58 protein-coding genes (2 of these 58 running past the window's edge) are annotated in these 54446 nt (G+C 67.2%); 28 read left to right on the top strand and 30 right to left on the bottom strand.

Features of this window, described 5'->3' with window-relative positions:
* Both D620_RS15195 and D620_RS0110465 read left to right on the top strand, forming a co-directional pair.
* Window positions 1-615, top strand: the 3' portion of a protein-coding gene (locus D620_RS15195; protein WP_081596576.1) for an alpha/beta hydrolase family protein. It extends 315 nt beyond the left edge of the window; 615 of the gene's 930 nt are visible here — the last part of the coding sequence; its start codon lies beyond the left edge, outside the window; its stop codon occupies window positions 613-615.
* Window positions 608-883 (top strand): hypothetical protein, encoded by a 276-nt coding sequence (locus D620_RS0110465; RefSeq protein ID WP_017665757.1) that lies wholly within the window; start codon window positions 608-610, stop codon window positions 881-883. The genes D620_RS15195 and D620_RS0110465 overlap by 8 nt, the downstream gene beginning before the upstream one ends.
* A 13-nt stretch (window positions 884-896) precedes the next feature.
* Here D620_RS0110465 and D620_RS0110460 read toward each other — a convergent pair whose 3' ends face one another.
* From D620_RS0110460 to D620_RS0110405, 12 genes are all read right to left on the bottom strand, one after another.
* Window positions 897-1139: a DUF1153 domain-containing protein gene (locus D620_RS0110460; RefSeq protein WP_017665756.1), complete on the bottom strand. Its 243-nt coding sequence runs from the start codon at window positions 1137-1139 to the stop codon at window positions 897-899.
* Window positions 1140-1386: 247 nt separating this feature from the next.
* A complete protein-coding gene (locus D620_RS0110455; RefSeq protein ID WP_017665755.1) occupies window positions 1387-3477 on the bottom strand; it encodes a prolyl oligopeptidase family serine peptidase in 2091 nt (696 codons plus the stop codon).
* A gap of 139 nt (window positions 3478-3616) precedes the next feature.
* On the bottom strand, window positions 3617-5098 hold the full coding sequence (locus D620_RS0110450) for an ArnT family glycosyltransferase (protein ID WP_196795273.1): 1482 nt from the start codon (window positions 5096-5098) through the stop codon (window positions 3617-3619).
* Between the two features lie 76 nt (window positions 5099-5174).
* Window positions 5175-5672 (bottom strand): GNAT family N-acetyltransferase, encoded by a 498-nt coding sequence (locus D620_RS0110445; RefSeq protein ID WP_017665753.1) that lies wholly within the window; start codon window positions 5670-5672, stop codon window positions 5175-5177.
* Window positions 5669-5926 (bottom strand): ATP synthase F1 subunit epsilon, encoded by a 258-nt coding sequence (locus D620_RS0110440; protein WP_017665752.1) that lies wholly within the window; start codon window positions 5924-5926, stop codon window positions 5669-5671. Before D620_RS0110440 ends, D620_RS0110445 begins: the two co-directional genes overlap by 4 nt.
* Window positions 5927-6098: 172 nt before the next feature.
* The gene (atpD, locus tag D620_RS0110435; RefSeq protein ID WP_017665751.1) at window positions 6099-7553 is read right to left on the bottom strand and encodes a F0F1 ATP synthase subunit beta; all 1455 of its coding nucleotides are present in this window, start codon (window positions 7551-7553) and stop codon (window positions 6099-6101) included.
* A 21-nt stretch (window positions 7554-7574) separates the two neighbouring features.
* Window positions 7575-8444, bottom strand: a complete 870-nt coding sequence (locus tag D620_RS0110430) for a F0F1 ATP synthase subunit gamma (RefSeq protein ID WP_017665750.1) — start codon at window positions 8442-8444, stop codon at window positions 7575-7577.
* Window positions 8445-8456: 12 nt separating this feature from the next.
* On the bottom strand, window positions 8457-9986 hold the full coding sequence (gene atpA / locus D620_RS0110425) for a F0F1 ATP synthase subunit alpha (protein ID WP_017665749.1): 1530 nt from the start codon (window positions 9984-9986) through the stop codon (window positions 8457-8459).
* A gap of 12 nt (window positions 9987-9998) precedes the next feature.
* Window positions 9999-10553 carry a F0F1 ATP synthase subunit delta gene (locus D620_RS0110420; RefSeq protein WP_017665748.1) on the bottom strand — a complete coding sequence of 185 codons (555 nt, stop codon included), beginning with the start codon at window positions 10551-10553 and terminating at the stop codon, window positions 9999-10001.
* A 162-nt stretch (window positions 10554-10715) separates the two neighbouring features.
* Complete coding sequence (locus D620_RS0110415) at window positions 10716-11261, bottom strand: hypothetical protein (protein WP_017665747.1); 546 nt, start codon at window positions 11259-11261, stop codon at window positions 10716-10718.
* 19 nt (window positions 11262-11280) lie between these two features.
* On the bottom strand, window positions 11281-12279 hold the full coding sequence (locus D620_RS0110410) for a hypothetical protein (RefSeq protein ID WP_017665746.1): 999 nt from the start codon (window positions 12277-12279) through the stop codon (window positions 11281-11283).
* A gap of 161 nt (window positions 12280-12440) precedes the next feature.
* Complete coding sequence (locus D620_RS0110405; protein WP_017665745.1) at window positions 12441-14042, bottom strand: S1 family peptidase; 1602 nt, start codon at window positions 14040-14042, stop codon at window positions 12441-12443.
* A 93-nt stretch (window positions 14043-14135) separates the two neighbouring features.
* On the opposite strand from D620_RS0110405, the gene D620_RS0110400 reads away from it, so the two are divergent.
* The 3 genes from D620_RS0110400 to D620_RS0110390 all read left to right on the top strand — a co-directional run bounded on the left by D620_RS0110400 (window position 14136) and on the right by D620_RS0110390 (window position 16400).
* The gene (locus tag D620_RS0110400) at window positions 14136-14786 is read left to right on the top strand and encodes a hypothetical protein (RefSeq protein WP_155800107.1); all 651 of its coding nucleotides are present in this window, start codon (window positions 14136-14138) and stop codon (window positions 14784-14786) included.
* A gap of 93 nt (window positions 14787-14879) precedes the next feature.
* The gene (locus tag D620_RS0110395; RefSeq protein ID WP_017665743.1) at window positions 14880-15344 is read left to right on the top strand and encodes a DUF1203 domain-containing protein; all 465 of its coding nucleotides are present in this window, start codon (window positions 14880-14882) and stop codon (window positions 15342-15344) included.
* A 21-nt stretch (window positions 15345-15365) separates the two neighbouring features.
* A complete protein-coding gene (locus D620_RS0110390) occupies window positions 15366-16400 on the top strand; it encodes a bifunctional transcriptional activator/DNA repair enzyme AdaA (protein WP_017665742.1) in 1035 nt (344 codons plus the stop codon).
* 42 nt (window positions 16401-16442) lie between these two features.
* Here D620_RS0110390 and D620_RS0110385 read toward each other — a convergent pair whose 3' ends face one another.
* Together D620_RS0110385 and D620_RS0110380 are read right to left on the bottom strand one after the other, a co-directional pair.
* Window positions 16443-17204: a hypothetical protein gene (locus tag D620_RS0110385; protein WP_017665741.1), complete on the bottom strand. Its 762-nt coding sequence runs from the start codon at window positions 17202-17204 to the stop codon at window positions 16443-16445.
* Between the two features lie 9 nt (window positions 17205-17213).
* A complete protein-coding gene (locus D620_RS0110380) occupies window positions 17214-17861 on the bottom strand; it encodes a glutathione S-transferase family protein (RefSeq protein ID WP_017665740.1) in 648 nt (215 codons plus the stop codon).
* 100 nt (window positions 17862-17961) lie between these two features.
* Here D620_RS0110380 and D620_RS15190 point away from each other — a divergent pair, with 100 nt between their 5' ends.
* Complete coding sequence (locus tag D620_RS15190; protein ID WP_017665739.1) at window positions 17962-18849, top strand: CPBP family intramembrane glutamic endopeptidase; 888 nt, start codon at window positions 17962-17964, stop codon at window positions 18847-18849.
* Here D620_RS15190 and D620_RS0110370 read toward each other — a convergent pair.
* Complete coding sequence (locus D620_RS0110370) at window positions 18846-20402, bottom strand: cryptochrome/photolyase family protein (RefSeq protein WP_017665738.1); 1557 nt, start codon at window positions 20400-20402, stop codon at window positions 18846-18848. The genes D620_RS15190 and D620_RS0110370 overlap by 4 nt on opposite strands.
* Window positions 20403-20442: 40 nt before the next feature.
* Window positions 20443-22608 carry a primosomal protein N' gene (locus tag D620_RS0110365; protein ID WP_017665737.1) on the bottom strand — a complete coding sequence of 722 codons (2166 nt, stop codon included), beginning with the start codon at window positions 22606-22608 and terminating at the stop codon, window positions 20443-20445.
* A 57-nt stretch (window positions 22609-22665) separates the two neighbouring features.
* Between D620_RS0110365 and D620_RS0110360 the strand changes: the two genes are divergently transcribed.
* From D620_RS0110360 to cysS, 5 genes are all read left to right on the top strand, one after another.
* Window positions 22666-23379, top strand: a complete 714-nt coding sequence (locus D620_RS0110360; RefSeq protein ID WP_017665736.1) for a DUF4197 domain-containing protein — start codon at window positions 22666-22668, stop codon at window positions 23377-23379.
* Window positions 23380-23497: 118 nt separating this feature from the next.
* Entirely contained in the window at window positions 23498-24151 is a 654-nt protein-coding gene (gene fsa / locus D620_RS0110355; RefSeq protein ID WP_017665735.1) for a fructose-6-phosphate aldolase, read from the top strand.
* Between the two features lie 71 nt (window positions 24152-24222).
* Window positions 24223-26061 carry a cobaltochelatase subunit CobT gene (gene cobT, locus D620_RS0110350; RefSeq protein WP_017665734.1) on the top strand — a complete coding sequence of 613 codons (1839 nt, stop codon included), beginning with the start codon at window positions 24223-24225 and terminating at the stop codon, window positions 26059-26061.
* Window positions 26062-26352: 291 nt separating this feature from the next.
* A complete protein-coding gene (locus D620_RS0110345; RefSeq protein WP_017665733.1) occupies window positions 26353-27015 on the top strand; it encodes a nitroreductase in 663 nt (220 codons plus the stop codon).
* Between the two features lie 44 nt (window positions 27016-27059).
* Window positions 27060-28511: a cysteine--tRNA ligase gene (cysS, locus tag D620_RS0110340; protein WP_017665732.1), complete on the top strand. Its 1452-nt coding sequence runs from the start codon at window positions 27060-27062 to the stop codon at window positions 28509-28511.
* On the opposite strand, the gene D620_RS0110335 is transcribed toward cysS, so the two are convergent.
* Window positions 28508-29125, bottom strand: a complete 618-nt coding sequence (locus tag D620_RS0110335; RefSeq protein WP_017665731.1) for a 2OG-Fe(II) oxygenase — start codon at window positions 29123-29125, stop codon at window positions 28508-28510. The two genes, cysS and D620_RS0110335, sit on opposite strands and share 4 nt — an antisense overlap.
* Before the next feature lie 95 nt (window positions 29126-29220).
* Here D620_RS0110335 and D620_RS0110330 point away from each other — a divergent pair, with 95 nt between their 5' ends.
* The 3 genes from D620_RS0110330 (at window position 29221) to D620_RS0110320 (ending at window position 33559) form a co-directional block, all read left to right on the top strand.
* Complete coding sequence (locus D620_RS0110330; protein WP_017665730.1) at window positions 29221-30159, top strand: D-2-hydroxyacid dehydrogenase; 939 nt, start codon at window positions 29221-29223, stop codon at window positions 30157-30159.
* A gap of 163 nt (window positions 30160-30322) precedes the next feature.
* Complete coding sequence (locus tag D620_RS0110325) at window positions 30323-31981, top strand: acetolactate synthase large subunit (protein WP_017665729.1); 1659 nt, start codon at window positions 30323-30325, stop codon at window positions 31979-31981.
* Window positions 31982-32119: 138 nt separating this feature from the next.
* Window positions 32120-33559 carry an aldehyde dehydrogenase family protein gene (locus D620_RS0110320; protein WP_017665728.1) on the top strand — a complete coding sequence of 480 codons (1440 nt, stop codon included), beginning with the start codon at window positions 32120-32122 and terminating at the stop codon, window positions 33557-33559.
* Between the two features lie 134 nt (window positions 33560-33693).
* Here D620_RS0110320 and D620_RS0110315 read toward each other — a convergent pair whose 3' ends face one another.
* Both D620_RS0110315 and D620_RS0110310 read right to left on the bottom strand, forming a co-directional pair.
* On the bottom strand, window positions 33694-34122 hold the full coding sequence (locus tag D620_RS0110315) for a hypothetical protein (RefSeq protein WP_017665727.1): 429 nt from the start codon (window positions 34120-34122) through the stop codon (window positions 33694-33696).
* Complete coding sequence (locus tag D620_RS0110310) at window positions 34119-34334, bottom strand: hypothetical protein (RefSeq protein WP_026092123.1); 216 nt, start codon at window positions 34332-34334, stop codon at window positions 34119-34121. The genes D620_RS0110315 and D620_RS0110310 overlap by 4 nt, the downstream gene beginning before the upstream one ends.
* Before the next feature lie 123 nt (window positions 34335-34457).
* Between D620_RS0110310 and D620_RS0110305 the strand changes: the two genes are divergently transcribed.
* The 3 genes from D620_RS0110305 (at window position 34458) to D620_RS0110295 (ending at window position 36159) form a co-directional block, all read left to right on the top strand.
* Entirely contained in the window at window positions 34458-35138 is a 681-nt protein-coding gene (locus D620_RS0110305) for a LexA family transcriptional regulator (RefSeq protein ID WP_017665725.1), read from the top strand.
* A 9-nt stretch (window positions 35139-35147) separates the two neighbouring features.
* Complete coding sequence (locus tag D620_RS0110300) at window positions 35148-35441, top strand: hypothetical protein (RefSeq protein ID WP_017665724.1); 294 nt, start codon at window positions 35148-35150, stop codon at window positions 35439-35441.
* A gap of 76 nt (window positions 35442-35517) precedes the next feature.
* The gene (locus D620_RS0110295; RefSeq protein WP_017665723.1) at window positions 35518-36159 is read left to right on the top strand and encodes an MBL fold metallo-hydrolase; all 642 of its coding nucleotides are present in this window, start codon (window positions 35518-35520) and stop codon (window positions 36157-36159) included.
* Between the two features lie 20 nt (window positions 36160-36179).
* Here the strand turns inward: D620_RS0110295 and D620_RS0110290 are convergent, their stop codons facing one another.
* A complete protein-coding gene (locus D620_RS0110290) occupies window positions 36180-36575 on the bottom strand; it encodes an MAPEG family protein (RefSeq protein ID WP_017665722.1) in 396 nt (131 codons plus the stop codon).
* A gap of 234 nt (window positions 36576-36809) precedes the next feature.
* On the opposite strand from D620_RS0110290, the gene rpmF reads away from it, so the two are divergent.
* The 5 genes from rpmF to D620_RS0110265 all read left to right on the top strand — a co-directional run bounded on the left by rpmF (window position 36810) and on the right by D620_RS0110265 (window position 39978).
* The gene (gene rpmF, locus D620_RS0110285) at window positions 36810-36986 is read left to right on the top strand and encodes a 50S ribosomal protein L32 (protein ID WP_026092120.1); all 177 of its coding nucleotides are present in this window, start codon (window positions 36810-36812) and stop codon (window positions 36984-36986) included.
* Window positions 36987-37022: 36 nt separating this feature from the next.
* On the top strand, window positions 37023-38108 hold the full coding sequence (plsX, locus tag D620_RS0110280) for a phosphate acyltransferase PlsX (protein WP_017665720.1): 1086 nt from the start codon (window positions 37023-37025) through the stop codon (window positions 38106-38108).
* 11 nt (window positions 38109-38119) lie between these two features.
* Entirely contained in the window at window positions 38120-39085 is a 966-nt protein-coding gene (locus D620_RS0110275; protein ID WP_017665719.1) for a beta-ketoacyl-ACP synthase III, read from the top strand.
* A 141-nt stretch (window positions 39086-39226) separates the two neighbouring features.
* Window positions 39227-39526, top strand: a complete 300-nt coding sequence (locus D620_RS0110270) for an integration host factor subunit alpha (protein WP_017665718.1) — start codon at window positions 39227-39229, stop codon at window positions 39524-39526.
* 20 nt (window positions 39527-39546) lie between these two features.
* On the top strand, window positions 39547-39978 hold the full coding sequence (locus D620_RS0110265; RefSeq protein ID WP_017665717.1) for a MerR family transcriptional regulator: 432 nt from the start codon (window positions 39547-39549) through the stop codon (window positions 39976-39978).
* 6 nt (window positions 39979-39984) lie between these two features.
* On the opposite strand, the gene D620_RS15185 is transcribed toward D620_RS0110265, so the two are convergent.
* The 5 genes from D620_RS15185 to D620_RS0110235 form a co-directional block, all read right to left on the bottom strand.
* Window positions 39985-40503 carry an SMI1/KNR4 family protein gene (locus tag D620_RS15185; RefSeq protein ID WP_233992060.1) on the bottom strand — a complete coding sequence of 173 codons (519 nt, stop codon included), beginning with the start codon at window positions 40501-40503 and terminating at the stop codon, window positions 39985-39987.
* A 127-nt stretch (window positions 40504-40630) separates the two neighbouring features.
* Window positions 40631-44053 carry a chromosome segregation protein SMC gene (smc, locus tag D620_RS0110250; RefSeq protein WP_017665714.1) on the bottom strand — a complete coding sequence of 1141 codons (3423 nt, stop codon included), beginning with the start codon at window positions 44051-44053 and terminating at the stop codon, window positions 40631-40633.
* A 30-nt stretch (window positions 44054-44083) separates the two neighbouring features.
* On the bottom strand, window positions 44084-44830 hold the full coding sequence (locus D620_RS0110245; RefSeq protein WP_017665713.1) for a DsbA family protein: 747 nt from the start codon (window positions 44828-44830) through the stop codon (window positions 44084-44086).
* Between the two features lie 106 nt (window positions 44831-44936).
* Complete coding sequence (locus D620_RS0110240; RefSeq protein WP_017665712.1) at window positions 44937-45668, bottom strand: DsbA family protein; 732 nt, start codon at window positions 45666-45668, stop codon at window positions 44937-44939.
* Between the two features lie 5 nt (window positions 45669-45673).
* A complete protein-coding gene (locus D620_RS0110235; RefSeq protein ID WP_026092119.1) occupies window positions 45674-46219 on the bottom strand; it encodes a DUF721 domain-containing protein in 546 nt (181 codons plus the stop codon).
* A 29-nt stretch (window positions 46220-46248) separates the two neighbouring features.
* Here D620_RS0110235 and D620_RS0110230 point away from each other — a divergent pair, with 29 nt between their 5' ends.
* A complete protein-coding gene (locus D620_RS0110230; protein ID WP_017665710.1) occupies window positions 46249-47307 on the top strand; it encodes an A/G-specific adenine glycosylase in 1059 nt (352 codons plus the stop codon).
* Here the strand turns inward: D620_RS0110230 and D620_RS0110225 are convergent.
* Window positions 47304-47525: a hypothetical protein gene (locus D620_RS0110225; protein WP_017665709.1), complete on the bottom strand. Its 222-nt coding sequence runs from the start codon at window positions 47523-47525 to the stop codon at window positions 47304-47306. The genes D620_RS0110230 and D620_RS0110225 overlap by 4 nt on opposite strands.
* A 126-nt stretch (window positions 47526-47651) precedes the next feature.
* Here D620_RS0110225 and D620_RS0110220 point away from each other — a divergent pair, with 126 nt between their 5' ends.
* From D620_RS0110220 to D620_RS15175, 5 genes are all read left to right on the top strand, one after another.
* Entirely contained in the window at window positions 47652-48986 is a 1335-nt protein-coding gene (locus tag D620_RS0110220) for a serine hydrolase domain-containing protein (protein WP_233992056.1), read from the top strand.
* Window positions 48986-49879, top strand: coding sequence for an NAD(+) diphosphatase (gene nudC, locus D620_RS0110215; RefSeq protein ID WP_017665707.1), 894 nt, complete (start codon window positions 48986-48988; stop codon window positions 49877-49879). The genes D620_RS0110220 and nudC overlap by 1 nt, the downstream gene beginning before the upstream one ends.
* The gene (locus tag D620_RS0110210) at window positions 49876-50562 is read left to right on the top strand and encodes a DsbA family oxidoreductase (protein WP_017665706.1); all 687 of its coding nucleotides are present in this window, start codon (window positions 49876-49878) and stop codon (window positions 50560-50562) included. Before nudC ends, D620_RS0110210 begins: the two co-directional genes overlap by 4 nt.
* A 127-nt stretch (window positions 50563-50689) precedes the next feature.
* Window positions 50690-51211: a hypothetical protein gene (locus D620_RS15180; RefSeq protein ID WP_017665705.1), complete on the top strand. Its 522-nt coding sequence runs from the start codon at window positions 50690-50692 to the stop codon at window positions 51209-51211.
* 93 nt (window positions 51212-51304) lie between these two features.
* Window positions 51305-51877 (top strand): DUF308 domain-containing protein, encoded by a 573-nt coding sequence (locus D620_RS15175; protein ID WP_017665704.1) that lies wholly within the window; start codon window positions 51305-51307, stop codon window positions 51875-51877.
* On the opposite strand, the gene D620_RS0110195 is transcribed toward D620_RS15175, so the two are convergent.
* The 4 genes in view from D620_RS0110195 to D620_RS0110180 are tightly spaced (at most 31 nt apart) and all read right to left on the bottom strand, a layout consistent with a single transcriptional unit that may run on beyond the window.
* A complete protein-coding gene (locus D620_RS0110195; protein WP_017665703.1) occupies window positions 51878-52270 on the bottom strand; it encodes a DUF1489 family protein in 393 nt (130 codons plus the stop codon). It lies immediately after the preceding gene.
* 31 nt (window positions 52271-52301) lie between these two features.
* A complete protein-coding gene (locus D620_RS0110190; protein WP_017665702.1) occupies window positions 52302-53675 on the bottom strand; it encodes an aromatic ring-hydroxylating dioxygenase subunit alpha in 1374 nt (457 codons plus the stop codon).
* Window positions 53672-54166 carry a nuclear transport factor 2 family protein gene (locus D620_RS15170; RefSeq protein ID WP_017665701.1) on the bottom strand — a complete coding sequence of 165 codons (495 nt, stop codon included), beginning with the start codon at window positions 54164-54166 and terminating at the stop codon, window positions 53672-53674. The genes D620_RS0110190 and D620_RS15170 overlap by 4 nt, the downstream gene beginning before the upstream one ends.
* A gap of 10 nt (window positions 54167-54176) precedes the next feature.
* Window positions 54177-54446, bottom strand: the 3' portion of a protein-coding gene (locus D620_RS0110180) for a glucose 1-dehydrogenase (RefSeq protein ID WP_017665700.1). 492 nt of this gene lie beyond the right edge of the window; the window shows 270 of its 762 coding nt (coding positions 493-762); its start codon lies off the right edge, out of view; it ends in the stop codon at window positions 54177-54179.

Raw genomic sequence — 54446 nt, 5'->3', positions numbered from 1 at the left:
ACGCCCCAGCCGCGTGCCAATGACCAGTCCGCCGCCGCCTTCCGCGAGGCCGGGATGGTGGTGTTCTACCCGGCGGTGCGCGGTCTGAACGGCAATCCCGGGCAGATCGAAAGCTATTTCGGCGAGCTTGACGACCTTGTCGCCGCGACCCGCTGGCTCAAGGCCCAACCCTTTGTCGACCCCGACAAGGTCTATCTCGGCGGGCACAGCAGTGGCGGGACGATGGCACTGCTCGCGTCGGAATATGCCGCGGAGTGGGCGGGCGTGGTTGCCTTCGGTCCGGTGACCGATCCGCAGTTCTACGGGAACGGGCTGTGGGGCGTGCAGCCGGTCAGGGCCAAGGACATTGCGGGCCAGCGCCTGCGCGCGCCGATCAACTGGCTTGCCTCGATCACCGCTCCCACGCTGGTGCTCGAGGGGCGGCAGGGCAATGCGGGCGAGATCGCCGCCTTCGCCAAGGCCAACGGCAACCCCAAGGCGCGGTTCCACGTGGTCGAGGGCTGCACCCACTTCTCGATCCTGCGTCCGGCGAGCGAACTGATTGCCCCCGCCATGCGAGATGGCAACTTCGCCGCCTTGCTGACGCGCGACAGCTTCGGGCTGACCTGTGACTGAGAGCGAGGAACCCCTCGCCTGCTGGCTGTGCGACCGCCCCTTGGGCGATATCGTCCAGTGGCATCATCCGGTGCCCAAGGCCAAGAAGGGCAAGGTGAAGGTGCCGGTCCACCCGATCTGCCACAAGACGATCCATGCGAACTTCACCAACAACGAGTTGGCGCGCATCGGCGAGGATGCGGACACGATCCGCGCCCATCCGGCGATCGCCAAGTTCGTGGCGTGGATCGCGAACAAACCCGCCGATTTCGACGCGCCGACCCGTTAGCATCGCGCAAGGATCACGCGTCCTGCATGCCCGCGCTCTCGCCGCCGGTGGCGAGGTAGTCCGCCTCCCACTGCTCGAACTCGGTGCGGCTCAGGAGGTAGCGCTCGCGCGCCTCGTGAAAGCTGATCGTCTGCTCGCGCACCGCACGCACGACCTCGTCCTTGCGCGCCTTCGACCAGTGGACGCGGTGGTGCTTGGGAAGCTGGTTGTAGCTCTTGATCGCACCGGCAATCGAGATGTTCCGGTCATAGGCCATCGGTGATGTTCCCTTGGGTTACGTCATCGCCCCCGATGGCCCGAGTGTTGATGCAGGCGCCTAACGAGACCTTTCCGAAGAAGGTTAGCGGCGCATTGATGAAACGCTCCGTGCTCTGCGCAAGACGGACCGAGTGCGCGGCGTCGGACGCACTTGCAGGCAGCCGCTTTGCCTGCCGCCGTTGACGCGAAAAGGGGCGGCTCCACCTGCGCGGAGCCGCCCCTTGCGGTGTGCCTTGACGTTGTGCCTACTTGGCGGGCCGCTCGTCCATCAGGCGCTTCATCAGGTAGATGAATTGCAGCGCCTGGAGCTTGGCGCGCTGGTCGTTGTCGACCCCGCCGGAATGGCCGCCGGTGGTATCCTCGAAGTAGTAGTAGGGCTGGCCCAAGGCCTTGAGCTTCGCCGCCGCCTTGCGGGCGTGGGCGGGATGGGTCCGGTCATCGGCGGTCGAGGCCCACAGGAAGGGTTCGGGATATTCGACCCCCGCAACGATCTTCTGGTAGGGCGAATAGCCATCGATCCAGGCGCGCTGTTCGGGGATGCGCGGATCGCCATATTCGCCGATCCACGAAGCCCCGCGCCCGATCAGGTGATAGCGCAGCATGTCGAACAGCGGGATCTGCACGATCGCCGCGCCGAGCAGATCGGGCCGCTGGGTGAAGAAGGTTCCGACCAAAAGGCCCCCCTGCGATCCGCCCTGGATGCCGAGATGCTCGGGGCTGGTGAAGCCGCGCTTCACCAGATCCTCGCCCACGGCGATGAAGTCATCCCAGGTGCGCTGCTTGTTCTCGCGGATCGCACTCTGGTGCCAAGCGGGACCGAATTCGCCCCCGCCGCGCAGGTTGGCGAGTACATAGGCGCCGCCCTTTTCCACCCACAGCTTGCCGGTGGAACCGAGATAGGCGGGCAGGCGCGGGACCTGGAAGCCGCCATAGCCGGTCAGCAGCGTGGCGGTCGAGCCGTCGGCCTTCATCCCCTTGGGCTTGACGATGAAGTAGGGGATCCTGGTCCCGTCCTTGCTCACCGCCTCGTATTGCTCGACGCTGGCGCCGGCCGGGTCGAAATAGGACGGCGAGGTCTTGATCACCGCAGGGACGGCAGCGCCATCGGTGTAATAGAGCGTCGTCGGCTCGAGGAAGCCGCTGACGGTGTACATGATCTCGTCGCTGTCATCCGCGGAGGCGGCGATGCCGATCGTCGCATTGTCAGGCAGGGCGACCTGCGTGCTGCTCCAGCGCCCGTCATCGAAGTTGAACTTCAGCACCTTGCCGACCACATTGTCGAGCAGCGCGACATACAGCCCGCCGGCAGTGACCGTGCTGCCCTGCTTGGTCTGGCGGTAGCCCGGCGCCCATACCAGCGATTTTCTGGCGCCGTTGGGATCGGCCTTCCACTCTTCCAGATTGACCGCGACAAGGCTGTCGGCCGGGAAGGTCTGGTCGCCCACGGTCCACTCGACATCGGGGGAGAACAGCATGTGTTCATCGACGATGCCGACCGGATTGGCCTTGGTGGGGAGGTCGAGCTGGAGCCACTGGCCCCCTTGCCAGACATACCACAGCCGTTCGTGGAAGCTGATCCCGCGATAGGCGATGCGGGCGTGGATCACGTCGGCATTGTCACGCAGCAGCGCCGCGCCCGAGGAGACATCCTTGGCGTCGCCGCGGAAGATTTCGGGCGCATCCTCGATCCGGGTGCCGCGCTTCCATTCACGGGTGGTGAAGGGATACTCGCTCTCGGTGAGCGTCCCTTCGCCGAAGTTGCGGCCGACCAGCAGGGTGTTCTCGTCGACCCATTCGGCCCCGCCCTGGCTCTTCTGGTCGAGCACGAAGCCGCCCTCGATGAACTGCTTGGTCCTGGTGTCGAACTCGCGCAGGATCGTGGCGTCCTCGCCGCCGTCGCTGAGCGCGATCATGCAGCGGTTCAGATCGGGCGGCAGACAGGTCGATCCCTGATAGACCCACTCCCGCCCTTCCGCCTTGGCGAGTGCGTCAACATCGAGGATGACGTCCCATTCGGGCTTCTCGCTCCGGTAGCTTTCCAGCGTGGTGCGGCGCAGCACCCCCTTGGGGTTCGCCTTGTCCTGCCAGAAATTGTAGAGTCCGTCGGGCCGGAAGCTGACGAAGGGGATGCGGTCGTTGCTGTCGAAGATCGCCAGCGCCTCGGCCTTCAATTGCGCATAGCGCGGATCGGCCTCGAAGGCGGCCAGCGTGCGGGCGTTCTCCTTGGCGACCCAGTCGAGCGCTGCGGGGCTGCGCGCCTCCTCGAGGAAGATATAGGGGTCCTGCGCGGGCCCCGGGATGCCGTCATCGGCAAGGGCAATGGTCGATGTGCTCATGGCCAAAGCCATGGCCAGCCTCGAAGCGAGTTTCAAGTCAAGTCTCTCCCTGTGACGGATGCTGCGGCGGCCCGTGCGGGGGCTCCGCGCGAAGCACGAGAATTGCAGGGAGTTGGCGCGCATGCAAGCGCGGCGGTGCCTAGGGCTGTCGGCGCACCCAGGCGGTGATGTAGCGGTGGTGGAGCTCTTGCCTGGCCAGCAGGCGGTAATCCTGCCGGATCGCGGCATCGACCTGATCCTTGGCCGCATAGTTCTGCGGGGTGAGCGGCTGGTCGGCAGTGACGATCACCGGGGGGCGGGTGGCCAGAATGCGCCGCACCTCGTCCTCCTGCCGCATCCCCAGCGCATTCATCTCGAGCGCGTTGTTGAGGTGATCGGGGTAGATCAGCCTGGTCGGCAGGCAGCTATTGGTGAGGCCGTAAAGCGAGGTCGGCCCGTCGAACACCAGCAGGCACTGTCCAGCCTCGGCATCGAGATGCGGGGCGATCGCCTCGGCCAGCCGGAAGGTCGCCGTGCGGTTCTCGTGGCTCACCCAGTACTGGTAGGGCACGATCAGCAGGAACACCGCGACCGGCAGCAGCGCGGCGCGGTTGATCCGCTCGCTGGGCTCACGGTGGAACAGCGGCAGGGCGAGCAGCGCGGTCGCCGGGATCAGCGCGGCAAGGTAGTGGCGGTAGACCGTGGCGGGCAGATAGGCCGTCGCCACCGCCGCCACCAGCCACCCGATCACGAACACATAATCGCGCGGCAGCCCCTCGGGCCAGATGCGCTGCGCGGCGCGGAAGCCGAGCCAGCTCAGCGACAATTGCAGGCCGAGATAGGCAAGCATCAGCGGGTGGACCCGGCCCGTGCTCGCGGGCAGGCGATCGAAGAAGGAGACGAAATTGGCAAAGACATAATCGTCCCAGTGCCCCGCTGCCCAGTAGCCCGCGCTGACGAGCGCGGTCGGCAGGATGCCGAGGACGCCGAAGCCCGCCGCCAGGGCCGCCAGCCGCCCCAGCTTCATGCCGCGCTGCCACTGGCCCCACAGCGCCCACAGGCCGAAGAACAGGCATAGCGGGATGATGGTGTACTTGATCTGGAGCGCCAGCCCGCCGATCAGCATGGCGACAGCCGCGCGGCCCACGGCGCGCGGATGCCCGGTCTCGCGCACCAGCACCGCCATCGCGATCAGCAGCGGGATGAAGAACACCTCCGAATTGCCCGAATGCGCATCGTTGATCGTGCACAGCACCACATAGAGCCCGGCCCCTGCTGCCGCAGTCATCCGGTCGGCCTGCGCGCGGGCGAGGTGGAAGATCATCACCGCGCCCGCCAGCGTGAACAGCGCGCCGGCGGTCTGGTACGCCTCCGAACCCGCCCCGCCGATCGCGTGGAACGCCGCGAACAGCGCGAACAGGCCCCAGGGCTTGCGGTCCCACAGGTCGACGAAGGGCACCGCGCCCGACAGCATCTGGTTGCCGATCAGCGAATAGAGCTGCTCGTCGACATCGGCATTGGGATCGCCGATCCACGCGCCCCGCACGAAGAACGTGAGCAGCGCGAGCGCCAGCACGATCCACTGGTCTTTGCGGGCCGCGCTCGCAGCGGTCGCAGGCGCGGGACGGATAGCCGAAGACATCAACATGCCCGCCGCTGTGGCACGGACATGGTTAATTTTCCGGATAGGCGGATGCAGAAAGAGCGGGCCTTACGCCTCAGCCGAGCGGTCTGGCGAGGTAGCGGACCGATTTGTCCGGCGACAGATCGGCGCGCCCCGCTTCAACAAAACCCATCGCCGCGTGAAATGCGTCAGACCCCGGATTGGCCGGCCGGACATTGACTTCGCAGGTCACGCAGTCGTGCCCCGCCTCGCGTGCCAGAGCGAACAGCTGCCCATAGAGCTGCCGCGCCAGCCCGGCGCCGCGCGCGGTTTCGCTCACCACGATGCGGTCGATATAGACGAACCGCTCCCGCCGCTCGCGGAACCACAGGAAATTGGGGCTGTCGTAACCGGCGTCCTGATCGAAGGTCACGAGCAGGGCCCGGGCGCCGGGCACGTGGAGGGCGGCGAACGCGCTGTCCACCATCTGTTCGAACCGGGCGGCTTCGAGCCACGAGGTTTCCGCCGCGCTCGGGTTGTTGAGCGCCAGCAACGCGTCGCGAAGACCGGGGTCGGCGGCAAGGGCCCGAAGGTCGAGCCGCTCGCCGATCACGCCTCGACGTGTTCGGCGAGGATGGTGAGGCCCTTCTCGCCCACTTCGGCAAAGCCGCCGCGCACCTGGATGATTTCGGGCGCAGCGCCGTCCTTGGCGAAGATCTGCACAGCCCCGTCGCGGATGGTGCTCATGAAGGGCGCATGGCCTTCGAGCACGCCGAATTCGCCCTCGGTGCCGGGGACGACCACCATGTGGACCTGTTCCGAACGGACGAGCTTGGCAGGGGTGACGAGTTCGAAGTGGAGGGGCATTGTCTCTTCCTAACCCCCCTCCCGCTTGCGGGAGGGGCTGGGGGTGGGAATGGGCCGGTGGAGGCCCACCCCGCTGCGACGAGCCAGCAAGCTGGCAAGTCTCTCTCCCCTCCCGGTTTTCCGGATTGGTCGGTTGGCTGGAGCCAACCTCCGGCGGGAGGGAAGGGTGATCTTACGCCTCTTCGGCCATCTTCTTGGCCTTGGCGACCGCCTGGTCGATCCCGCCGACCATGTAGAAGGCGCTTTCGGGCAGATCGTCATAGTCGCCGTCGACCACCGCCTTGAAGCTCTTCACCGTGTCCTCAAGCTGCACGAAGACGCCCGGGATGTTGGTGAAGACTTCCGCGACGTGGAAGGGCTGACTGAGGAACTTCTGGATCTTGCGCGCACGGGCGACGGTCAGCTTGTCCTCTTCCGACAGCTCGTCCATCCCGAGAATGGCGATGATGTCCTGCAGGCTCTTGTACTTCTGAAGGATCGCCTGGACGCGGCGGGCGGTGTCGTAGTGCTCCTGGCCGACAACGCGCGGTTCGAGGACGCGGCTGGTCGAATCGAGCGGGTCGACCGCCGGATAGATGCCGAGCTCCGAAATGGCGCGCGACAGCGTGGTGGTCGCGTCAAGGTGCGCGAAGCTGGTCGCAGGCGCCGGGTCGGTCAAGTCGTCCGCGGGGACGTAGATCGCCTGGACCGAGGTGATCGAGCCCTTGGTGGTCGAGGTGATGCGCTCTTGGAGCTTGCCCATGTCGGTCGCCAGCGTCGGCTGGTAGCCCACCGCGCTAGGAATGCGGCCGAGCAGCGCCGACACTTCCGAGCCCGCCTGCGTGAAACGGAAGATGTTGTCGACGAAGAACAGCACGTCCTGGCCTTCGACGTCGCGGAAATATTCCGCCATCGTCAGGCCCGAGAGCGCGACGCGCGCGCGCGCGCCCGGGGGCTCGTTCATCTGGCCGAAGACGAGCGCCACCTTGGAGCCTTCCGAGGTCGCGTTGCCCTCGGCATCCTTGGCGATGACGCCGGCGTCGAGGAATTCGTGGTAGAGGTCGTTGCCCTCGCGGGTGCGCTCACCCACGCCGGCGAACACCGACACGCCGCCATGCCCCTTGGCGATGTTGTTGATGAGTTCCTGAATGAGCACGGTCTTGCCGACGCCCGCGCCGCCGAACAGGCCGATCTTGCCGCCCTTGGCGTAAGGCGCGAGGAGGTCAATCACCTTGATGCCGGTGACGAGGATCGCCGCTTCGGTCGACTGGTCGATGAAGGCCGGGGCCTCGGCGTGGATCGGGGCGGTGCTTTCCGCGCCGATGGGGCCGCGTTCGTCGATCGCTTCGCCGACGACGTTCATGATGCGGCCCAAGACCTTGGGGCCGACCGGAACGCTGATCTGCGCGCCGGTGTTCACGACTTCGCTGCCGCGGGTCAGGCCTTCCGTGGCGTCCATCGCGATGGTGCGCACGGTGTTCTCGCCGAGGTGCTGGGCGACTTCGAGCACCAGCGTCTTGTCGCCGTTCTTGGTTTCGAGCGCGGTGAGGATTGCGGGCAGTTCACCTTCGAACTGCACGTCGACGACAGCGCCGATGACTTGGCTGATCGTGCCGTTGGTGGTCTGGTTGAGAGCGGCGGTGGCCATTTTTCGTTCCTAGCCTTCGTTTTAGAGCGCTTCCGCGCCAGCAATAATTTCAATGAGTTCGGTGGTGATCGCGGCCTGGCGGCTGCGGTTGTACTGGATGGTGAGCTTCTGGATCAGCTCGCCCGCGTTGCGCGTGGCGTTGTCCATCGCGGTCATCGAGGCGCCCTGTTCGGAGGCCTCACGTTCAAGCAGCGCGCCGAACAGCTGCGTGCGCACGTAGCGCGGCAGCAGCTCTTCGAGGATTTCCTCCTCGCCCGGCTCGTACTGCACCACGGCGTCGGCCACCGGGGCTTCGGCGGGGGCGGGGACGGGGATCAGCTGGGTGACGGTCGGCTCCTGCGCGAGGGCAGACTTGAAGGTCGGGAAGATCAGGTGCGCGACATCGAAGGCACCGCTGTCGAACAGTGCGATCAGCTCGTTGGCGATGCCCTCGGCTTCGTCGAAGCCCGGGGTCTTGACCGTGCTGGTGTCGAACCCGCCGCCGATCAGGCTCGGGAAGTCGCGCTTCAATGGCGCGCGGCCCTTCTTGCCGACGAGGTAGAATTCGATCGCCTTGCCCTGCGCAATCAACTCGCGCGCCTTGGCCCTGGCGGCCTTGACGAGGTTGGAGTTGAGACCGCCGCACAGCCCCTTGTCGGTGTTGACCACCACCAGGAGGTGCTTGGCATCCGCGCCGGTGCCCGCGAGCAGCTTGGGCGCAGCCGAGCCCGAGACCTTGCTCGCCAGCGACGCCATCACAGCGCTGAGGCGCGTGGCATAGGGCCGCCCGGCCTCGGCCGCAGCCTGGGCACGGCGCAGCTTGGCCGCCGCGACCATCTGCTTGGCCTTGGTGATCTTCTGGGTCGACTTGACCGAGTTGATCCGGCCCTTGAGTTCCTTGAGTGAGGGCACGTCAGGGCGTCCTTACGCGAACTGCTTGCCGAAGGCTTCGAGCGCGGCCTTGGTCTTGTCCGCGACTTCGCCTTCGAACTTCTTCGAGGTGCGGATCTCGGCCAGCACCGCGCCGTGTTCGCGGCGCATGTAGTCGAGCATCTGCGCTTCGTATTCGTTGACGCGGTTGACCGGGATCGCATCGAGAAAGCCGTTGGTGCCGGCGTAGATCGACACGGTCTGCTCCTCGAAGGGCATCGGGCTGAACTGCTTCTGCTTCAAAAGCTCGGTCAGGCGCGCGCCGCGGTTCAGCAGCTTCTGCGTCGCGGCATCGAGGTCCGAGCCGAACTGCGCGAAGGCCGCCATTTCGCGGTACTGCGCGAGGTCGAGCTTCATCGAGCCCGAAACCTTCTTCATCGCCTTGGTCTGGGCCGCACCGCCGACGCGGCTCACCGACAGACCCACGTTAATCGCGGGACGAATGCCCTGATAGAACAGGCCGGTTTCAAGGAAGATCTGGCCGTCGGTGATCGAGATCACGTTGGTCGGAATGTAGGCCGACACGTCGCCCGCCTGCGTTTCGATGATCGGCAGCGCGGTCAGCGAACCGTGGCCGTTTTCCTCGTTCATCTTCGCCGCGCGCTCGAGCAGGCGGCTGTGGAGATAGAACACGTCGCCGGGGTAGGCTTCGCGGCCCGGAGGACGACGCAGCAGCAGCGACATCTGGCGGTAGGCGACGGCCTGCTTGGACAGGTCGTCATAGACGATCACGGCGTGCATGCCGTTGTCGCGGAAGAATTCGCCCATCGCGCAGCCGGTGTAGGGCGCGAGGTACTGGAGCGGCGCGGGCTCGGAAGCGGTCGCGGCAACGACGATGGAATATTCCATCGCGCCGTTTTCCTCGAGCTGCTTGACGATCTGCGCAACAGTGGAACGCTTCTGGCCGACCGCGACATAGACGCAGTAGAGCTTCTTGCCCTCGTCGTCGCCCGCGTTGGCTTCCTTCTGGTTGATGAAGGTGTCGATCGCGACGGCGGTCTTGCCGGTCTGGCGGTCACCGATAATCAGCTCGCGCTGGCCGCGGCCGACGGGGACGAGCGCGTCAATCGCCTTGAGGCCGGTCTGGACGGGCTCGGAGACGGATTCGCGCGGGATGATGCCGGGCGCCTTCACTTCGACGCGGCTGCGCTGTTCGGCGACGATCGGCCCCTTGCCGTCGATCGGGTTGCCGAGCGCGTCGACCACGCGGCCCAGAAGCCCCTTTCCGACCGGCACGTCGACGATGGTGCCGGTGCGCTTGACGACATCGCCTTCCTTGATCTCGGCGTCCGAGCCGAAGATCACGACGCCGACATTGTCGGCTTCGAGGTTCAAGGCCATGCCCTGCACCCCGTTGGCGAATTCCACCATCTCGCCGGCCTGCACCTTGTCGAGGCCGTGGATGCGGGCGATCCCGTCACCCACCGACAGCACGGTGCCGGTTTCGCTGACTTCGGCCTCGGTGCCGAAATTGGCGATCTGGTCCTTGATGACCTTCGAGATTTCTGCGGCGCGGATTTCCATTTTTCGTGTCCTTTAAGCCTGCATGGCTTTGGCGAGCGAGTTGAGACGGGTGCGGATCGAGGCATCGATGCGCTGCGATCCGATGGTGACGACAAGGCCGCCGAGCAGGTCGGGATCGACCGCGGCGGTGAGCATGACGGTGCGGCCTTCGCGCGCGGTCAGCTTGGTCTTGAGGGCGGCGATCTGCTCGTCCGACAGCGGGTGCGCGCTGGTGACGGTCGCGGTCACTTCGCCGCGCTGGGCAGCGGCAATCGCCTTGAACGCGCTGATGATCGCAGGCAGTTTGGCGAGGCGGCGGTTGCCGGCGAGCACGCCGAGGAAGTTGGTGGTCAGCGGCGAAAGCTTCAGCTTCTTGGCCACCGCCGCCATCGCCTTGCCCTGCACATCGCGGGCAAGTTCGGGGTTGGTGGTCAGCGCTGCGAGATCGGCCGAATCGCGCAAGGCAGCGCCCAGCGTCTCGAGATCCTTCTCGACCGCGGTCACCTTGCCATTCTCGGCAGCCAGATCGAACAGGGCCGAGGCATAGCGTCCAGCCAGGCTAGCCTTGATACCGGCGGAAATATCCACGCGCTTCCATTCCTCTCGGAAAAGCTCAACAGGGGTCTTGCTTGAGCCTTGAAGAGGGCAAGCGCAGGGGCTGCCCGCAAGGCTGGCGCGCGCCTAGCAATTGATTCCGGTTCCTGCAACCCACGCAGGCGAGGAATTGTGCAGGTGCGAAGCGATGAGGGATCAGCTGCAACTGCCGGGGCCGGACGCGGGGGCGAAAGCCTCGCCGCGCCTGATCCGCGCGCGGATCGCGTCGAAGGCTGCGTCGGCACGCTTTAGCGCTGCTGCGCGGCCCGGCTCGTCGAGAGTGCCGTACGCTCCATCTGCCTCCAGAGCCTGTGTCCACGCGCTGTCGGCAGCCTTTGCTTCTTCGGCGGTGCAAATCCCGTCGCCATAGCCGGTGACGATGCAGGCTTCGCCCGCACCGGTGGCGATGCAATCGAGCGAGGTGGAAACCGGCTCGCAGGCGGTGGCGACCGGATTGATCGTATAGCCGGCGATCGCTGCCTTGTATTCGCGCTGGCACGCGGCCTCGCCGGCGGCACCTTTTTCGCGCGTGCAGAGGCAGGCCGCCGTGGCGAGGGCCTGCAATCGGGCGATGTCGGGAGAGAAAGCAGGCGCGCGTGCCGCGTCCGAGGCCTGCCAGTCGAGATAGCGCAGCACCATCCGCCCGCCGAGGAGCAGCACGGCCGATCCTGCAATCAGCGCCAGCCACGCCTTGCGGTTCACTTGGCCCCCCCTCGGCTCGTCAGCCTTCCGGCTTGGCCTGTGGCGGGCAGGGGACGCCCTCTTCGACGCATTGGTCCTCATAGGCCGCCGTCACCGTGCGGTAGAGGCGGTTGCTGAAGTCGTTGGGCCGCAGCGAATAGACGCCTTTCAGATAGGCGCGGTCGAAATCGGTCATCTCGATCGGCGAGTTCTTGGGCCCGTTGCGGAACAGGGCGAGCAGCGAGGAGGTGCCGAGGCTGTCGAAATCGATGTTCCGGCGCGGATTGCCGAGCAGGTAGAGCGCGGCGATATCGGCCAGCTGGATCGGGTGGACATCCTTGAGCTGCCTGGCATCGAACACCACCACCGACACGTCCTTGGCGACGAAGATCGTCGAGCGCAGGCGCCCGGTCATGGTGGTCCGCATCACGGTGAGACCTTCGCCGATGCCGCCAAGGCCTGCCGGATCGCCGCCCGAATCCGTTGCGGTCGCGCCGTCATAATTGCGCTCGGAGGTCTGGTTCCAGGCCACCAGCGGCTTGCCGGCAGCCAGATCGGCACGGATCGTGTTCATGGTGAGGTCACGGTTCTGCGACTGGCCGATCAGGCCGAAGCGCTTTTCGATCACCGCCTCGAAGGTGTCGGCCGGCTTGTCGAGGATCAGCACCACCGCGTTGGCCTTGCAGCCCTCCTTGGGCCTGGGCAGGCCGACATAGTCCGCCACCGCGTTGATGCGCGCCTCGACCAGGCGGGCGGCCTTTGCGTCGATCCCGGCCACCCTGGCGCAGACCGCGCCGTGAAAGCGCGGGACGGGCTCGTTGAAGGCGCGCGGTTCGGTGAGGACGCGCAGGTTCTGGAACACCTCCTCCCCGTCCTCGAGCCGGCGCTCGCCGAGCACTTCGATCTCGTTGACCGCAGGCTCGGCAGCAGCTGGCGGGGCACCGGCTTGCGAAGGCGCGGGGGCAGCCTGCGCTAAGGTCGCTCCGGCAGCAATGGTCAGCATCACAGCAAGCGTCGCGCGGGTCACGGTCTTGCGCATATATCTACCTGTTTTTGCAGATTAAAACTGGGCGGGAATGTCGGCTCCGCACGATGAATGCCAGATGAACCGCGCCGGCCTGCGGGGCCTTTGCGCGTCCAACGCGCATGACGTGTCGACAGGCGGTCAACCGGCCCCCACGAACGGCGAGCCGACCGGCCTCAGGGCTTCTGGGAGCAGCTGTAGACCAGCCGCTCGTTGGGCCGTTCGGGCAGACCGGCGATGAGCGTCGACTGCTGTTCGCCCAAGGTGCGCGCCGCATCGCTCACCCCGCAGGCAGGCGGCGTGTAGGCCGCGCGTGCGGCGCGGGCGGCAGCGAGCGCCTCCTGGCCCAGCAGATAGCGGTCGGTGCGCAAGGTGCGGGTCGCCGGGTCGTAAGTGTTGACCGCGAGCGCCGCGTCATCCTCGGCGGCAAAGACGCGGGCCCATTCCCCGCCCTTGCCGAGGCCATACTGGGTGCGCCCGTTGACGCAGCCATCGGCCGACCATTCGAAGGCGACATCATCGATGCGCGCGGCGGTGACGCGGCTTCTTTCGGGGACGAGGGTGCAGATCATCGCCCCTTCGGCAGCGCCCACGGCATTGGCGGGGGCGGAAGGCTTGCTGCTCGCGCCGCCAGCCGCCTTCTCGACTGCGGCGGCCACCCGGTCCTCGATCTCGGCGAGGCCCGGACGGGTGAACCACGCGAGCAGCGCTATCGCCAGCGCTGCCGCCGAGAGCGCGCCGGCGATGCGCACATGCCGCAACCGTTCCTCGTCACCGCGCCACACGAAGGCCGCATAGCCCGCGCCGATGCAGGCGATCAGCGCGATCAGCGCCAGCGCCATGCGGTTCTCGCGCGCTTCGAGCACCTCCATCTGCGCGGCCAGCCGCGCGGTCTCGCGCACCTCCCGCAGGTTCTCCGAACGCTGCTCGAGCGCGGCGCGCGCCTGGCTCTGCTCGGCCTCCATGCGCTGGCGTTCCTCGGCGTTCAGTTCGTCGATCGAGCGGCAGGGGAGGGCGTTGACCACCGGCTCGACCCCGTTCTTGCGCAGGAAGGGCAGCAGCTCGCGCAAGCTGACCGCAAAGTAGAACTCGCCGTCGCCGCTCTCGGCATCGGCGCTGAACGAATTGACGCCGATCACCCGCCCGCACGGATCGAGCAGCGGCCCGCCCGAATTGCCGCGCGCGATCGGGGCGGTGTGGAGGATCGTGTCGAACTGGCGGCTGGGCCGCTCGCCCGACAGGAACCCGCGTGATTTGACCGGCGGCTGGGCGCGGAAGATGTCGGCCATGTCGAGGCCCTGGGCCAGGTCGACATTCATCGGATAGCCCACCGCCGAGACCTCGCCCAGATCGCTGTTGACACTGCCGGCCAGCGCCAGCGGCGGCAGGCGCAGCGATCCCTTGGCGATCTCGAGCAGGGCAAGATCGTTCTTGGGGGAGACCGCCACCACCCGCGCAAAGGCCCCGCCCGCGCCCTCGGAAGGGACGATCCCGATGCGCAGCGTATCGTCCTGCACCGCTTCGGCCACGACATGCGCGTTGGTGACGATCCGGGTGGGCGAGACCGCAAAGCCGGTGCCGTGGCTGACCGGGACGGGCTCGTCGCCTTCCTCGCCGATGATGATCACCCGCACCACGCCCCGCGAGGCGGCATCGACATCGCCCGGATCGGCGGCGAGCGGAAAGGCGCACAGCAGGCCGAGCAGCGCGAGGCCCGCGCACAGCATCGCCGCAACCGGCCGGAGGCGAGGGAGGGTCCGCAGACGGGCGAGGTGCATCACGAGAAAATCCTTGAACCGGCAGGAATAGCTGCAAAGACTTGGCCGGAGAGGGTGATCTACCCAAAGCTTTCGGGGGCAGCAATGATCGGCATGCGCAATATGGTTCTGGCAGTGGCGGTCCTCGCGCTGGCGAGCGGCCCGGCCTTGGCCCAGAGCGGCGCAACGCACCGCTTCACGGCCGGCGGCAAGGCCTTCACCGTGCCCGTGCCGCAAGGCTATTGCCTGCCTTCGGCCGAGACGATCGCCTTGGCCGAGCAGGTCGCCGCGCTCGACACCATGAACGTCATCCACGCCAATCTCGACCGCTGCGGCTCGTTCGGCGAGGATTATGTGCACATCAAGTCGCCGCGCCAGTCACAGCCCATACCGATGCCGCGCGCGGACTTCGTCGCGCTGATCGCGCGCGAGCTCCAGAGCGAGACTGGCCAGCAGTTGACCAATGATGCGCTCGAGGATGCCGGGCGCGATGTTGCCGCGGGCACCGACGGCGAGATCAAGCTCGACAATACCGTCCCGCGCTTTGCCGGGCAGGACGATGTCTGCGCCTACATGGCACTCACCGGCGACGTGTCGGGTCCGACGGGCAGCATCACGATGCGCGGCGTGATCTGCATGACCGTGGTCGGCGGCCAGTTCATGAACGTCAATGCCTATGCGATCGAGGCCAAGGGCATCACCGATGCCCAGCTCAAGGCCCGCGCGCGCGCGATCGCGGCCTCGATCGCTCCTGCCGGCGCCTGATCGCCCGACATCGAGCGCAAGCCTTCCGGCTGCGCCGCGTGCCTGGGCGGTGCACACGCTCCCGTGACATTCAAGCCAAGGGAGTTTGACGCAATGACCTACCGGATCAGGGGCCTCGACCCTGCGCTTTTCGCCGGCCAGCTGGCGCTCGATGACACGGGCCTCGCCGGCACCCGCGCGCGGCGCGAGATTGCGGGGGAGGGGCGCTATCCCTGCCGCGTCACGCTCGAGGATGCAGCGCCGGGGGAGGCACTGCTGCTCACCCACTACGCCAACCACGCGGTCGAGAGCCCCTACCACAATGCCTTTGCCATCTATGTCCGCGCCGGAGCGACCGTGGCGGCCGATTATGTCGACAGCCTCCCCCCGGTGCTGCGCGCCCGGCCGATCGCCTTGCGGGGCTATACTGCGGCCGGAGACCTCCACCGCGCCGCGCTGGCGCTCGCCGATGATGTCGATGCGCAGGTCCGCAAGTTGCTCGCCGACAGCCAGGTCGCCTATATCGACGCCCACAACGCCATGCACGGCTGCTTTGCCGCGCGGATCGAGCGGGACTGAGGCGGGACGGGAGCGTTTCACGTGAAACATAACAAGAACATCACGGACGAGGAGCGCTGGCAGGCGATGCTCGCCAAGGACAGGCGCTTCGACGGGGCCTTCGTCACCGGGGTGCACTCGACCGGGATATACTGCCGCCCGAGCTGCCCCGCGCGCGCGCCGCATCGCAAGAACGTGCGCTTCTACGCGCGGCCAGCCGATGCCGAGGCGGCGGGTCTGCGCGCGTGCAAGCGCTGCTCGCCCAGCAGCCAGAGCGCCGAAGAGGCCTGCGTCCTCGCCGCGATCGCCGCGATCCGCGAGGCTGGCGCGATGACGCTCGATGAACTCGCCGACCTCACCGGCTACGCGCCCACTCACTTCCAGCGCCTGTTCAAGCGCACCGTCGGCCTCTCGCCGGCCGCCTTCGCCCGCGCCTTGCGCGAGGAGCGGGTGAGGGAGGCGCTCGGGCGGGGCCTGGGCGTCACCGAGGCGCTGGCTGCGGCAGGCTTCAGCGGGCCCGAGCAATTCTACACCGAAACGAAAGGCAGGATGGGCATGCGCCCGAGCGACTGGACAAGGGGCGGCGCGGGCCGCGTGATCCACTGGGCGGTGCTGGCGACCTCGCTGGGCCCGATGCTGGTCGCCGCGACCGAGGTGGGGGTGTGCTGCCTCGCTTTCGGCGAGGGCGAGGCGGAGTTGCGGGCACGCTTCCCGCGGGCCGAACTGGTCCCCGCTGGCGAGGCCTTCCGCGATCTCTTCGCGCAGGTGGTGGACGCGGTCGAACAGCCCGGCCCCGGCAGCGCCGCAATCCCGCTGGATGTCCACGGCACCGCCTTCCAGCAGAGAGTCTGGGAAGAACTGCGCCGCATCCCCCACGGCGAGACGCGCAGCTACGGCGAACTCGCGGCGGCTTTGGGCAACCCCAAGGCCAGCCGCGCCGTGGGCGGCGCGAACGGGGCGAACAACATCGCGGTGCTGATCCCCTGCCACCGTGTGATTGCGGCCGATGGGACGTTGGGGGGCTATGCCTACGGGCTGGAGATCAAGGCGGAGTTGCTGCGGCGGGAGGGGGTGTAGGCTACATGAAGCAGTTGGGCAGCCCCAAGCCGCCAAATTGCGTCACGCGCGTCGTTCGATCACGCTGAAGACGTCGGAGGCCTTTTTCGCCAGATCAGTCGGGATGCTGTCGCTCAAAGCGATCGCTTCGATGCGGTCGCGCAAGGCATCGGATTTGTAGAAAGCCGAGACGCTTGCTTCGTCGTCCTTCTTCCAGAAGGGGGTCGTCCAGACGTAACCATACGCGTCATACCTGTCGCACCAATCCTGCCACAATCGCCCGACGATTTCGTCGTCAGGCATTGCGAGCACCTGCCCCAGCAAATCACCGAGCTGCCAACCGCCGAGCCTGAACATGCACAGGGTATCGTCGAGCGAGTGATAGCGCGCAGTGACCGTTTGGAGGAATTGCCGCTGGAACTGGTCGAGCACATTCCACTGTTCATTCGACCAGCGGGCGGGGTTACCCGTGTCGAAGCGCGATAGCGAGATTTCGACGCCCACATAATTGGGCTCCACTCCGGCAGCGAGCACTTCCAGCGTGCGAGGCAGGAGATATGACCAGATGCCCTGACGCACGCCCTCGGTCGCACACGCCGCACCGAACCACTCCGTGAGATAGTCGAGCGGAAGCTCGGCAATATCCGGCCGAAAGAAATCCGCCGCCATCGCTTTGGACATGCAGCACTCGGTGCAGACGTCGACATCTTGCGGCTTGGGTCCGGCGAAGACGCGGTAGGCCTCTTCGATGAGGTCATGGAAAGGGTGTCCCGGTGGCACTTTGGCCCCGGGATCGGCCTTCTTGGCTTGCCGTTTCCACCCCATGCCTCGTTCTCAATCCAGCTTTGGGGGCATCCCCGGCTCGCACTTGGCCATGGCGCGCTGATACGCCGGGCGCTCGCCGATCCGCGCGAGGTATGCCTTAAGGTTGGGCAGGTGGTCGATGCTCATGCCGCTCATCGCGCGGCTGGTGGTGAGCTGGAAGCCCATCATGATGTCGGCCGTGGTGAGCTGCGCGCCCCCGAAATAGTCCGCCTCGCCGAGGCGCTTTTCGACGATTGTCCAGCCCTTCGCGACGCGGTCGGCGACGAAGGCGGGCAGTTCGGTCGCGCCCATGAACTGCGCCACCAGCGCCATCATGCCATTGGTCATGAAGGTCGCGTTGGCCCAGTGGTAGTAGAACAGGTGATCGGCGAACTCGGGGTGGTCCGTGCCCGGCACCAGCCCAAGAGCCTTTGACGTATCGGGCGCATATTTGGCGACGATGTAATCCATGATCGCCCCGCTTTCGCCCAGCACCAGGTCGCCATCGGTGATGACCGGCGCGATGCCCATCGGGTGCAGCGCCTTGTATTCGTCGGGCGCGAGGCGGTTGTCGGTGCGGCGGTTGTAGAGCTTGAGGTCGTATGCGATCCCCAGCTCCTCGGCGAGCCAGACGATGCGTTCGGATTGCGACAGGCGCAGGTGGTGGATGGTCAGCATGGCATGGCTCTTTCGTCGATTATTGCGCGACGAGACCTAGCCAAGGCTGCGGCGCTGCGCCATCCCTTCGGGCACACAAAACAAGGGGGCATCGCCGATCATGGACACCGAAACCGCCGCAAAGCCGCCGCTGTGGAAGCGGATCTGGAACTTCCCGCTGGTGGCGATGCTGGTCGCTATCGCAGTGACGGTGGCGGTGATCGCCGCGATGGGCTTTGTCGGCGAGGCGCTGCGCGGTGCGCTCGACCGCGATCTGCGCGGCGCGCTGATGGTGCTGGCAACGATCGCGGCGCTGATCGCGGCGCAGAAGCTGGTGCTGCGGCGGCTGGGGGAGCGCAAGCATGATGATCTGCCGCTCGCTGGTGCCTTGCCGGGCCTCGCGCTCGGCACCCTCGGCGCCTTCGTGCTGTTCAGCCTGATCGTCGGGATCGCGGCGCTGCTGGGGGCCTATTTCATCGTCGGCTGGGGCGGGATGAACAATTGGGTGATGCTGCTGTTCACCGCCGGGATCAGCGCGGGCTTCGTCGAGGAATTCCTGTTCCGCGGCATACTGCTGCGCTGGATCGAGGAATTCGCCGGCAGTTATGCAGCGCTGTTCATCACCTCCGCGCTGTTCGGTCTTGCCCATATCTTCAACGACAACGCCACGTGGTTCTCCTCCTTCGCGATTGCGGTCGAGGCAGGGCTGATGCTCGGCGGTGCCTATATCCTGACCCGCAGCCTGTGGGTGCCGATCGGCATCCATTTCGGCTGGAACGTGACGCAGGGGCTGGTGTGGGACGTGCCGGTTTCGGGCAATGATGTCGACGGGCTGGTCGATGCGCGGCTGGTGGGCGATCCGTTGATCTCGGGCGGGGCCTTCGGGCTCGAGGCGTCGGTGATTGCGCTGGTGCTGGCGGGCGGTGTGGGGATGTGGCTGGTCAAGCGCGCGGCGGACAAGGGCGAGGTGATGGCCCCGTGGTGGGTGCGCCGCCGCGCTGACGCCTAGTTCCGCGCCCAGCCGGGACGCGCGGGTTCGAGGGCGGCGAGGAAAGTTTCCGCGCTCTCCAGATACTCGCGCTGCCTGGCCTCGCCCATCCTGTCCCACGTGGCATAGATGCGCCCGATGCGGTGGTTGCTTTCGAGCCGCGCGCGGTTCTTCTCCATGAAGTGCCAGTAAAGCGGGTTGAATGGGCAGGCGTTCGGCCCGGTCTTTTGCGCGACCTTGTAGCGGCAGCCGCCGCAGTAATTGCTCATCTTGTTGATGTAATTGCCGCTCGCCGCATAGGGCTTGGTCGCGAGCCGGCCGCCATCGGCATAGAGCACCATGCCGGCCACATTGGGCAGCTCGACCCATTCGAAGGCATCGGCATAGACCGCCAGATACCAGTCGGCGACCTCGCGGGGGTCGATCCCGGCGATCAGGCAGAAATTGCCGAGCACCATCAGCCGCTGGATGTGGTGCGCGTGGGCATCCTCGCGCGTTGTGCGGATGCAATCGGCAAGGCAGCGCATGTCGGTTGCGCCCGTCCAGAAGAATTCGGGAAGCGGCCGCGTCGCGCCCAATTCATTGGCATCGGCGAGCCCCGGCATCTGGTGCCAGTAGAACCCGCGCACATATTCGCGCCAGCCGATGATCTGGCGGATGAAGCCCTCTACGGAATTGAGCGGAGCCCTGCCCGATTTGTAGGCATCCTCGGCCGCGCGGCACAGTTCGAGCGGGTCCAGCAGCCCGATATTGAGGCTGGTCGAGAGCATCGAGTGGTAGAGATCGTCCTCGCCGTGCACCATCGCGTCCTGATAGGGACCGAACAGCGCAAGGCGGCGGGCGAAGAAGGCCTCGGCGGCTTCCAGAGCCTCGGCGCGGGTCACGGGCCAGCCAAAGGGCTCGAGGTCGCCGAAGTGGTCGGCGAAACGTGCGGCGACGAGGGCGATGACCGCCTGCGTGATCGCGTCGGGGGCAAACTTGGGGGTGGGAGGCGCGCGCAGGCCTTCCTTGGGCGGTTCGCGGTTCTCGCTGTCCAAGTTCCAGACCCCGCCGGTGGGCTTGTCGCCGTCCATCAGAAGATCTGTCTTGCGCCGCATCTCGCGATAGAAATACTCCATTGTCAGGTGCTTGCGCCCCTCGGCGAACTTGCGGAATTCGGCGTGGGTGGCGATGAACCGCGTGTCGGGGAGGATCGAGACGGGGCAGGGAAAGCGCCCCTCCCATTCCAGCATCGCCTGGTGCACGCGCCACTCGCCGCTTGTCGTGACACGGATTTCGGCTGGGACGTGGCGCTCCACCGCGCGGGCGACCTCTCCGGTGAAGCTGCCGGTGTTGTGCGCGTCGTCGAGCGTGACATAATCGACCTGCCAGCCCTCGGCGCGCAATTCTTCGGCGAAGTGGCGCATTGCCGAAAAAACGAGCACGATCTTCTGCTTGTGGTGCTTCACATAGGTCGCCTCGTCCCACACCTCCATCATCAGCACGACGGTGCATTCGGGGGAGAGACGATCGAGGCTGGAGAGATCGCGCGACAGCTGGTCGCCGAGGATCGGCACGAGGATAGGGCGGGTCATGGGGGCATTACGCAGGGGCCCCCGCTTTGGTTTCGCGCGGTCAGACGAAGCTGTAGGGATCGATGTCGATGCCCACGCGCACGCCCGGCGCGAATTGCACCCTTCCGATCCAGTCCCTCAGCATCGCCTGAAGGTTGGCGCTGCGCCGCGCATTGACCAGAAAGCGGTAGCGATAGCGCCCGCGCAGGAGCGAGAGCGGGGCGGGTGCGGGGCCGAGGATCTGCACGTCGGCATGGCGCGGACGGACATCGCCGAGCCGCACGGCGGCCTCGCGGGCTTCCTTTTCGTCCTCGGAGGACAGGATGATTGCTGCCCACCTACCGAAGGGCGGGGCGCCCGCATCACGCCGTCCTTGGGTTTCGGCGGCGTAGAAGGCGTCGCGGTCGCCGTTGGCGAGGGCGGCGATGACGGGGGCATCGGGGTGGCGGGTCTGGATCAGCACCTCGCCCGGCTTGGCCCCGCGCCCCGCACGGCCTGCGACCTGCGCGATCTGCGAGAAGGTGCGTTCGCCCGCGCGCAGGTCTCCGCCTTCGAGACCGAGGTCGGCATCGACCACGCCCACCAGCGTGAGGTCGGGGAAGTGGAAGCCCTTGGTCACCAGCTGCGTGCCGATGATGATGTCGATGGCCTTGCCCTCGGCCTGCGCGATGAACTGGGCCGCGCGGTCGGGGGTGTTGAGGGTGTCGCTGGTGGCAACCGCAAGGCGCGCGTCGGGAAACAGCTCGGCAACTTCGGCGGCGATGCGTTCCACCCCCGGCCCGCAGGCGATCAGGCAGTCGCTCTCGCCGCATTCGGGGCAGGCCTCGGGCACGCGGGTCTCGAACCCGCAATGGTGGCAGGCAAGGCGCGCGGAGAGGCGGTGTTCGACCAGCCACGCGCTGCAACTCGGGCATTTGAAACGGTGCCCGCAATTGCGGCACAGGGTCAGCGGGGCATAGCCGCGGCGGTTGAGGAAGAGGAGCGATTGCTCGCCTTTCTCCAGCCGCGTGCGCAGCGCATCGATCAGCGGGCCGGCCAGCCAGCGCTGGCTCCCCGGCTTTTCCCGGGTGAGGTCGACGAGCGCGACCCGCGGCAGGCTCGCGCCGCCATAGCGGGAGGGCAGGTCCAGCTTTGTGTAGACGCCGATCTCGGCCATGTGCAGGCTTTCGAGGGCGGGCGTGGCGCTGGCGAGGATCACCGGCAGGCTCTCGAACCGCGCGCGCATCACCGCCACGTCGCGGGCGTTATAGCGCACCCCGTCATCCTGCTTGAAACTGATCTCGTGGGCTTCATCCACCACGATGAGCCCGAGCCTGGCATAGGGCAGGAACAGCGCCGAACGCGCCCCGACCACGACCTGCGCGGTTCCCTCGGCGATGGCGCGCCATGCACGGCGGCGTTCGGTCGATTTGAGCGAGGAATGCCACAGCACCGGCTTGGCCCCGAAGCGCGCCGCGAAGCGTGCAAGGAAGTTCTCGGTCAGCGCGATCTCGGGCAGCAGGACGAGCACCTGACGCTCTTGACGGATCGCCTCGGCGACTGGTTCGAAATAGGTCTCGGTCTTGCCGGACCCGGTGACCCCGTCGATGAGGAAGGGCGCGAACTCTTGCGCACGCACCGCTGCGACCAGCTTGGCCGCGACACCGGCTTGTGCCTCCGACAGCGCGGGCTGGTGGAAATCGGGATCGGCGGGCGGGTAAGGGCGGTCGATGTTGACGGTGACAGGCCCGATCACCCCTTGGTTGACCAGCCCGCGCAGCACCCCTTCGGAGACCCCCGCGATCCCCGCCAGCTCGCGCATCGTGCCCTGTTCTCCCGCGAGCGCTGCGATCGCGGCGAGGCGCTGCGCGGTCATGCGTTCAGGCACGCCGCCCGACAGGCGATATTCGGTCATCGTCGCCGGGCCGCCCAACGCCCCGCCGCTCGCCAGCGCCATGCGTGCGGTGCTGGCGAGGGGAGCGCAGTAATAATCCGCCGTCCACTCGATCAACCGCCGCAGCGGCGCTGGCAGGGGCGGGACGGGCAGCACCTCGAGAATCGGACGCAGGCGTTCGAACGCGATGTCCTCGCCCGGCAAGCGGCCCTCGTCCCACACGATCCCATGCACCTTGCGGGGCCCGAGCGGGGCGACCACCACGCTGCCGGCGGGCGCAGCGACGCCCTCGGGCAGCCGGTAATCGAGCGGGCCAAGGGCCGCGTTGAGGACAAGGAGGCGGACGCGGTTCATCTTGCCGCCATATGAGGCTTGGCAATAGGCTGCGGCAAGTTTGAAAGGGCCAAAGCCATGACCGTTTCCCTGACCCCCGCCGTTACCACCCGCGCTCACACCCGCCGCAGCCTGCTCGCCGGGGCCGCAGGGGCGGGCGCTGTGCTGCTGTTGCCCGGCTGCGCGAGCACCGGGGACGGGTTCAGCCTGGTCGAGGCAGTGCGCCGCCTGCTGCTGCTCGCCACCGAGAACGCCTTTGCGCGCCTCACCGCGCCCGGCGGCTTCTGGGATGAACAGGTCGCGCGGCTGGGGCTTGCCGACATGCTCGGCACGCGCGGAGACGTGCTGGGGCGCATCCTCACCTCGCAGGCTTTCAAGGACCGGCTCGAGGAGCGCTTCGCCAGCCTCGCGATCGACGCGAGCTTCCGCGCCGCGCCGCTGGTGACCGATGCGATCCAGGTGATCGGCTTCGAGAACGCCATCGCGCTGGTGCGCGGCGAGCCGACCGCGGCGAGCCTCTATCTGCGCGAGGAACTGGGCACCGCGCTGCTCGATGCGGTCGTGCCGGAGCTGGGCGAGGCGCTGCGGGTCAGCCGCGATCCGCTGCTCGGCCAGGCCCTCAACGCCATCACCGGGGTCGATGTCGCCGGCGTCGCCGATCGCTTCGGCCGCCAGATCGACGATGCCATCTGGGGCGAGATCGGCCGCGAGGAAGCCGCGATCCGCGCCGACCCCGATGCGACGCGCGATCCGCTGCTGATTGGCGTGTTCGGTTTGGGCGCCCGGATCTAGCGCCGGCCCGCGGGCGACGATTGACGGGGGCGATGCGCTTTGGATGGTTGCCAAGCCGCCTTGCTCGCGGCTAGCAGGCTCACGCCGACCCCCGCAGCCAAACCACCGGAGCAGCCACATGAAATTCTTCGTCGACACCGCCGAGATCGAGGCGATCCGCGATCTTGCCGCCACGGGCCTGCTCGACGGGGTGACCACCAACCCCTCGCTGATCGCCAAGTCGGGGCGCGATTTCAAGGAAGTGACTGCCGAGATCTGCGGCATCGTCAATGGTCCGGTCAGCGCCGAAGTCGTGGCCCTCGATCACGCGACGATGATGAAAGAGGCCGAGGTCCTTCGCAAGATCGCCGACAATGTCTGCATCAAGGTGCCGCTGACGGTCGATGGCCTCAAGACCTGCAAGGCGCTCTCCTCCGAGGGGACGATGGTCAATGTGACGCTGTGCTTCTCGGCCAACCAGGCGCTGCTGGCGGCGAAGGCCGGGGCGAGCTTCATCTCCCCCTTCGTCGGGCGGCATGACGACAACGGCTTTGACGGGATGGACCTCATCGAGGACATCCGTCTGATCTATGACAACTACAGCTTCGCCACCGAAATCCTCGTCGCGTCGGTGCGCCACACCACCCACGTCCTTCAGGCGGCCAAGATCGGTGCCGACGTCATGACCGCGCCGCCCGCCGTGATCCATGCGCTGTTCAAGCATGTTCTCACCGACAAGGGCATCGAGGGCTTCATGGCCGACTGGGCCAAGACAGGCCAGTCGATCCTGTGAGGCGCAGGCGCCGGGGCCTGCGCTTTTTTGCGACTTTCCCGCGCTGCGTTCGTTGCTAAAGAAAACGGATAATGGCTGACCAATCCCCGCTCGATCTGTTCAAGCAGGCGTTGACCGGCGCCTCGCGGGCGATCGCGCGCGATGCCGAGATCGAGGTTGCGTGGAGCGCGGATGTTCCGGGCTCTGCGGGCAACCGTTTCCGCGTGCCGCTGCCGGGCCGCGATCTGCCGGCCGAACAGGTGCGCGAGGCGCGGGGTTTTGCCGATTCTTTCGCCTTGAAGCTGCGCCATCACGACGCTGGACTCCATGCCAAGTCGGCACCGCCCGAGCCGGTCGCCCGCGCCTGCTATGACGCGATCGAGCAGGTGCGCTACGAGGCGCTGGGCGCCAACCGTTTTGGCGGGATCCGCGCCAATCTCGACGCCGCGACCGAACTGCGCACCGCATCCGACAAGATCGTGCGCGCGCAGAATTCCGCCGAGGTGCCCTTGCAGACCGCGCTCGCCTTGCTGGTGCGCGAGGCGCTGACCGGCGAGGCCGTGCCGGCCAAGGCACAGGGCGGGATCGAGCTGGTCCGCGACTTCCTCGAAGAGAAGGTCGGCAAGGATTTCGGCGCGCTGGCGGAAAAGCTGGGCGATCAGGAAGCCTTCCAGAAGCTCGCGCTCGACATGCTGCGCGAGCTCGATCTCACCCGGCAGACCGACGCGCCCGACGAGAGCGACAGCGATTCGCCCGATGATGACGATGCGCCCAGCGACGACGAGCAGGGCGATGACGAGAACCAGGGCGAGGGCGATCCGCAATCCGCCGAAATGGCCGGCGACATGGCCGAGGGCGAGGGGGAGGGCGAGCAGTCCTCCGACACCGAGACCGACAGCGACATGGCCGATGGCGAGCCCTCGGACGACAGCGACGCCGCCAACGCGCCGGTGCGCCCCAACCGCCCGCAGGCCGAAGTGCCCGCGAGTGTCGACTACAAGGCCTTCACCACCCGTTTCGACGAGGAAGTCGCCGCGCCCGACCTGTGCGATTCCGAGGAGCTGGACCGGCTGCGCGCATATCTCGATAGCCAGCTGACCGGATTGCAGGGCGTGGTGACGCGGCTCGCAAACCGCTTGCAGCGCCGCCTGATGGCGCAGCAGAACCGCAGCTGGGACTTCGATCAGGAAGAGGGCGTGCTTGACGCTGCCCGGCTCGCCCGGGTGATCATCTCGCCCGGCACGGCCTTGAGCTACAAGGTCGAGCGCGATGTCGAGTTCAAGGACACCATCGTCACGCTGCTGATCGACAATTCGGGCTCGATGCGCGGGCGGCCCATCTCCATCGCCGCGATCAGCGCCGACATTCTGGCGCGCACGCTCGAACGCTGCGGCGTGAAGACCGAAATCCTCGGCTTCACCACCCGCGCGTGGAAGGGCGGGCAGAGCCGCGAGGCATGGCTCGCCGATGGCAAGCCGCCAAACCCCGGCCGCCTAAACGACTTGCGCCACATCATCTACAAGCAGGCCGACGAGCCGTGGCGCCGCGCGCGCCGCAATCTCGGGCTGATGATGAGAGAAGGCCTGCTCAAGGAAAACATCGACGGCGAGGCGCTGATCTGGGCGCACAGCCGCTTGGCTTTCCGCCCCGAGGAACGCCGCATCCTGATGGTCATCTCCGACGGCGCGCCGGTGGACGATTCGACGTTGTCGGTGAACTCGGCGGGCTATCTCGAAGCGCACCTGCGCGGCGTGATCGAGTGGATCGAGAAGGTCTCGCCCGTCCAGCTGGTTGCGATCGGGATCGGGCATGATGTCACCCGCTACTACCGCCGCGCGGTGACGATCATGGATGTGGAACAGCTCGGCGGCACGATCATGGAACAGCTTGCGGAACTGTTCGAGGATGAGAAGGGCGTGAAGGGGCGGTGATCGCGCTGGTGGGAGGGTGTGGTTACGCTCCACTCCCCGCATGGGACCGGTTTTACAGACCGGCTGCCGGAACTACCGGCTTTACCCTCCCAGCACGCGAACAGGCGCCGCCAAGAAACGGGGGAGGGCAATCAGTCTGTTTGAAACACCGCTTGCTCACCCCGCATTCGGGGCGCGCCAAAACACCCCGTCAGTTGGCGGGGTAATAATATTCGAAACGGATCGAGCGGTTTGCCATGACGCGGGCCGCTAAGGACATAACCACATCAAGTCAAGCTTAGGAAAAGCCGAATGAACGTCACCGAAGCCGTCACCACCCGCCGCTCGATCCGCGCCTTTCTCGACAAGCCGGTCGATCTTGAAACCCTCACCCGCGTGATGGACAAGGCGCGGTGGGCGGCGTCCGGGTGCAATTACCAGCCGTGGGAAGCGAGCATTGTCACCGGCCAGCCCTTGAAGGACCTGCAGGCGAAGATGATCGCCGAGGGGCCGAAAGCTGCCGAGTATGACTGGGCGGCTCCGGGGCAGGAGGAAGCCTACAAGGCGCGCCTCGATGCGGTCTCGGCGGGCATGTTCGGCGCGATGGGGATCGCCCGCGAGGATGGCGCGGGGCGCATGGCGGCGATGGCGAAGAACACCGTCAGCTTCGATGCCCCCGCCGTTCTCTTCGTCTATTTCCCGCGCCTGATGAAGGAGCCGCAGTGGTCGGATGTCGGCATGTGGCTCCAGACCGTCGCGCTGCTGCTGCGCGAGGAAGGGCTCGACAGCTGCTTCCAGGAATACATGGCGATCTTCGCGCACACGATCCGCGAGTTCCTCGGCATCGATCACGAGCGCTACATGTTCTTCTGCGGCATGGCGATCGGCACCCGCGACCCGGAAGCGCCAGTGAACAACTTTGTCCGCGAGCGCGTGCCGCTTGAGGAGCATGTCAAGTTCATCGGGTTCGAGTGAGGCGACTTGCGCATCGGTGACGGATTGGGGCAAAGGCCCCGCCCATGACCGACGCGCCGCTCAAACTGTTCAACTCGCTCACCCGCTCGCTCGAGGTGTTCGAGCCCGTCCACGCAGGGGAAGCGCGCGTCTATACCTGCGGGCCGACGGTCTACAACTATCCCCACATCGGCAATATGCGCGCCTATGTGTTTGCCGATGTGCTGGGGCGCACGCTCACGTGGAAGGGCTACACGCTCACCCACGTCATCAACATCACCGATGTCGGCCACCTCACCGACGATGCGGATGATGGCGAGGACAAGATGGAGAAGATGGCAGCGGCGCAGGCGCAGTCGATCTGGGACATCGCCGAGCATTACAAGCAGGCCTATTGGGCCGATGTGCGCGCGCTGAACATCCGCCAGCCGGCACAGTGGACGGTCGCGACCGACTATGTCCCGCAGATGATCGAATTCGTGGAATCGATCCCCGAGAAGCATCTCTACGAGATCGAAAGCGGGCTCTACTTCGACACCTCGACGATAGAGGATTACGGCGTTCTGGCCCGCGCCGCGATCACCGAGGGAGAAGGCCGGATCGAGGCGGTCGATGGCAAGCGTCACCCCGCCGATTTCGCGATCTGGCGCAGGACGCCGCCGGGCGAGACCCGGCAGATGGAGTGGGACAGCCCCTGGGGACGCGGCGCGCCCGGTTGGCACCTCGAATGCTCCGTGATGGGCTTCAACGTCCTCGGCTTCCCGTTCGACATCCACACCGGCGGGATCGACCACCGCGAGATCCATCACCCGAACGAGATCGCCCAGAATCAGGCGTTCTGCGGCCACAAGTGCCTCGATGAAAAGCGCAAGTCGGGCGCCAACATCTGGATGCACAACAACTTCCTTGTTGAACGATCGGGGAAGATGTCGAAGTCCTCGGGCGAGTTCCTGCGGCTGCAATTGCTGATCGACAAAGGCTATCACCCGCTCGCCTACCGGCTGATGTGCTTGCAGGCGCATTACCGGTCTGAGCTGGAGTTCAGCTGGGAAGGGCTGGGCGCGGCGCTGACGCGGCTGAAGCGGATGGTGATGGCGGTGGGACCCTTGGCTGAAGTGCCCGCGCAGCCTGAGGCCGAGCACCCCAAGTTTGCGCCCGTTCTCGCCAGGTTTGACGATGCGATCGCGGATGACCTCAACACGCCCATTGCCCTTACCGCACTGGAAGAGGCGCTTGCCGTCAAGAAGGTCGATGCGGGCATCAAGCGAGCCGTGATCGAGGACATGGATGCGGTGCTGGGTTTGAACCTGTTCGGTCTCACCCGCTCAGACCTGCGCATCCGTCCGAAATCCGCGACCATTACCGAGGCCGAAATCGACACCGCGCTTGCCCGCCGCAAGGACGCGCGCGCCGCCAAGGATTTCGCCGCTTCCGATGCGATCCGCGATGAACTCGCCGCCCAAGGCGTCGAGGTGATGGACGGCGATCCGCTCGGCTGGGAGTGGAAGCTCGGTTAGATCGCGCGTGCGGCGCGTTCGGGGCGCATCATCCAGCCGACCACCGCAAAGCGCGCATCGGCAAAGGCGTTGCCGGGCAGGCTGATCGGCCTCACCTCGTGCGGGGCGATGGCGGGGAAGGCCACCAGCCGGTCGTGGCGCGGCGCGATCACCTGCGGCTCGCTCCCTGCGAGCGGATAGACCGCCAGCTCGCCCCCGGAAAAGCGGCGCGGGGTGCGGTGCAGGTAGTAGACGAGGCTCAGCATCCGCACCATCGGCACCACCGCGCGGCTGGCGCCGGTCGCGGTGTCGATGTGCCTGCCGAAGCGGTGCCCGTCGCAGTGCGCGACCAGATCGACATCGCGCAGCACCGCTTCGAAATCGCCCACGCCGGTGGTCGCGGCAATCGCGCCGATCCGCTCGCCGATCGCCGCGCGCAAGGGAGCGATCACCTCGCCCAGCGCGCCGTCATAGGACAGCGAGGCGCGGAAGTCGGGGTTCACGCGGCCATCGGCCTCGTCCTCGTAAACGGTCGAGGGGATGAAGGCCGCGCGCCGCTCCAGCGCGAAACCGAGCAGCGCGCCGGAGGCTTCGGGCCCGAGCAGATCGTCGATGATGCAAACGGGCAGGCGCATGGCCCCGTCGCTTATGCCGCGCCGCCGCGCTCGGTCAAGCGGGGTGGCTGCGGCGGGGCTGGCGCGCGGCACGATCGCGCGGTAACTGTCGCACCATGACCATCCTTGCCATGTCCGGGCTGATCCGCCCGATGCTCGAAAGCCGTCTCCCGCAGGGTCTCGACGTGCGCTGGTTCATGTCCGCCGAGGAGGCGCTGACCGCGGTCGCCGATGCCGAGATCGGCTGGTTCGACATGAACGACAAGGAAGCGATGGCCGCAACCCTCGTCGCGGCCAAGAAGCTCAAATGGCTCAATTCGATCTATGCCGGGCTCGATTTCCTGCCGATGGACGTGCTGATCGAGCGCGGGATCACCGTCACCAACGGGGCGGGGATCAACGCGATCACCATCGCCGAATATGTGGTGATGGGGATGCTCACCATCGCCAAGGGTTATCGCGAGGTGGTGCGCGCGCAGGACCGCCACGAATGGCTGTTCGACAGCCCCGGCAAGCGCGAACTGGCGGGATCGAAGGCGCTGCTGCTCGGCTATGGCGCAATCGGCAGGCTCATCGAGCCGCGCCTCCAGGCGTTCGACATCGACGTCACCGTGGTGCGCCGCTCGGGCGGGGAAGGCACCCGTGGCCCCGACGAATGGCGCGACCGTCTCGATCAATTCGACTGGGTGATCCTCGCCGTGCCCGCCACGCCCGAGACCGACGGGATGATCGGGGCGGCAGAGCTTGCCGCGATGAAACCGGATTGCGTGATCGTCAACATTGCCCGCGGGGCGGTGATCGACCAGCCGGCGCTGGTCGCGGCGCTTCAGGCCAGGGCGATCGGCGGAGCCTTCCTCGATGTCACCACGCCCGAGCCGCTGCCGGCCGATGACGTGCTGTGGACGCTCCCCAATGCGCATGTCTCGATGCACCTGTCGGGCCGCGCGCAGGACAAGATGTTCGTCCGCAGCGGCGATCGTTTCCTCGAAAATCTCGCCCGCTACCTGCGCGGCGAGGCGGTTGCGCCGGTGTTCGACCCGCGTCTGGGCTACTGATCGCACCCGCCCGCCAGAATCCCGCTGGCGATCTGGCGCTTTTCTGCAATACTCTGCCCCGCAAATCGCCCATCACCGGGCGGTCACACACGCGCGCTATCGCCCGGGGAGGGGCGATGACGCCGGGGCCAGCCGGGGGGCTGGATGACAAAGGGGGGAATACATGAGCGACACCAAGAAGGCTTCGGACGTTTTTGTCGAGTGCCTCGAGGCCGAGGGCTGCGAGTATATCTTCGGCGTTCCGGGAGAAGAGAACCTCGATTTCCTCGATTCGCTCAGCCGGTCGACCAAGATCAAGCTGATCCTCACCCGCCACGAACAGGGCGCCGGCTTCATGGCCGCGACCTATGGCCGCCATACCGGCCGGACCGGGGTGTGCGTCGCCACATTGGGCCCGGGGGCGACCAACTTCGTGACCTCGGCCGCCTATGCGCAATTGGGCGGGATGCCGGTGCTGATGATCACCGGACAGAAGCCGATCAAGAAATCGAAGCAGGGCCGCTTCCAGATCGTCGACATCGTCTCGCTGATGAAGCCGATCACCAAATACGCGATCCAGATCGCCGCCGGTGACAACATCCCCAGCCGTGTGCGCGAGGCCTACCGCCTCGCCGAGGAGGAGAAGCCCGGCGCCACCCTGATTGAATTGCCCGAGGATATCGCCGAGGAGCCCACCACCGACTGGAAGCCGCTGCCCAAGAGCATCGCGCGCCGTCCCTCGGCCGAGCCCAAGGCGGTGCGCGCGGCCGTGCACGCGATCGAGAAGGCGAAGAACCCGGTGCTGGTGATCGGCGCAGGCGCCAACCGCAAGCTGTGCGGGCGGATGCTCGAACAATTCGTCGAGAAGACCGGCATTCCCTTCCTCACCACCCAGATGGGCAAGGGCGTGATCGATGAACGCCACCCCAAGTTCCTGGGCTGCGCGGCGCTTTCGGCCGGGGATTTCGTCCACCGCGCGGTGGAAGATGCGGACTGCATCATCAATGTCGGCCATGACGTCATCGAAAAGCCGCCCTTCTTCATGAAGGACAACGGCGTCACCGTGATCCACGTCTCGACCCGCACTGCGGAAGTCGATCCGGTCTACTTCCCGCAGATCGAGGTGATCGGCGATATCGCCAATGCGGTGTGGCAGATGAAGGAAGACATCAGCCCCAACCGCAGCTGGGATTTTGCCCACATGCTCGCCTATCACAAGGCCGAGGTCGATCACACCAGCGCGCTTGCCGCCGATACCCGCTTCCCGATCTTCCCGCCGCATCTGGTGCAGCAGGTCCGCGACGCGATGCCGCATGACGGGATCATCTGCCTCGACAACGGGGTCTACAAGATCTGGTTCGCGCGCGGCTATACCGCATACCTTCCCAACACCGTGCTGCTCGACAACGCGCTGGCGACGATGGGGGCGGGGCTGCCTTCCGCGATGATGAGCGCGATGCTCTATCCCGAACGCAAGGTGATGGCGATCTGCGGCGACGGCGGGTTCATGATGAACAGCCAGGAGATGGAGACCGCGGTGCGCCTCGGGCTCAACCTCACCGTGCTGATCCTGCGAGATGATGCCTACGGGATGATCCGCTGGAAGCAGGCCAACATGGGCTTTGTCGATTTCGGCCTCACCTATGGCAACCCCGACTTTGTCAAATACGCCGAGAGCTACGGCGCGACCGGGCACCGGGTGACCTCGTCCGATCACCTGCGCGAACTGCTCGCCCATTGCCGCGACACGCCCGGCGTGCACCTGATCGACTGCCCGGTGGACTATACCGAGAACGACCAGATCCTGAACAAGGATATCAAGCAGCTGTCGAAGGCGTTGTAGGCGCTAGCGTTCCCCTCCCGCTTGCGGGAGGGGTTAGGGCTGGACGCGAAGCGTACCACCCTTGCGTTCCCACCCGTGATCGGAGCCACGCGCCTCCGATCACCCCCTCCCGCAGTCAGGAGGTGCGAAGGACGAGCGATGAAACTGAAAGACACCTACCCGCTCTACCTCAACAACAAGGCGGTGCAGCCCAACACCGATCTCGAGGTGACCGATAAATACACCGGCGAGGTCGCCTTCCGCACTGCGCTGGCGACGCCCGATGTGATCGAGGAAGGGATCGCGGGCGCCGTGCGCGCGGCCGAGCCGATGGCGCGGCTCGCCAGCTACGAGAAGCAGGACGTGCTGATGCATTGCGTCCGCCGCTTCCGCGAGCGCTTCGATGAACTCGCCTTCGCCCTGTGCGTCGAGGCGGGCAAGCCGATCAAGGATGCCGAAGGCGAAGTCACGCGCCTGATCGACACCTTCCGCATCGCGGCGGAAGAAGCGGTCAGGAACTACGGCGAGGTCCAGCCGCTCGACATTTCCCCGCGCGCCAAAGGCTATCAGGGGATGTGGAAGCGCGTGCCGATCGGCCCGTGCAGCTTCATCAGCCCGTTCAACTTCCCGCTCAACCTTGCCGCGCACAAGATCGCCCCGGCCATTGCGGTCGGCTGCCCCTTCGTGATGAAGCCCGCCTCCAAGACGCCATTGGGCGCGATCATCATGGGCGAGGTGCTGGCCGAGTGCGACATCCTGCCCGAGGGCGCGTTCAGCATCCTTCCCGCCAGCCGCGACGGCGCGGACCTGTTCACCGAGGACGATCGGCTGAAGCTGCTCTCCTTCACCGGCTCGCCGAGGGTGGGCTGGGACTTGAAGGCCAAGGCCGGCAAGAAGAAGGTCGTGCTCGAACTGGGCGGCAATGCGGCGGTGATCATCGACAAGGATGCCGACCTTGCCGACGCGCTGGAACGCGTGATCTTCGGCGCCTTCTACCAGTCGGGCCAGTCCTGCATCGGGGTGCAGCGCATCCTGATCCACGCCGATGTCTATGACCGCTTCAAGGCGATGCTCGTGGAGCGCGCGGGCAAGCTCGTCGCTGGCGATCCCAAGGACCGCGACACCTTCATCGGCCCGATGATCTCGGACGGGGAGGCCAAGCGGCTGAAAGGCTGGATCGACGAGGCCGTGGCGGCAGGCGCGAGCCTGCTGTGCGGCGGGGGCCTCACCCGCGGCAACATGCTGGAGGCAACGCTGCTCGAAGGCGTGCCGGACGATGCCAAGGCCAAGAACGAGGAAGCCTTCGGGCCGCTCGCCATCCTCCAGAAGTTCACCCACTTCGATGAAGCGCTGGAGGAGGTCAACAACTCCAGGTTCGGCCTTCAGGCCGGCATCTTCACCCGCGACCTGTTTCAGATGTTCGACGCCTGGGACCACCTCGATGTCGGCGGCGTCGTCATCAACGACGTGCCGAGCTACCGGGTCGACAACATGCCCTATGGGGGCGTGAAGGATTCAGGCCTGGGCCGCGAAGGGGTGCGCTTCGCGATGGAGGACATGAGCGAGATCCGCAATCTGGTGATCCGGCGGACGTCCTGATTGCAAGGCCCCCTCCGGGGCCTTGTCCTCGGTGCTATTCCCTCCGCTTCGCTCCGGGGCACCTGCGGGCGCGCGTTCGCGCTTGCGGGCCGCTGGCGGCCCGGGGCACTGCGCCACCGGGCCGCGCGTCAGGGTCACCCCTCCTCCAGCAGCAGCAGCACGCAGGTTACTTCCAGCCGCTCCATCGCGCCGAAGCGGTGGTCGACCTTGGTGATCGCGGCATCGGCGACCAGCTGGCGGGGAATGGCGAATTCGTGATCGGGCAGTCGCTCGATCAGCTCTTCTCCGGCCGCCACGGCATCGCCGCCGCAGAATTCCAGGACCACCTCGTGACGGGTGCCCGCGAAGGTGATCGAGGCCCAGGCCTTTTCCTCGTGGGCGAGCACCGTGCCCGTTCCGGCGGTGATCTCCATCAGGCCCGAGCGCACCCTGTCGGCCAGGGTGCGGCGCGGGCGCAGTGCGGCCGGCGCGCCGATCGGCAGGGCTGCGGCCTTGGTCTCGACCGGCGCGAGATCGCCGTGGATGTCGGCGAAGGGATCGCCGAAGCATTCGGTGAGCATCATGCCATCTCCTCGCTCTCGGCCAGCGCCGCATCGGCGGTTCCGGCGTCGTAGCCCTGCATCCAGGCGCGAGTGCGCATCTCGGTGTCGTGGCGCGGGACGCGGCCCATGCGCAGGTCGAGCACGAAGCGCGGATCCTGGGCAGCGAGCCGCCCGAACTTGGTGGCGGGCATGGCGTGTGCCCGGAGGAAGGTTTCGATGGACCGTAGCAGCATGGTTTTGCGTCCCTCAAATTGCTGATCTGGGCGATTCGCACCGGGCGACTCGCCCGATGTTCCTGATTTGTTTCACTCCATTTCCTACTTGTCTAGGAAAAATCTTTCGCATAGGATGAGGGCATGACGAAATTGCTCCAAAACCCCCGCGAAATTCTCGATCGGCCCCGCATCCGTCTCCTCGAATTGTCGCAGGCGAGGGGGGTGAGCCTCGCCGCACTGTCCGATCTGCTCGGGAAGAACCCCTCCTATCTTCAGCAATTCATTCGCAAAGGATCGCCCCGCAAGCTCGAGGAGCAGGACCGCGCGACACTCGCCCGCTTTCTTGGCGTGGGCGAGGAGGAATTGCGGGATACGCAGGAAAATTCCTATGTAACCGCCCCCATCCCGCGCGAGGATGGACAATGGGTCGACGTCCCGCGCCTCGATCTGGGCGCGTCAGCAGGCCCCGGGCGCGTCGCGGGCGGGGAGGCGGCTTTCGATGCCTTCCGCTTCTCGCGCCGCTGGCTCGAGGAACAGGGCCTGGCGCGCGCGCAGCTTTCCGCGATCCGGGTCGAAGGGGATTCGATGGAGCCGCTATTGAACGACGGCGACGAAATCCTCGTCGACCGCGCGCCGCGCGCCTTTCGTGACGGGATCCACGTCGTCCGCCTCGGCGACACGCTGATGGTAAAGCGGGTCGCGAGTGCGGGGCCGGGGCGGGTGGCGCTGCTCTCGCAGAACTTCGCCTATCCGCCCGTGGAGGTGGCGGCCGAGGAGGTCGAGATCATCGGCCGGGTTGTGTGGAAGGGGGGGCGGGTTTAGGCCCGCGTCATGATCGTCACCGCCACTGAGTTGCTGATCGCAGGCAATCGCCGAGGACGCCTGCTTTTGCGCTCGGACGGCCTTTTCCAGTTCGCCACGGAGACCATCAACGAGCCCGACGAGGAATGTGGCGGTTACTGGATGAACGACTATCCGCCATCAGGCATCTATTCGCGCCGGGACGATGCTGTTGCCGGATTGCAGGCAGAGCTCAAGTCGAAGGCTGATCTGGTCCCCACAGAGCCGCTTGCCATCGAACTGGACGTCGGCCCGTGGGAAGAACCCGTGCTGCGCCAATCCTGAAAAATCGCGGTTGCGTATCGCCGACAAAATGAGCAGTCCCGCTCCCATGACCGACACCCCCAAACCCCTCCCCCCCATGCGCGCCGCGATCATCCCCGTGACGCCGCTGCAACAGAACTGCTCGCTGATTTGGTGCACCAGGACGATGAAGGGCGCGCTGGTCGATCCGGGCGGAGACTTGGACAAGCTCAAGGATGGCGTCGCCAAGGCCGGTGTTAGCCTCGAAAAGCTGCTCGTCACCCACGGGCACTTGGACCATTGCGGGCAGACCGGGATGCTGGCCGAGGAACTGGGCCTGCCCATCGAAGGCCCGCACGAGGATGACCGCTTCTGGATCGACCAATTGGATGACGACGGCCCGCGCTGGGGGATGGTCGCCAAGAGCTTCACGCCCACCCGCTGGCTCCAGCACGGCGACACGGTGACGGTGGGCGAGTTGACGCTCGATGTGATCCACTGCCCGGGCCACACGCCGGGCCATGTGGTGTTCTTCCACGAACCCAGCCGCTTTGCCATCGTCGGCGATGTGCTGTTCCAGGGCTCGATCGGCCGCACGGACTTCCCGCGCGGCAATCACCAGGACCTGATCGATTCCATCACCCAGCGCCTCTGGCCGCTCGGCGAGGACGTGATGTTCATCCCCGGCCATGGCCTTACCAGCACCTTCGGCCGCGAGCGCAAGACCAATGCCTTCGTGAGCGATTATATCCTGAGCTGACGGTGCCCCTCGAGGAGGGCCTACATCGCCCCCGCCGCCACCAGTGCCGCCACAATCGCGAGGCCGATCTGGGTGAGCATGGTGACGATCGTGCCGATCATCCGCCCGACCTGCGCCTTGCCGCCGTCCATGCCAATGCCGTGCGCGACGCGCCCGACGAAATAGGCGAGCGCGACCAGCCCGAGCCACCAGCTGCCCTTGCCGGCCAGTTCGATCGCCGCAATCAGCACCAGCACGAAGCCGGTGTTCTCGACATAGTTGAGCTGCGCGCGCATCCGGCGCTGCAACGCCTCGCTCCCGCCGTCGCCGACGCTGATCTTGAGCGCCGTGCGCAGCGCCCCGATGCGGATGCCGAGCCAGATGTTGAGCACCGCCGCCGCCGCAGCCGCGGCGAGGGTCACGGGAAGCATGATCATGGATGAAATCCCCTCTGAAACAGGCCGCCTTGCTAGGGCCCATCCACGCTGCTTGCAACGCGCGAATTTTTCGCTATAGCGCGCCGCTCCCCGCCGCTGCTGGCCAAGGAATGCCCCGCAAAGCCTCGTGCTTGTGCGGTAGCCCTCCTTGCCGTAAGGGCGGCCTTCGAGAATCGCAGGCGCAGCCGGATGAATGGGCGGCGCACGTCAGTAATTTGAGGAAATGGTGCCGCCATGGCTGTCCCCAAGAGAAAAGTATCGCCTTCCCGTCGCGGCATGCGTCGTTCGCACGATGCCCTCAAGGTCGAGGCGTTCCACGAATGCTCGAATTGCGGCGAATTGAAGCGTCCGCACAACATCTGCGGCCACTGCGGCCATTACAACGGGCGTCAGGTCGTCGCCGTCGGCTAAGCCGGTGGTGCTTACGATAGACCGGAGAAAAGCACGATGAGCCTGCCCCGTATCGCGGTCGATGCGATGGGCGGCGATGAAGGCGTGCGCGTCATGGTTGAAGGCGCCGCGCTCGCTCGCCGCGATCACGACAAGTTCAAGTTTCTGCTGGTGGGGGATCAGGCGCGCATCGAAGCCGCGCTCGACAACCACCCGAACCTGCGCGCGGCCTCCGAAATCCTCCATTGCGACGATGTGGTCGGCGGGGACGAGCTGCCCAGCAAGGCGATCCGCCGCGCCAAGACCACCTCGATGGGTCTGGCCGTCAATGCCGTGAAGACCGGCGATGCCGGCGCCGCGGTCAGCGCGGGCAACACCGGCGCGCTGATGGCGATGAGCAAGCTCGCCCTCAGGACCATGCCCGGGATCGATCGCCCCGCGCTTGCCGCCATCATGCCGACGCTCCAGGCGCATGACGTGGTGATGCTCGATCTTGGCGCCAATACCGAAGCCGATGCCCGCAACCTCGTCCAGTATGCGGTGATGGGCGCGGCCTATTCGCGGATCGTCAACGGTTTCGAGCGGCCGGTCGTGCGCCTGCTCAACATCGGCACCGAAGAAATCAAGGGCACCGAGGAACTGCGCGATGCCGCCGCGATGCTGACCGCGGCGAGCGCCGAAGTCGGGCTGGCGATGCAGTTCGACGGCTTTGTCGAAAGCGACAAGATCAACCGCGGCGAAACCCATGTGGTCGTCACCGACGGTTTTTCGGGCAATATCGCGCTGAAGGCGATCGAGGGCTCGGCGCGGTTCGTCACCGATCTGCTGCGGCAGGCCTTCACCTCGTCGCTGCGTTCGAAGATCGGCTTCCTGGTCTCGCGCCCGGCAACCGAGCTCTTGAAGCACCACCTCGATCCCAACAACCACAATGGTGCGGTGTTCCTCGGTCTCAACGGCGTGGTGGTGAAGAGCCACGGCAGCGCCAATGCCAAGGGCGTCGCCCATGCCGTTGCGGTGACGGCGCGCCTGCTCGAGAACAAGCTCACCGAACGGATCGCGCAGGACCTTGCGCAACTGGGCGAGGAAGCGCTGCGCAAGCACGTTCCCAGCACGGCCCCCAAGGACAGCGAGGCGCCAGCTTGAACAAGGGGTCTGTGAGCGGCTCGCGCGTGCTTGGCACCGGCTCGGCGCTGCCCCGCCGGGTGGTGACGAATGCCGAGCTCGCCGAATCGGTCGACACCTCGGACGAATGGATCGTCGCGCGCACCGGCATCCGCCAGCGTCACATCGCGGGCGAGGGCGAGACCACCGCCAGCCTCGCCATCGCCGCCGCGCGCGCCGCGCTGGACGATGCCGGGATCGAGGCATCGAGCATCGGCCTCATCGTGCTCGCCACCGCCACGCCCGACAACACCTTCCCCGCCACCGCCACCAAGGTGCAGGCGGCGCTGGGGTGCCAGGGCGGGATCGCCTTCGATGTGGCGGCGGTGTGCTCGGGCTTTCTCTATGCGCTGGCCACGGCCGATTCGCTGCTCAGGACCGGCATGGCGAGCCGTGCCCTGGTGATCGGGGCGGAGACTTTCAGCCGCATCCTTGACTGGGAGGATCGCACCACCTGCGTGCTGTTCGGCGACGGCGCGGGCGCGGTGGTGCTCGAGGCGCCTTCGGGCGCGAACGACGGGGTCGGCATCCTCGGCACCAAGCTTCACGCCGATGGCGACCAGCATGATCTCCTTTATGTCGACGGCGGGCCTTCGAGCACGCAGACCGTCGGCCATGTGCGGATGCGCGGGCCCGAAGTGTTCCGCCACGCGGTCGTCAACCTTGCCGATGTCCTCAAGGAAGTGCTTGAGGATACAGGAGTTTTGGTGAGCGAGATCGACTGGGTCGTGCCCCACCAGGCCAATGCGCGGATCCTCGATGCGACCGCAAGGAAGCTCGGTCTTGCGCCGGAGAAGGTGGTGGTGACGGTGCAGGATCACGCCAACACCTCGGCCGCCTCGGTGCCGCTCGCGCTCGATGTCGCGCGCAAGGACGGGCGGATCAAACCGGGCGATCTGGTGATGCTGGAAGCGATGGGCGGCGGCTTTACCTGGGGGGCAAGCCTCATCCGCATGTGAGGCGCAGGCGCCGCGCCTCTCACTTTTGTTAGGTCAATTGTCGTTAACACAACAATCCGCAACGCATCGCTTTGCAATCGCGCCCGAAAATCGTAAACACCTGTCACCTTTGTTCGGGTCGCACCGCGAAGGAGAATTCGCATGATGCGTTCGGTTGGCACTTTGACCCGCGCCGATCTGGCTGAGACCATCAATCGCAAGATGGGTTTCAGCCGCGCGGAATCGCTTGATCTGGTCGAGGCGATCCTCGCCAAGATGAGCGATGCGCTCGCCAAGGGTGAAAACGTCAAGATTTCGGGCTTCGGCAGCTTCGTGCTGCGCGACAAGAATGAACGGATCGGCCGCAATCCCAAGACCGGGATCGAAGTGCCGATCACGCCGCGCCGGGTGATGACCTTCCGTGCCAGCCAGCTGCTCAAGGAACGCATCGCCAAGGGGTAACGCAAGGAAGGTGAGGCCAGATGACCGGTTTCGATGACGGCAAGGACGAGGGTGCGCTGCGCACCATCGGCGAAGTCAGCGAGGCGCTGGACATCCGGCCCCATGTTCTGCGGTACTGGGAGGCGCAGTTCCCGCTATTGAAGCCGCTGAAGCGCAGCGGCGGGCGGCGCTACTACCGCCCCGCCGATGTCGAACTGGTCCAGACCATCGACCGGCTGGTGAACCGCGAGGGCTATACGCTGAAGGGCGCCGAGGCGGTGCTGCGCGCGGCCGCCAAGTCGCCGCTCGACCGCCGCAAGGAAGACCGCCGCTCGGGCGACCGCCGCGCCGGCGCCGATCCCGACGCGGCGCCGGGCGTGCGCATCGCGGTCGCCGAGGTGCCGGACATGGCCGAGGTGATCGCCGGGCTGAAAGCGGTGCGTGCGAAGCTGGCGGCGGCGCTGGAGGCTTAGCCTTGCTCAGACCGGCAGATTCATCTTCTGCACGGCATCGAGGAAGTGATTGTTTGGCGGCTCAGCAAGCAGGAATTCATAAGGCAGATCGGCCTTCCCGGTCGCATTAATGGAGCAATTGCCTTGCTCCAGCGCATCCGCCATCCAGCCGAGAAACGATGCAAGACTGCCCGCGATCAGGCGCTTGCGCTCCTCGTCCCGGCCGGAATTGATGACTTGGCCCGCCGTGCCTGCCGGGCCGGGAGCCGTATCCACCGACAGGTGGTTGCCGCCGAAATCGTCGGCGAAAGCGATCCACCCCGGATTGATGTACTTGGCGGCGATGGCTCCTTCGGGGTCGGAACTGTGGAATTCGCCGTCTTCGGCTGACTCCAGATCGGCGTTCGCGATGTCGCGCCACATTTGCGCTATTCTTGCCAATTCATCGATAGGCATGAAACGCAGCCCGAAGAAGAAGCCGATGCCCTTCCTGCTTTCGCCGTTCGCGAGGGCGTAGAGCTGCTTGAGCTGTTCCGAGGCCGCAATGTCGGTTGCGTCGTCTATTTCTGCTTCGGTGAGCCCGGATTGAGCCCCTCAAGCAGCGCCGGAAAATTGGCCTCTGCCCAGCTGCGGATGCGCGCGAACCCCTCTTCGACCGTGGTTGCCATCATGCCTACTCCGCCGCCAGCAGCGCGGCCTCGCCCAGATCGACGCTCACCAGCCGCGAGATGCCCTTCTCCGCCATCGTCACTCCGAACAATCGGTGCATGCGGCTCATCGTCACCGCATTGTGGGTGACGATGAGGTAGCGGGTGGTGGTGGTGGCGACCATCGATTCGAGGAGGTCGCAGAAGCGTTCGACGTTGGCATCATCGAGCGGCGCGTCGACCTCGTCGAGCACGCAGATCGGGGCGGGGTTGGTGAGGAACAGCGCGAAGATCAGCGCGGTCGCGGTCAGCGCCTGCTCGCCGCCTGACAGCAGCGACAAGGATTGCAGCCGCTTGCCCGGCGGCTGGGCGTAGATTTCGAGGCCGGCTTCCAGCGGATCGTCCGAATCGACCAGCGCGAGGTGCGCGCTTCCCCCCTCGAACAGCCGCGTGAACAGCACCCGGAAATGCCCGTCCACCGCCTCGAACGCGGCGCGCAGCCGCTCGCGGCCCTCGCGGTTCAAGTTGCCGATCGATCCGCGCAGGCGGGCGATGGCTTCGACCAGTTCGGCCTGCTCCTCGGCGCTCGAGCCGTGCTCGGCCTCGATCCGGGCGAGTTCGTCGGCGGCCACGAGGTTGACCGGGCCGATCCGCTCGCGCGCGGCGGTGAGCTTTTCGAGCTCCTCGGATTCCTGCGCGGCAGGGGCAAGGTCGGCCTCCTCGAAGCCGAAGCGATCGCCGAGAAGCGGGGGCGGGCACTGGAATCGCTCGCCCGAAATGCGGGCCATCTCGGCACGGCGCAGCTCTTCGTTCTCGGCGCGCGCGGCAAGGCTGGCGCGCGCTTCGCGGGCTTGTGCGAGGACCTCGGTGCATTGCGCGAGCGCGGTGTCGGCCGCGCGGCTGCGCGCCTCGGCCGCGTGCATCACCGCATCGGCTGCGGCAAGTTCGGCGGCAAGGCGGACGCGGGTCGCCTCGCCTGCCTCGATCTCGGCAGCGAGCGCGGCGGGCTTGGCGGCGATGACGGCGTGTTCCTCGGCGATTTCGGCGAGGCGGCGGCCGGTTTCAGCCATGCGCCGCTCGGCATCCGAGGCGCGGGCCTGCCAGCCGGCGTGGTCGGCCTGCTGCCCGGCGAGCCGCTCGCGCGCGACGGCGAGCGCCTGGTCCTGCGCGGCAAGCTCGGCAAGCGCGGCCTGCACTGCGGCGCGGGCGGCGGCGTTCTTCGCCTGCGCCGCTTCGAGCGCGGCACGCCCTGCATCGCGGGCGGGGAGCCTTTCGCGGGCGGCGGTGGCGGCTTCGACCTCGCTTCGGGCGGCGGCGATCTGGGTCTCGGTGTCTGCTGCACTGGCGGCGAGTTCGGCAAGGCGTGCGGCGAGACGTTCCTTTGCCGCCTCGGCCTGGTCGAGCCGCCGCAGTGCCTGGCGTTCGGCCTCGATGGCGCTGGCGATGCTGCGCTCCTGCGCGATGAGCCCGGTCTGGAGCGCGGCAAGCTCCTCGCGAACCGCCTTGTCCTCGGCCTCGGCACGGGCGGCGGCGTCACGCAAGGGCGGGAGGGCGGCGTCCAGTTCGGCAAAGCGGTTGGCCGCTTCGAGCTGCGCGGCTTCGGCAGCCCCTTCGCCGCGCGCGACGAAACCGTCCCAGCGCCTGAGGTGCCCGGCGCGGGTCACCAGCCATTCGCCCGGAGCCAGCGCGCGCGCGTCATCCTCCTCGACGCAGTGCACCAGCGCGAGGCGGGCGGCGAGTTCCGGCGGGCATTGCGAAAGCCGCCCGGCGAGGCTGTCGGCGACGGGGCGGGGCGCGGCGGCCCCCGTCCAGAAGCGTCCGTCCTGTGCCGGGGCAGGCGTGCCGAGCGGCGACTTCCCGTCGCGCCCCAGCACCGCCGCGAGCGCGCGTTCGTGGCCGGGGGTGACAGTCACCCGGTCGAGCGGGGTTGCCATCCCCTGCCGCCCGGCCTCGCGCTTGGCACGGGCCTCGCGGTCGCGGGCAAGCGCGGTGTGCTCGCGCTCGATTCCGGCGAGTTCGGCGCGCGCGGCGGCGAGGCTGCTTGCGACATCGTCGCGCCGCGATTGGAGGTCGGCCTTGCGCGCCTGGTCCTCTGCGAGCCTCGCGCGCAGGCGAGCGAGATCGTCCGCTGCTTCATCCGCAGCCTCGCGCGCGGCGACAAGGTCGGCGTCGGGGTCGGTGGCGGCCTCGAGTTCGGCGCGGATGCGCAAGAGGCGGCTGGCTTCGGCCTCGATCCGTGCAAGGCGGGCCTGCGCCTGGTCGACGGCGGCCTCGGCGACGCGCCATTCGGCCTCGACCCCGGCCTGATCGGCGGTCGCCTTGGCGAGCGCGAGTTCGGCGGCGCGGCTGGCGCGCTCCTTGTCCTCGGCTTTTTCGGCGAGCAGGGGGCGCGCGGCTTCGGCGGCTGCCGCTGCACCGCGGCTGACCTCGAGTTCCTGCGTGAGCCGCGCCAATGCCTCGACCGCAGCGCCGGTCAGCCGGTCGGCGTCCGAGCGATCCTCCTCGAGCCGCATCCGCTGGCGTTCGAGATCGCGCAGCCGGGTCTCGGCAGCATCGAGCTTTTCCGCCAAAGCCGCCATGCGGTGCCCGTGCGCGCTGGCATCGTCACGCCGGTCGGCGAGTTCGTCGCGGGCTTCGGCGAGCGCTGCGGCGGCCTCGGCCTGCTCCTTCTGGACGACTTCGACTGCCTTCTGCGCCTCGGCGACCCGCGCCTCGGCGCCTTCGGCAGCAGCGCGGGCGGCCTTGGCGGCGGCGGCAGCCTCGCGCCAGCGGGCGAACAGCAGACGGGCCTCGGCGGCCTGGATCTGGCGGGTGAGTCCGGTGTAGCGCTCGGCCTGCCGCGCCTGGCGCTTCAATGAGGCGATCTGGGCATCGAGCCCGGCCATCAGGTCCTCGAGCCGGGCAAGGTTCGCTTCGGCCGCGCGCAGCTTGCCCTCGGCATCCTTGCGGCGCACATGCAGCCCCGCGATCCCCGCCGCTTCCTCGAGCATCGCGCGGCGTTCGGCGGGCTTGGCCGCGATCACCTGCGCGATCTTGCCCTGGCTGACGAGCGCGGGCGAGTGCGCCCCGGTCGCCGCATCGGCAAAGGTCAGCGCCACATCCTTGGCGCGCACATCGCGGCCGTTGACGCGGTAGGCTGACCCGGCGCCGCGCTCGATCCGGCGGGTGACGACCAGCTCCTCGCCGCCGTCATCCTCGGCGTGGAGCACCACTTCGGCAAAATCGCGCGGGGGGCGGGTGGAGGTGCCCGCGAAGATCACGTCCTCCATCCCGCCCGAACGCATCGACTTGGCCGAGGTTTCCCCCATGACCCAGCGGATCGCTTCGAGGAGGTTGGACTTGCCGCAGCCGTTGGGACCGACCACGCCGGTCAGCCCGGGCTCGATGCGCAGTTCCGCCGGCTCGACGAAGCTCTTGAAGCCGCTGAGCTTGAGCCGGTGGATCTGCATCGGCTGTTCTGGCGCCCCCGCCCGTCAGCCTCAGCGCGCGCCGGCGCGCTGGAGGCGGGGCTCGAGCTCGGCCCAGGTGCTGCCCTCGACCTTGGTGCCGTTGAGCACGAAGGTCGGGGTGGACTGGATCTTGTCGTCGTTGGCGTAGGTCTCGGAGATTTCGGAAAGCTGCTTGAGCTTGGCGAAGTCGGCCATGCAGGTGCGTGCCTGGTCTTCGCTGATTCCGCGCGCGGCGAAGAATTCATAGAGGCCGGTAAGCTCGCCGAAGCGCACGAAACGCTCGTTCTCGGGGAACTTGGCAAGGTCGTTCAACGCGGATTCGTTGGCGAAGGCACGCTGCTGGATGGGGCCGAGATTGGCCCAGATCTGGTCGGCGAGCGGCATGGCGGCTTCGGGTGCGGAGCAGCCAATCATGCGGGTCAGCGCCAGATCGAGCGGGCCATGGATCAGGAAGCTGCGGAATTCATAACTGACGCGGCCCGAATTGACGTAGGTTTCCATCAGGGGCTTCATACCCTCCTCGGAAAAGCGCGCGCAGGCCGGGCAGGTGAGCGAGCCGTATTCGACGAGCTTCAGGGGCGCATCGGGGTTGCCGACGAGATAGCCGCCGCGCTCGGTGGTGGCGACCTTTTGCGCCCAGGTCGTGCCGGCGGGCGGCGCGACGACCGGCAGGGGTTCGCTGCTGGCGCCATCGCCGGCGGCATCCCCGCCGCAGGCCGCCAGCATCAGCGGCGCAAGAGCGGCAAGACAGAGCGAGAAAAGGCGGGTCAGGGTCATCGGGTCGTCCTAACTGGGAGTTCGCTTTACGGCGGGAGGATAGCCCCGCACGCGCTCTGCCAGCAAGCACCAGCGCGCAAGGGGTGTGAACAATTCGCAGGCGCGCTCATTCGGCCCTGGCGGTGAACCTTTCGCGCAGCAGCGGGTAGAGCGTCTCCCAGCTGTGCACTTCGGTCAGGAGCTTGCCGTCCATTGCGAAGCTGGGGGTGGAATCGACCCCGAATTCGGCCGCGTCGGCATCGTCGTTGGCGAGCAGCTTCTGTGCGGCGGCATCATTGGCGACGCAGGCGTCGAGCTCGGCCTTCGATTGCCCCTTTGCAGCGAGCATGGCGGTAAGGCCGAGGGCAGCGGCGGCGTTCTGGCGGGCGGCCCTGTCGCCGCGCTGCCAGATCGCCTGCTGGGTCTGCGGGGCGGCGCGTGCCTTGCCGAGCCAGTCGGCCTGGGCAAGGATCAGCGCGCGGTGGCGGACCTTGAAATCGGCCGGGTCGCCGCAATTGGCGAGCAGCGTCACGACCACGTCGAGCCCGTTGCGGATCACCGGCCGCACCTCGACCTTGAGCTTGCCCGGGCCGAGCAGCACCACATCGAGCGCCGGCTCGCCGCGCGCGGCGAAATCGGCGCAGTGCGGGCAGGTGTAGCTGATGAATTCGACCAGCGTGGTGCCCGCATCGGGATTGCCGACCAGATGCCCGCGATCGGTGCGCGTGACGGTGTTCTGCCAGCTTGCCGCCTTGGACCTGGGCGCAAAGGCGCTGTCGGGACGCGAGAGGTCCTGCGCCGAGGCGACGCCGGCAGCCAGCACCAGCGCAGCGGCGGTGAAAAGGAGGGGTTTCAGCATGGGGGCTATTCTTCCGGTGGGGTCGGCTTTTCGTTGTTCGAGAGGCTGCGGGCGAGCGATTCGAGCACGGTGCGCAGCTCCGGATCGCCGATATCGCGCAAGCTGTCGCCCAATTCCAGCGGGATCGGCTTGAGCGACGGCGGGGGCTTGGCCGGGCGGCCGTCGGCGGGCGGGGTGACCGCGCCGTGGCGCAGCTTGACGCGGGCGACCGCGCGGTAGCCGAAGAAGCGGTTCACCCGCTCGATGATTTCCGGCACGACCTGCTGGATCAGCGGCGCATGGGCGGGGATCACCACCAGATCGAGGATGCCTTCGGCCTTCTCCCCCGGGGGAAAGCGGATCGCCTCGGGGCTGCATACGCGGGCGTGCCTGGGGCCGACGATTTCGGGCCAGCGGGTGACCACCGAGCTTTGCACGAAGCCGAAGCGCCGGAAGGCGGTGCGGCCGATCTCGGGCATGAGATCGCCGATCGCGCGCGGGCCCTGTCCGCGGGGGCGAGTGTAGGGCCTGATCTTGCTGTCTGTGGCCGGAGGTTTCTTGTCGCTTCCCATGATTGCGCCCGCCATGCCATAGGCCGCGCGTGACTGCCAGCATCCAGCCCGAAATTGCCGCTACGCTCGTCGATTGGTATGACCGCAATGCGCGCGATCTGCCGTGGCGCTTGCCGCCGGGCAGCGCTCTGCCCGATGACCCGGCCTGGCCCTACCGCGTGTGGCTGTCCGAGGTGATGCTCCAGCAGACCACGGTGGCGGCGGTGAAGCCCTATTTCGCCAAGTTCACCGAGACCTGGCCGACGCTCGAGGCGCTCGCCGCTGCATCCGACGAGACGCTCATGGCGGCGTGGGCGGGGCTCGGCTACTATTCGCGCGCGCGCAATCTCCTGAAATGCGCGCGCGCGGTGGCGGAGCGGGGCGGCTTCCCGGATACCGAGGCCGAGCTGCGCGCGCTCCCCGGCCTCGGCGACTATACCGCCGCCGCGATCGCCGCGATCGCTTTCGGCAAGCGCGCGGTGGTGGTCGATGCCAATGTCGAACGGGTGGTTGCGCGGCTCTTCGCCATAACCGAGCCGCTGCCGGGGGCGAGGAAGGCGATCCGCGCCGCCGCCGCGACGATCACGCCCGCCAGCCGCGCGGGCGATTTCGCGCAAGGCATGATGGACCTCGGCGCCAATATCTGCACGCCGCGCGCCCCGCGCTGCCTCATCTGCCCGCTTTCCGGCAGCTGCGAGGGCCGCAAGCAGGGCGACCCCGGGCGCCTGCCCGTCAAGCCGCCGAGGAAAGTGGTGCCCGAGCGGCGCGGCACGGCCTTCTGGATCACCCGGGCCAAGGGCACGCAGGTGTGGCTCGTCACCCGCCCGCCCGAAGGAATGCTCGGCGGGATGCGCGCGCTGCCCGATGATGGCTGGAGCGCGCAAGAACACGGTTCGGGCAAGGCGCCGCTGGGCGGAGCATGGCAGCGGCTGGGCGCGGTGCGCCACGGCTTCACCCATGCCCATCTGACGCTGGAAGTGCGCGCGCTCGAAACGGTGTCGCAGCCGCGCGGGGCGGGGCAGTGGTGGCCGGTCGAGAAGATCGGCGAGGCCGGGCTTGCGACCCTGTTCGCCAAGGCCGCGCGGCTGGCGCTCGCCCGCGGGGATTAGAGGACCCCGCCGCCCAAAGTCAGCCGCACGCCCGCGATCAGCAGCACCACAAGGCAGAAGTTGCGCCCGCCGTCCTTCGAGGACAGCGCCCCGATCACGATACCGATCACGATCAGCGGCAGGGCGAACCAGTTGGCCCAGCCGAGCAGGGGGATCTGCGCGGGGATCACGATGACGAGGCTGACAAGGCCGACGAGATAGGCAAGGAGGTTGAGCATGTGTCTTATATAGATAAGACACCGAGGCTTCGCAAGCCGCAGTTCACGTGTCCCCGTGCACCGCGATTGACCGGGCTTCCCGCCTGCCGCAAACAGGTTTCAAACACGGACCGGAGATTCTGCCTGATGCCTATCCAGACCGCCGCACTTTCCGGCATGACCCCCGATCTTTCGCGCCGCTCGCTGTTGCGCGCGGGCGCACTCTTCGCAGGCGGGGCAGCGCTGTCGGGCCTGCCGTTCGGCCGCGCCGCCTTTGCGCATGACGTGAGCGAGGACTGGGCCAATGTCGCGGCGCTCGCCGACAAGTATGTCTCGCAAAAGAAGCTGGCCAACCTGCTGCTGTCCTTCGGCTGGGACCAGCAACCCCATGCCCATACGGTCGGGGGCGGCACGCTCGCGCTCGGCAAGCCGGCGCTAGTGGACGAGAACTCGCTTTACCGCATCTACTCGATGTCCAAGCCCATCACCGGCATGGCGACGATGATCCTGATCGACGAGGGCAAGCTGGGCCTCGACCAGCCGGTCCACGAGATCCTCCCCGCCTTCCGCGACATGAAGGTGCTGGTCGATCCCGAGGGTTCGCTCGACGATACCGTGCCCGCCAATCAGCCGATCACGATCCGCATGCTGCTGACCCACACCGCCGGGCTCGGCTACCAGATCATCAGCAAGGGGCCGCTGCAAAAGGCCTTCAACGCGCAGGGTCTGATCGGTGGCCGGGTGAGCCGCTTGCCGATCCCGGGGATCGAGCCGGTCACGCCTGCGCCGGGCCTTGCGGTCTGGGCCGACCGCTTGGCCGAACTGCCACTGATGTATCAGCCTGCCACCAGGTGGAGCTATTCCTGCTCGATCGACCTGCTCGGCCGGGTGATCGAGGTGGTGAGCGGGATGGAATTCGAAGCCTTCCTGAAGGCTCGCATCTTCGACCCCTGCGGCATGACCAGCACCTTCATGCAGGTCCCCGCGAGCGAGGCGCACCGCCTCACCGACAATTACGGCATCGTCGGCGGCACGCCCTTCCCGATCGATCCGGGCCCGGCCTCGGTCTTTCTCGACCCGCCCGAAGTGGCGGCGGGCGGCGGCGGCCTCGTTTCGAGCCCGAAGGACTATGACCGCTTCCTCAGGATGCTGCTCGGCTATGGCCGGATCGACGGCAAGTTCGTGATGAGCGAGAATGCGGTGCGCGTCGGCACCTCGAACCTCATCCCTGCAACCGTCGATCTCAAGGGCAGCTGGCTCGAGGGCGAGGGCCACGGCGCCGGCGGGCGCTCCAAGGGGTCGAGCTTCGGCTGGGGCGGGGCGGCGGGCACGCTCGGCGCGGTCGATTTCGACTTGAAGCTGCGCTCGTGCCTGTGGACCCAGTACATGCCGTCCGAAGCCTACCCGATCCGCGACGAGTTCATGGCCGCGATGCAGAAGGATCTCGCGGCGATGCGCGCTGCGAAGAAGGCTGCCGCCTGATGCACGCGCCTGCCACGCCGCCGGGGATGGCCTTCGCCGGATCGCCGCTCGACCGGGCCGATCACATCCGCGTCGATCCCGAGGCGCTCGCGGGCCTGATGAACTGGCGCGCAAAGGTGCTGCTGCTCGATGGCTTGCTGCCGGGGGTGGACGATCAGGGCGGGCTCGTGTGGGGCTCGCTCGCCGACGTGCCCGAGGATGCCGAGCTGGTGTTTCTCGGGATGCAGGACGGCAAGGCGCATTTCGCTCCGGTGCCGGGCGAGGGCGCCGATGGCCCCGCTTACGCCATGCCGCGCGCCTGGGCGCTGATGACGCAGCTCGCGCCCCCTGACCTTGCCATCTATGGCGGGGCGAGGAGCCTTGTCGACTGGCACGCCCGCCACCGCTTCTGCGCGCGCTGCGGATCGGCGACCAAGCTTGTCAAGGGCGGCTGGCAGCGGCATTGCGACAGCTGCGGCGCGGACCACTTCCCGCGCACCGATCCGGTCACGATCATGCTGGTCGAGCATGAGGACAGGCTCCTGCTCGGCCGCCAGCCGCGCTTTCCGCCCAAGATGTATTCCGCGCTCGCCGGCTTCGTCGAACCGGGCGAGACGATCGAGGAAGCCGTGGCGCGCGAGATCCACGAGGAGGCAGGCGTCAGGGTGCGCGATGTGAAATACATCGCCAGCCAGCCCTGGCCCTTCCCGAGCCAGCTGATGATCGGCTGCACCTCGGTCGCGGACGACCCCGAACTCACCATCGACACCACCGAACTCGAGGACGCGCGCTGGTTCACCCGCGCCGAACTCGAAGCCGCGCGCGCGGCGGGCGAGGCGGGGACCGACCTCCTCTACTTCCCGCGTCCCTTCGCCATCGCGCATCACCTTGTGTGCTGGTGGCTCGACAGATGAGCGCGCAAAAGCTCACCATCGACATCTATTCCGATGTCATGTGCCCGTGGTGCCTGATCGGCTACGGCCAGCTGACCAGGGCGCTCAAGGAACTGGAGGGCGAGATCGCAGGCGTGATCCGCTGGCGGCCGTTCGAGCTGAACCCGCAGATGCCCCCCGAGGGCGAGGAGCAGGAAGCGCACCTCCAGCGCAAATATGGCCGCCCCGCCGAAGAGGGCGCGCGCATCCGGGGCCAGATGAAGGCGATTGCCGAGGGGGCGGGGGTCTCGCTGTCTTGGGAGGGCGAGGGCGAAGCGCCGCCTGCGATGATGTGGAACACCCGCGATTGCCACAAGCTCCTCGCCTTCGCGCTGGAGCAGGCCGGGCCCGGGGTGCAGACCGCGCTGAAGCTCGCACTGTTCCGCGCCCATTTCAACGCGCGCCGCAACCTCGGCGACCGGGCGGTTCTGCTCGACATCGCCGCCGAAGCGGGCCTGCACCGCGAGGCGGCCAAGACCGCGCTGGACGATCCCGAACTCGAGGCGCGCGTGATCGCCGAAGAGCAGCAGGCCTGGGATCTCAACATTTCGGGCGTGCCGGCGATGATCGTCGCAAACAAGTTCCTGATTCCCGGCGCGCAGGCTCCCGAGGTCTATATGGGCGCCCTCAGGCGCGTCGCCGAGAAGACCCGCGCGGCCACCTGACCGGAATTTCAGCCCGGCGCCGCGCCGCACCCTCCCATGACAGCGCCGCCGGCGGCGCCTTCCTGCATGCCAAGGCCACAGCCTGCGCGATCCCGCGCGGGCGCTGCCAGTTTGCAGGAGAACAGCAATGTCCAAGGTTTCCGCGATTTTCGACAGCCACGCCGAAGCCGAGAGTGCGGTGGGTGACCTGCGTTCGCTCGGGATCGGCGACAATGACCTGTCGGTGATCGCCCATCACAAGGGCACCACCACCACTTCGACCGCCGATGGCGAAGTGACCGACGAGGACCACCGCAACGTGCTGCGCGGCGTGCTGGGCGGCGGGGCGCTGGGTGCCGGGCTCGGCGTCGCCGCGCTGGCGATCCCGGGCGTCGGGCCGTTGGCTGCGGCGGGCGCCATTGCGGCGGCTGCGGTGCCCGAGGCGGTCGGTATCGGCGCGGTGCTCGGCGCGATCGGCGGGACGCTCAACGAAACCCTCACCAAGCACGGCGTCAGCGAGGAGGATGCGAGCTATTACAACGATCGCATCAAGAACGGCGGCGTGGTGGTGACGGTCGAGGATATCGGGCTCCACGAGGACAAGATCCGCGAAGTGCTGACCCGCAACGGCGGCCACAACGCGGCCAACGCGCGCGCTGTCGGCTTCTGAACACCGTGACGGGCGAGGGGCGGCGGGGGCGGGGCAAGACCTCCCCGTCCCCGCCGCCCGCGCGCGTTTGCATTACGCGGGAGACCTTGATCCATGGCGGCCTATCCCAAGGCGCAATACAAGCGGGTCGGCGCGCGCACGCCGTTGCGGCGCGGGGGCTTCGTGGTGCTGGGCATCGTGCTGGTGCTGGTCGGCGTCATGGCGCTGGCCTTCCCGCTGCTGGCCGCGCTCTCGTTCAATCTGGCGGTCGGCCTGATGCTGCTGGCGGGCGGGATCGCGGCGCTCGTCCACGCCTTTCGCGTTCATGGCTGGCAGGGGCGCGCGGTGCAGATCGTGCTTGGCGTGCTCTATCTGTTGGGCGGGCTGGTGTTCCTCGCCAACCCCTTTGCCGGGCTGCTGGCGCTGACCCTTGCGCTGGGCGCCTTCTTCGCGGCTGACGGGATTGCGCCGATGCTGATGGGCGCGCAGATCAGGCCGCAGCGCGGGTGGGGGTTGTTCCTCGTCTCGGGGCTGGTCTCGCTGGTGCTCGGCGTGCTGGTGCTGCTCGGCCTGCCGGGCGGCTGGTCGATCGCGCTGCTGGGCGTGGTGGCGGGGCTCAACATGGTGCTGACCGGGGCGGCGTTCCTCGCCTGCACCGGCATGCCGCCGCCGCGCGTGCGGCCCTAGCTAGACGAGGCCGAGGCGTTCCAGCTTCATCGCCAGCTTGCCCGGCAGCGCATCGCCGATATCCTCGCCGTCGGCCACATCCTTGGGGGCTTTCTCGTCGGTGAGATAGCGCCAGCCCTGATGCGCGCGTTTGGGGATCTGGTGGACGCGGATGAGCCTGGGTTCGAGCACGATGTCCCAGCGCCCGTCCTCGGTCTTCTCGAAGCCGAGAATGGGGGATCGCGCGACGATCGCGTGGTTGATGATCCAGTAGAGCGACCCGCCGACGCACTCCGCGTGCCGGGTCGGCCGGTTGCGGGTGGTGAGCGCGATGGCCCCGCGCCCCTGATACCAGCTTTCGAGATGCGCGTAGCTCTTCGCCCCGAAGGCGATCTTGGTCAGGTGAAGCGGCATGGGGGCCTTGTTCGGCACCCGGCCGCGCAAGTCAACCGGCGAGGTATGCGTCGAGCGTCAGATGCAGGTGGCGGATGCGCGCTTCCTGATAGTTCCCGAGCGTCTGCGCCCCCTTGCGCGAGGCCTTGGCCCCGTCGCGCTGGAGCTTCAGGTTCTCGGTATCCTGGTCGAGAATCTCGGCCAGCGCGAAGCCGGGGACGGTGGTGTAGCTGTCCTCCACGCCGAGCCGGATCGGGGTGGCGGGCGCGGGCCGTTCGCCGCTGACGGGCAAGGGTTGGAGGACGAGAATCTCGTGCAAGGTTTCGTCCGGCCCGAGCGGGCGGAAGCGGTAGCACAGGCGGATGCCGATGCCGGGGAAGAAGAAGGCGTTGGGGAAGAGGAAATACTCGATCGAATCCATCATCTCGGTGGTCGAGACGTCAGACAGGTCGGTGCCGAAGGCGGCGCCCAATTCCTCGCGCAGGAGCTTCGCGTGTTCGGCGCGGGCTTTCGCACCTTCGGGCAGCGCGGCAGGATCGCGCCCGAGCTTGCCGAACAGCGTCGCCTCGCTGACCTCCTGCCTGAGGTGCGGCGAGGGGACGCCGACCGCATGGATGAAGCGCGACACGTGCTTGCCGAAAATGTCGTATTGCGCATTGGCATCGGCGGCGGTGTGGACCGCCTGCGCGTGGGTCTCCAGCACGTGGAAGGCCTCGAGAAAGGCCTCCATCGCCATCTTCCAGTTGGCGGGCAGCACCTTTTCCGTATGCAGCGCGACGTAGCGGTCGTGCATCGGCCAGAGCTTGAAGTGCTCCGGCATCACCTCCAGCTGCTGCGCGAGCGGCGGCGGACTTGCGCCCATGTGGATGAAGACGAAGCCGCCCCAGGTGTCGCAAGCGACCTCGTCGAGGCCGAAATTTGCGTCGGTGACGTGGGGGAAATCCCAGCGGCACGGGACCTCGCGAAGCGTGCCGTCGAGGTTCCAGCTCATCCCGTGGAAGGGGCAGCGGATATTGGCGCGGCGCACGCCGCGTGATCCTTCGGCGGCAAACTTCATCCCCCGGTGCGGGCAGGAATTGACGAAGGCGCGGATTGCCATGTCGGCCCCGCGCACCACCAGCACGGAATGATGGCCGACGTCATAGACATAGCGGTCGCCCGGATCGGGGATGTGCTCCTCGCGGCAGGCCCATTGCCACACGTTGGGCCACAGGCGCTCCATTTCGAGATCGTGGAAAGCGGGGTCAGTGTAGCGCGCGAAGGGCAGATCCTCGTCGCCGAGGAAGCTGTAGGCCTCCTCGCGCATCGCGGGCGGGGGATTGTCCCCGTCGGCATCGAGAATGTCCTGCATCGAGGGGCCGGGGCAGCGCGCCTCGCCGGGGGCGAGCGCGGGGTCGGCGGGGGCGGTGAGATCGGGCCGGTTCACCGCATCGCCTCGCGGTCGTAGAGCGGGTCGGCGGGCTTGCGCTCGCCCATGATGAAGGGGGCGGCGGTGGCCATCGCGTCGGCGGCGGGATCGTCGCGCACCCAGTCGACCAGCTCGGAGCGGTAGGCGATCTTCCAGGTGCCGCCGCGCCGTTCGTAGCGGTCGACATAGCGCCCGGCGATGAACAGGTCGCGCGGTGCGCCGCTCTCGTCGAAGACGCGGTGGTAGGCCTGGTAGTAGACTTCCCCGAAGGCCTCGTCCTCCCCCGCGAAATCGACGAGGTGCTGGCCGAGCATGTGGTGGTTGCGCTCGTGCTCGGTCAGCATCGTCATGCAGAACGCCGCGAAGTCCGCCGGGCCGCCCGAGAACACCCCGTATTCGCACCGCGCATCGGGCCAGAACTGCGCCTCCAGCAGCGCCCCGTCGAGCCGGTCGAGCCCGCGCATGTAGAGCGCGGCGAGGTCGATGATGGCGAAGCGGTCGGCGCTCATGCCCCCCTCCTCATGCGATGCTCAGACCCCCGTCGACGATGAAGGGCGCGCCAGTCGCAAACCTGCTCTCGTCGCTGGCGAGGTAGACCACAAGGTGCGCGATATCCTCGACCTCGCCCATGCGCCCGATGGGCTGGGCGACGCTGAACGCGGCGCGGGTGGCGTCAGGGTCGGGGGTGCCGGCGATCACGCTCTCGACATTGGGGGTGAGGATCGTGCCCGGCTGCACCGCGTTGACCCGCACCCCGTTCTGCTCGCGCGCGCAATAGAGCGCGATCGA

The sequence above is a fragment of the Porphyrobacter sp. AAP82 genome (assembly GCF_000331285.1).
Lineage (GTDB): Bacteria > Pseudomonadota > Alphaproteobacteria > Sphingomonadales > Sphingomonadaceae > Erythrobacter.
The sequence above is the reverse complement of the archived record's forward strand: the minus strand, read 5'-3'. Positions and strand labels throughout refer to the sequence as shown.

Bases quoted from the DNA above. Each gene is read 5' to 3' on its own strand.
- D620_RS0110460 (WP_017665756.1), bottom strand. From the start codon at position 1,139: ATGGCCTATGACCGGAACATCTCGATTGCCGGTGCGATCAAGAGCTAC.
- D620_RS0110455 (WP_017665755.1), bottom strand. From the start codon at position 3,477: ATGAGCACATCGACCATTGCCCTTGCCGATGACGGCATCCCGGGGCCC.
- D620_RS0110450 (WP_196795273.1), bottom strand. From the start codon at position 5,098: ATGTCTTCGGCTATCCGTCCCGCGCCTGCGACCGCTGCGAGCGCGGCC.
- D620_RS0110440 (WP_017665752.1), bottom strand. From the start codon at position 5,926: ATGCCCCTCCACTTCGAACTCGTCACCCCTGCCAAGCTCGTCCGTTCG.
- atpD (WP_017665751.1), bottom strand. From the start codon at position 7,553: ATGGCCACCGCCGCTCTCAACCAGACCACCAACGGCACGATCAGCCAA.
- atpA (WP_017665749.1), bottom strand. From the start codon at position 9,986: ATGGAAATCCGCGCCGCAGAAATCTCGAAGGTCATCAAGGACCAGATC.
- D620_RS0110410 (WP_017665746.1), bottom strand. From the start codon at position 12,279: ATGCGCAAGACCGTGACCCGCGCGACGCTTGCTGTGATGCTGACCATT.
- D620_RS0110405 (WP_017665745.1), bottom strand. From the start codon at position 14,042: ATGCACCTCGCCCGTCTGCGGACCCTCCCTCGCCTCCGGCCGGTTGCG.
- D620_RS0110400 (WP_155800107.1), top strand. From the start codon at position 14,136: ATGCGCAATATGGTTCTGGCAGTGGCGGTCCTCGCGCTGGCGAGCGGC.
- D620_RS0110395 (WP_017665743.1), top strand. From the start codon at position 14,880: ATGACCTACCGGATCAGGGGCCTCGACCCTGCGCTTTTCGCCGGCCAG.
- D620_RS0110385 (WP_017665741.1), bottom strand. From the start codon at position 17,204: ATGGGGTGGAAACGGCAAGCCAAGAAGGCCGATCCCGGGGCCAAAGTG.
- D620_RS0110380 (WP_017665740.1), bottom strand. From the start codon at position 17,861: ATGCTGACCATCCACCACCTGCGCCTGTCGCAATCCGAACGCATCGTC.
- D620_RS15190 (WP_017665739.1), top strand. From the start codon at position 17,962: ATGGACACCGAAACCGCCGCAAAGCCGCCGCTGTGGAAGCGGATCTGG.
- D620_RS0110370 (WP_017665738.1), bottom strand. From the start codon at position 20,402: ATGACCCGCCCTATCCTCGTGCCGATCCTCGGCGACCAGCTGTCGCGC.
- D620_RS0110365 (WP_017665737.1), bottom strand. From the start codon at position 22,608: ATGAACCGCGTCCGCCTCCTTGTCCTCAACGCGGCCCTTGGCCCGCTC.
- D620_RS0110360 (WP_017665736.1), top strand. From the start codon at position 22,666: ATGACCGTTTCCCTGACCCCCGCCGTTACCACCCGCGCTCACACCCGC.
- fsa (WP_017665735.1), top strand. From the start codon at position 23,498: ATGAAATTCTTCGTCGACACCGCCGAGATCGAGGCGATCCGCGATCTT.
- cobT (WP_017665734.1), top strand. From the start codon at position 24,223: ATGGCTGACCAATCCCCGCTCGATCTGTTCAAGCAGGCGTTGACCGGC.
- D620_RS0110345 (WP_017665733.1), top strand. From the start codon at position 26,353: ATGAACGTCACCGAAGCCGTCACCACCCGCCGCTCGATCCGCGCCTTT.
- cysS (WP_017665732.1), top strand. From the start codon at position 27,060: ATGACCGACGCGCCGCTCAAACTGTTCAACTCGCTCACCCGCTCGCTC.
- D620_RS0110335 (WP_017665731.1), bottom strand. From the start codon at position 29,125: ATGCGCCTGCCCGTTTGCATCATCGACGATCTGCTCGGGCCCGAAGCC.
- D620_RS0110330 (WP_017665730.1), top strand. From the start codon at position 29,221: ATGACCATCCTTGCCATGTCCGGGCTGATCCGCCCGATGCTCGAAAGC.
- D620_RS0110325 (WP_017665729.1), top strand. From the start codon at position 30,323: ATGAGCGACACCAAGAAGGCTTCGGACGTTTTTGTCGAGTGCCTCGAG.
- D620_RS0110320 (WP_017665728.1), top strand. From the start codon at position 32,120: ATGAAACTGAAAGACACCTACCCGCTCTACCTCAACAACAAGGCGGTG.
- D620_RS0110315 (WP_017665727.1), bottom strand. From the start codon at position 34,122: ATGATGCTCACCGAATGCTTCGGCGATCCCTTCGCCGACATCCACGGC.
- D620_RS0110310 (WP_026092123.1), bottom strand. From the start codon at position 34,334: ATGCTGCTACGGTCCATCGAAACCTTCCTCCGGGCACACGCCATGCCC.
- D620_RS0110305 (WP_017665725.1), top strand. From the start codon at position 34,458: ATGACGAAATTGCTCCAAAACCCCCGCGAAATTCTCGATCGGCCCCGC.
- D620_RS0110300 (WP_017665724.1), top strand. From the start codon at position 35,148: ATGATCGTCACCGCCACTGAGTTGCTGATCGCAGGCAATCGCCGAGGA.
- D620_RS0110295 (WP_017665723.1), top strand. From the start codon at position 35,518: ATGCGCGCCGCGATCATCCCCGTGACGCCGCTGCAACAGAACTGCTCG.
- D620_RS0110290 (WP_017665722.1), bottom strand. From the start codon at position 36,575: ATGATCATGCTTCCCGTGACCCTCGCCGCGGCTGCGGCGGCGGCGGTG.
- rpmF (WP_026092120.1), top strand. From the start codon at position 36,810: ATGGCTGTCCCCAAGAGAAAAGTATCGCCTTCCCGTCGCGGCATGCGT.
- plsX (WP_017665720.1), top strand. From the start codon at position 37,023: ATGAGCCTGCCCCGTATCGCGGTCGATGCGATGGGCGGCGATGAAGGC.
- D620_RS0110270 (WP_017665718.1), top strand. From the start codon at position 39,227: ATGATGCGTTCGGTTGGCACTTTGACCCGCGCCGATCTGGCTGAGACC.
- D620_RS0110265 (WP_017665717.1), top strand. From the start codon at position 39,547: ATGACCGGTTTCGATGACGGCAAGGACGAGGGTGCGCTGCGCACCATC.
- smc (WP_017665714.1), bottom strand. From the start codon at position 44,053: ATGCAGATCCACCGGCTCAAGCTCAGCGGCTTCAAGAGCTTCGTCGAG.
- D620_RS0110245 (WP_017665713.1), bottom strand. From the start codon at position 44,830: ATGACCCTGACCCGCCTTTTCTCGCTCTGTCTTGCCGCTCTTGCGCCG.
- D620_RS0110240 (WP_017665712.1), bottom strand. From the start codon at position 45,668: ATGCTGAAACCCCTCCTTTTCACCGCCGCTGCGCTGGTGCTGGCTGCC.
- D620_RS0110235 (WP_026092119.1), bottom strand. From the start codon at position 46,219: ATGGGAAGCGACAAGAAACCTCCGGCCACAGACAGCAAGATCAGGCCC.
- D620_RS0110225 (WP_017665709.1), bottom strand. From the start codon at position 47,525: ATGCTCAACCTCCTTGCCTATCTCGTCGGCCTTGTCAGCCTCGTCATC.
- D620_RS0110220 (WP_233992056.1), top strand. From the start codon at position 47,652: ATGCCTATCCAGACCGCCGCACTTTCCGGCATGACCCCCGATCTTTCG.
- nudC (WP_017665707.1), top strand. From the start codon at position 48,986: ATGCACGCGCCTGCCACGCCGCCGGGGATGGCCTTCGCCGGATCGCCG.
- D620_RS0110210 (WP_017665706.1), top strand. From the start codon at position 49,876: ATGAGCGCGCAAAAGCTCACCATCGACATCTATTCCGATGTCATGTGC.
- D620_RS15180 (WP_017665705.1), top strand. From the start codon at position 50,690: ATGTCCAAGGTTTCCGCGATTTTCGACAGCCACGCCGAAGCCGAGAGT.
- D620_RS15175 (WP_017665704.1), top strand. From the start codon at position 51,305: ATGGCGGCCTATCCCAAGGCGCAATACAAGCGGGTCGGCGCGCGCACG.
- D620_RS0110195 (WP_017665703.1), bottom strand. From the start codon at position 52,270: ATGCCGCTTCACCTGACCAAGATCGCCTTCGGGGCGAAGAGCTACGCG.
- D620_RS15170 (WP_017665701.1), bottom strand. From the start codon at position 54,166: ATGAGCGCCGACCGCTTCGCCATCATCGACCTCGCCGCGCTCTACATG.